The organism is Mycobacterium venezuelense (assembly GCF_054919535.1).
In genome coordinates, this window is sequence record NZ_JBONDW010000010.1 from 1 (window position 1) to 57,671 (window position 57,671).

Below are 57,671 nucleotides of genomic sequence, written 5' to 3' on the forward strand. Positions count from 1 at the left end.
CGAACTCGGTGAAATAGGCGCCGTTTTGAGCGCGCATCCGCGCGTGTCGCATGCGGTGACTGTCACTCACACCCCCATGTCCGGTTTGGGGCCCCGCGACCAGACCGCCGACAAACAGTTGGTGGCCTATGTCGTGCTCGATCCGGAGATGATGCTCGTTCGGGAACCCGAGCGAGAAGCAAAACTGGTCGAGCAGTGGCAGGGCGTGTATCAGGGCCTGTATTCCGGCGAGGCGTTCACGGCAGGGGGCCGCACCGAACTCGGGGAGGACTTCGGGGGCTGGAACAGCAGCTACACCGGCAAGCCGATTCCGTTGCAGCAGATGCGGGAATGGCACTCTGCGGCAGTGGACCGCATCCTCGCATTGACCCCACGACGGGTGCTGGAGATCGGCGTGGGGTCGGGATTGTTACTCGCGAAACTGGCCCCGGAGTGCGTCGAGTATTGGGGCACGGATTTCTCGGCGCCTACGATCGAAACGCTGCAGTCGGCGGTGGCGGCAGAGCCGTGGGCCGACCGCGTGCGGCTGCAAGTGCAGCCTGCCGATGTCGTCGATGGATTGCCGCAGGGCCACTTCGACGTCGTGGTGCTCAATTCGGTCATCCAGTACTTCCCCAGCGCCGGGTATCTGCTCGATGTGCTGGCGGCTGCGATGCGGGCGCTGGCGCCCGGCGGCGCCCTGTTCATCGGCGATGTGCGCAACCTGTCGTTGTTGCGCGAGTTCACCGCCGGGGTGGTGTGTGCCGAAGCCGACGGTGCGGCCGACGGCGAGGACACTGCGGACGCGGTACGTGAGCGGGTACGCCGCGAAATGCTGAGCGAGCAGGAACTGTTGTTGGCGCCGGAGTTCTTCGCGGCGCTGCCACAACACCTCTCCGATGTCGCCGCGGTCGATGTGCAGCTGAAGCGCATGCACGCCGTCAACGAACTCAGTGGTTACCGGTATGAGGTGGTGCTGCACAAGGCACCGGTGGCTGCGCATTCTGTTGCATCCCTGCCGTCAGAGCCCTGGCAACGATTCGGAACCCTGGCAAGCGTGGGCGATCACCTGCAGTCGGAGCGGCCACCGGCACTGCGCATCACCGGTGTGCCGCACGCCGGAACGTGGCCGGATGTGGCGATGGTACAAGCGCTTGCCCAGGCTGACGGGCGAACGACGATAGCCGAATTACGTGCGGCCATCACGGAAACCGATGCCGTACTACCGCACCAGTGTCATCTGATCGGCGAGGAACATGGCTACGCCACAGCGGTGACCTTGTCGCCGACCGCCGGTCTGGTCGATGTCATCTACACCACCAACGATTCCCCGCAGGTGCTTTCGGACCTCTACCTGCCGAACACGCCGGTAAAATCGCTTGCCGGCTGTGTCAACGATCCATCGGCGATCGAACGCGCCGCAGAGCTGCGCAGCTTTGCGGCCACGAAATTGCCGGAGTACATGGTGCCCGCGGCGATCATGATCTTGGATTCGCTGCCCCTGACGCTGAACGGCAAACTCGACCGCCGGGCGCTGCCTACCCCGGAGTTCACGAGCGGGGCTGTGTATCGGGCACCGCGTGATCGGCGAGAACGCCTGTTGGCCAGGCTGTTCGGCGAGGTTCTCGGCGTCACACGCGTCGGCATCGATGACGGGTTCTTCGACCTTGGCGGCCATTCGCTGTCCGCGACGCGGTTGGTCGCGCGAATCCGTGCCGAGCTGGATACCGATGTCCCGATCCGGGCCTTGTTCGACGCCCCCACCGTTGCCGAGCTGGCGGAGTGGATCACCGCGCATGCCGAAGAACGGCCAGGCGCAGCGTTGACCGTCCAACAACGTCCCCCAGTCGTGCCGTTGTCCTATGCGCAGCAGCGGTTGTGGTTCCTGGACCAATTGCAGGGCCCTTCACCGGTTTACAACATGCCGACCGCCTATCGGATCAGCGGGCCATTGGACACCGACGCACTGGGACTCGCGCTGGGCGATGTCGTGGCCAGGCACGAAAGCCTGCGGACCATCTTCGCCGCACCTGACGGAGTCCCTCAGCAAGTGGTCGTACCGGCCGAGCGGGCGGATCTCGGCTGGCAGGTGATCGACGCCAGCGGGTGGTCTGCCGAGCGGCTCGCTTCGGCGGTTGACGGCGCAGTGCGGCACACTTTCGACCTGTCTACCGAAATACCGCTACGGGCAACGCTTCTCCGGACCGACGAGGATCAGCACGTGCTGGTCGTGGTGGTACACCACATCGCCGCCGACGGTTGGTCGATCAGGCCGCTCGCACGTGACCTGGGCCTGGCGTATGCGGGCCGGTGCGCGGGATACGCACCGGCGTGGGAGCCGCTACCCGTGCAGTACGTGGATTACTCGCTATGGCAGCGTGAGCAATTGGGAGACCTCACCGACAGCGGCAGTCCGATCGCGGCACAGGTGGCGTACTGGGAGCGAGCACTGAGTGGATTGCCCGAACGCCTCGATTTGCCCACCGACCGGCCCTACCCGCCGGAGGCGGACTACCAGGGCGCGAGCGTAGCGGTGTCGTGGTCGTCGGAATTGCAGCAGCAGGTCGCGCGGGTGGCCCGCGACCACGATGCGACGAGCTTCATGGTGATGCAGGCCGCGCTCGCCGTGCTGCTCTCGAAGCTCAGCGCCAGCAGCGATGTGGCAGTCGGTTTCCCAATCGCCGGCCGGCGCGATCCCGCGCTCGACGATCTCGTCGGCTTCTTCGTCAATACCTTGGTGCTGCGAGTCGAACTGGACGAAGACTTCACGTTCGCCGACCTGTTGTCACAGGTACGCCGACGGAGCCTGGCCGCGTACGAGCACCAGGACGTGCCGTTCGAGGTTCTGGTGGACCGGCTGAACCCGAGCCGCAGCTTGACACATCACCCGCTGATCCAAGTGATGTTCGCCTGGCAGAATTTCGCCGCTCAGGACGACGACCCGGCCGACATGTCTCTGCTGAGCGATCTGCGCGTCACCCCGCTGACCGCCGACACTCAGTCGGCGAGGATGGACCTTGCGTTCTCGTTTGAGGAACGCTGGACCGCGGTAGGTGAACCCGATGGCATCGGCGGGTCTGTTGAGTACCGCACGGACGTGTTCGAGGGGGCAAGCATCCAGGCCCTTGTCGAGCGCCTGGAGCGAGTGGTCGCGGCGTTGACCGCCGACGTCAACCGGCGGCTTTCGTCGGTTGACGTGCTCGACGAAGGCGAGCATGCCCGACTGAACGAGATCGGAAACTGTGCCGCGCTGACCAGACCGGTTGAGCCGGAGTCGGTTCCCGGCGTGTTCGCGCAGCAGGTCGCGCGTATGCCGGACGCGACGGCGATGACCTACGCGGGCCGCTCGATGACCTATCGGGAACTCGACGAGGCGGCGAACCGGTTGGCGCACCTGCTGGTCGACCGTGGCATCGGCCCAAGACAAAGCGTGGCGCTGATGTTCAACAGATGCGCCGACGCGATCGTGGCGATGCTGGCGGTGCTGAAGGCCGGGGCGTGTTATCTGCCAGTCGACCCTGCGCATCCCGACGCGCGCATAGCGTTCATGGTGGCGGACGCGTCCCCGGCGGCCGCAATCACCTCCGCGGAGCTGGCCGGCCGCCTGACCGGTTTCGATATGGCTGTCATCGATGTCGCCGACCCGCGCATCGGCAGCTATCCGGGCGCGGGTCTGCCGGAACCCGCAGGCGACGATATCGCCTATCTGATATACACCTCGGGCACCACCGGCACTCCGAAAGGTGTTGCAGTCACCCATCACAACCTGACCCACCTCGCGGCCTCGATGCCCGTTGGCCTTCCCGCGGTCCAGGCCTGGACACAATGCCATTCGTATGCGTTCGACTTCTCGGTGTGGGAAATCTGGGCTGCGCTGTTGACCGGGGGACGGCTCGTGGTGGTGCCCGAAGACGTGGTCGGCTCACCGGAACATTTCCATGAGCTGCTCGTGGCCGAACGGGTGAATGTGCTGACCCAGACCCCGTCGGCCGTGGCCGCACTCTCGCCACACGGCTTGAGCCAGACAGCGTTGCTTCTCGGCGGCGAGCCATGTCCCGCCGAGGTGGTGGATCGGTGGGCGCCGGGGCGGGCGGTGATCAACGCCTACGGCCCGACCGAGGCCACCGTATATGCCTCGATGAGTGTGCCGTTGAACACCGCCGACATGGCCGGTACGCGGGTCGTGCCTATCGGTGCCCCGGTGGCGACGACCGCGTTGTTCGTTCTCGACCAGTGGCTGCGGCCGGTGCCTGCCGGGGTGGTCGGTGAGCTGTATGTGGCCGGTCGCGGGGTAGCGGCAGGTTACGTGGGCCGGTCCGGGCTGACGGGGTCGCGATTCGTTGCGTGTCCGTTCGGTGGACAAGAAGCGGCCGGAACCCGGATGTACCGCACGGGTGATCTGGTTTCGTGGGGTGCGGATGGGCAGTTGCGATACCTCGGCCGCGCCGACGAGCAGGTCAAGATCCGTGGGTACCGCATCGAACTCGGCGAAATCCAAACGGCTCTGGCCGATTTGACGGGCGTCGACCAGGCCGTGGTGATCGCCAGGGAAGATCGCCAGGGCGACAAGCGCCTCGTGGGCTACGTCACGGAATCGATTGCCGGCAGCGCTGATTCGGATCAGATGCGGGCCGCGTTGGCCGAGCGGCTCCCCGCTTACATGGTTCCGGCCGCGGTCATGGTGTTGGATGCACTACCGTTGACGCCCAACGGCAAACTCGATGCCCGCGCACTGCCTGCACCCGAATACGGCACAGCCCGATATCGGGCACCGGAAACTGTCACAGAAAATGTTCTGGCCGGCATCTTCGCCGACGTTCTCGGTCTGGAACAGGTCGGCGTGGACGACTCATTCTTCGATCTCGGCGGTGACTCACTGGCAGCCATGCGGGTCATCGCCGCGGTGAACAAGGTGATGGACGCCCAGCTGCCGGTGCGCACCATATTCGACGCTCCGTCCGTGAGAAGCCTTGGCAGGCAAGTAGGCAAGACCGACAACACCGACGAAGTTGTCCCGGTCGAGATCCTCAGGGACGGCACCGGTGTTCCGCTGTGCTGCATCCATGACGGGTTCGGGCTGAGCTGGACGTACCGAGCGCTCGGTGACTACTTCGACGGCCCCATCATCGGGATCAATCAGGTGTGGCAAGGCGACGAAGGGGAATTCGGGTCGGTACGACGGATGGCCGAGACGTATGCGGACCGGATTCAGGCGCTGCATCCCGATGGGCCGTACAAACTTCTCGGGTGGTCGTTCGGCGGTGTCGTGGCCCACGCGCTCGCAGTCGAACTGCAGCGACGCGGATGCGAAGTGCAACGCCTCGTATTGCTGGACGCCGCTTTGCGTACGACGAGCAGAATCGCGGCAGGTGCCAACCGGACGATCGCCCGGAATCGCGCTCTGGCCGAGGGGCAGGTTCTTGACTACCTGCTGAGAACCAATCACGTTGAGTTAGGGCCGCATTGGCGGCCGCTGACCTATCAACGGGTCGAGAATATGATCCGGAAGCAGGGAATGCCGGGATTGGCGCCGCCGCCTCGTCAGCTCGTCGAATACATGGTTCACAGCCTCAACGCGAACCAGCTGGCACTGCTGGATCACGTACCCGGTGTATTCGAGGGCGACATCGTCCTGTTCTCAGCCGCCCGGCATCGCAACGACGAGAACCGCGGCCCCAGGATGTGGCAGCGATGGCACGGACTGAGGAACCGCATGGCGATCCGGTCGCATGTCAAGAGCTGGCGCGGGTGTGTGTCGGGTGACATCACCGCGCATTCGGTCGACTGCACGCATTTCGAGATGTTCACCAGTGCATCGCTGAGTGATTTCGGTGAACGACTCCGGCGGTCACTGGAGGGGTGAATCGCCTGCCTGCCGGTCGATCGGGTGGCGTGAGTCTGTCACCAGATGCCGGGAACCAAGCGATAGCGAACTTTCTGCATGTACGCGTCGTATCCGGCCAACTCGTGCTGCAGCAGCTGTTCTTCATCGCGGATACGCAAGGCGAACACCAGCAGGCCGGGAATGACGAACGCGAGTCCCCAGTACGAACCGAGGGCAAGGGGCGTGCCCAAAAGCAGAAACGTGTTGCACGAGTACATCGGATGTCGGACCAGGCCGTACAACCCGGTCGAGATGAGCTGCTGGCCTGCCTCTACCCGGACGGTCACGGCAGCGTGGTTGTTCTGTCCGAGGACCAGCGCAGCTGCCGCGCTTCCGAGGACGACGAGTAGGAAGCCGGCCAACGAAATTCCGATGGGAACTTCGGACCAACCGAAGCGGTGGTCGAGGGCGCTGACAACCAGCATCGCCGCCCACAACAAGAAGACCACGACCGAGATGACCTTCTGCGGCCCGCGGGTCTCGGCCGCCGGCAGGCGCCGCCGCAGCACCGCGGGATTCGTGCGCAGGAAATAGATGCTCGAGATCCATCCTGAGATCCCGATCAGGGCCAGGAACACCCACGCCTGCCAGTAGTCGAAGGTGCCCGCGGAGGCAAACAGGAGCAAGCCGAACGCGCCGAGCCCGAGAGAACCCGATACCAGCATTTTGAGGACGGTTTTCATGGATCCTCCAATGCCGGACCATGCGTTTTCAGCTAACAGCGTACCGCTGTCCGCACCGAGCCTAGGAGCGTTTTCGACAATCGGGCTCAGATCGTGCGAGCAAGCCGGTTGGCGAGCATCGCAGCGAATCGTGCCGGATCTTCGAGCTCGCCGCCCTCGGCCAGTAGTGCGGTGCCATAGAGCAGTTCGGCGGTCTCGGCAAATTCCTGCTGTCGTGCCGGATCGTCGCCGCGCTCAGCGTGCGCCCGCTGCAGCGAGGTCACCAGCGGATGGTCGGCGTTGATCTCGAGAATTCGCTTCCCGGCGGGGATCGTCTGGCCGGAGGCGCGGTACATGCGTGCGAGTGCCGGTGTGATGCCGAAGGCAGGCGTGATGAGACAGGCCGGGGACGCGGTCAGCCGGGTCGACAGTCGGACTTCCGAGACGTGATCGCTCAACGTATCTTTCAGCCAGGTGAGAAGGCCGGCGAAACTGCGTTCCCGTTCTTCGCGCTCGGCGGCGTGCTCGTCGCTGTCGTCGTCAGAGCCGAGGTCAACCTCGCCTTTTGCCACTGACTGCAGTGGTTTCCCGTCGAACTCGCGTACGGAATCCACCCAGATCTCGTCGACCGGGTCGGTGAGCAGCAGCACCTCGTAGCCTTTGGCCTTGAACGCCTCGAGATGCGGGGAACTCAGCAGTTGGTCACGGGACGGTCCGGTGGCATAGAAGATCTGCTCTTGACCGCCCTTCATGCGTTCGACGTACTCGGCGAGTGTGGTGAGTTCTTCAGCGCTGTGCGTCGACTCGAAGGACGACAGCCGAAGGAGCATGTCCTGGTTGTCGTGGTCCGACATCAAGCCCTCTTTGACGACCGCGCCGAATTGCGCCCAGAATGAGCGGTAATCCTGTGGCCGCTCGGTGTGAAGATCATTCAGGGTCGAGAGCACCTTCTTGGTGAGCCTGCGGCGGATCGCGGTGATCTGCCGATCCTGCTGCAAAATCTCCCGAGAAACGTTGAGCGACATGTCTTGTGCGTCGACGACGCCTTTGACGAAGCGCAGGTATCTTGGCATGAGCTGGTCGCAGTCGCCCATGATGAACACTCGCTTGACGTATAACTGCACCCCCGTCTTGGCGTCCCGCATGAACAGGTCGAACGGAGCGTGCGAGGGAATGAACAACAGCGCCTGATACTCGATGGTGCCCTCGCCCCTCATCGCGATGATCTCGAGGGGATCGTCCCAGGCGTGCGCGATGTGCTTGTAGAACTCCTTGTACTCGTCCTCGGAGACCTCGTCCCTGGACTTCGCCCACAATGCCTTGCCGGAGTTGAGGGTCAGTGTCTCGGTGGCCGCCGATTCCTCACCGCCCGCATCGGCCGGTCGCTCGACCTGCATCCGGATGGGCCAGGCGATGAAGTCGGAATACTTCTTCACCAACTCCCTGATCTTGGCTTCCGAGGTGTAGTCATGCATCTCGTCCTCGGCGTCTTCGGGTTTGAGGTGCAACGTGACAGACGTTCCCTGCGGAGCGTCATCGACGGATTCGATCGTGTAGGTGGCCTCGCCGCTCGACACCCACCGAGTCGCACCGCTCTCACCGGCTTTGCGAGTCAGCAACTCAACCCTGTCAGCCACCATGAACACCGAGTAGAAACCGACCCCGAACTGACCGATCAGGTCCTCGGAAGCAATGGCTTTCCTGGCTTCACGCAGCTGCTTTCGCAGCTCGGCCGTCCCCGACTTCGCGAGGGTTCCGATGAGATCCACGACTTCCTCGTGGGTCATGCCGATGCCGTTGTCGCGCACCGTCAACGTGCGCGGATCGTGCCCCACCTCGATCTCGATGTGCAGATCGGATGCGTCGACGGTGAGCTCCTTGTTCCGTAGTGTCTCGAGGCGGAGCTTGTCGAGTGCATCGGACGCATTCGAGATCAGCTCCCGCAGAAAGGAGTCCTTGTTGGAGTACACCGAGTGGATCAATAGATCCAGCAGTTGGCGGGCCTCCGCTTGAAACTCCAACTGCTCGACGCGTGCAGACATGTGATCCCATCCGACTGAACGAACCTTTACAGACAGGGCAGAAGGATACCCGGCGCATCGCCGAGCGGTGGGCCAATCAATTGTGGTGCAAGGACAACGGCCTCCCGCTCACAGGCCTCCCACACCGCGCAGCACCAGCGACAAACCCACGACGGCCAAGATGGCTGCCACGAACTTCTGCTGGTGGGCCTGTGCCCAGTCGTGCAGACGCCGAAGTGCCGCCTGGGTCTTCGCCGGGGCAACCACGTTGCTGACCAGGATGATCTCCTCGATCACCAGAACGCCGATCATGTAAGCGATCACGGCGCCGACCTGTACTCCGAGCGCCGCGCCCGATGCCACGATGATGGCGAGCGCAAAGATGACCCCGTCGAGCGGCGGCAGCACAATGATGCCGATGACGAACGCAATCCATGGGGATCCGTTCTGCCAGGCATGGCGCGCACGGCCGAGTAGCCGTCGAGCTGCGGACCCGCCTTCCGTCGCGCCTTCTGGTCCGGGCTGCAGCAGGCGGGAGATCACAGGCGGTGCAGCCGGATCGAGCACCAGCGTCGAAGTCGTGGCGGTGCTGCTCCGGTCCGATGTCGACGGGGCACGGCTGCGGCTCGGCGTCCGAACCATCAAGCGCACCACCATCAGTGCCGCGACCGCGATAAGGGCGACGCCTATTCCGATCGCCGTCCGCTGCGCTGCGGGATTGGCTGTCGGATGTGCGAAATCTCTCGCGAAACCTGCCGACGCCGGTGTCGAATGCAGCAGGATCAGCGGAATCAGCAGGGTGGCAAGGCCGATGATCAGGGCGCCGGCCCAATAGGCGAGCAGGTTCTGCATGGGGCGTGGTCGAGAGAGCACCAGAAGAATGATGCCGAGACGCACGGGGTTGACCGTTGTCAACAGCGCCAGCACGAACAATGGCCCCCACATGAGCGGAATACTACCTCCTTGTCTGTTTGCTATTCGGCTTGTCGCAACATTGTTTTCACATTCCTCCGGTATTGGAACACGCGACGATTCAGCCGCGAAAGTCACTGTGAATACTGCGAACTTGCGCGGTGCGGTGGTCAGCTTCTGTTGTGGGTAGTCGTGTTCGGCCAGTTCTCCCCTCGAATACTGGTTAGCTGCTTGTCAGCCGCCGCCGTCGCTGTCCGGTTCGGCGGTCTGGTCAGGTCTTCGGCGGCGGCTGGCGAGCACGACTGTCGGGCCGGTGCGTCGGGTCCGGAACTCGAGCGTGATGTCCGGATCGGCATGGCCGGCAAGCGTTCGCAGTGCCGACGGGCTGTACGCCCGCAGCCCGCTGATGACGGCGTCGTGTACTGCGGGTACTCGAACGAGCGGCATGAACGCGGCCAACATCGCCGCATGTAATGGCGGTGACGGTCTGCGGACGTCGATGATCAACAACTTGTCCGCCGCCCGCGTGCCTTCGGCGAACACTCGCGCGGCCCGTTCGGGCGGCAGGTGATGCAGCGACAACGCCAGCAGGGCAAGGTCGTAATGCCCGTCGGGCGCGTCGATCGCGGTGGCGTCCATGGCCCTGACCGTCGCGCGTGGATGACTGCCGAGGTCCCCGGCGGCGATGTCGGCGACGAACATCGGATCGATATCGGTGACGGTGACGTGAGCTGTCGGGTGGATTTCCAACAGCTTGCGTGACAACCCGCCCAGTCCACACCCGAGCTCGAGGATCTTCGGTGCTTCGTGATCCGGCAGTTCGGCTAGGGCGAGCCTGGCGTGTTTCTCGTAGGTACCGAACCGTTTTCGTCGCCCCCCGCGGTCGAGTGCCTCGATGACCTTGCGCTTCCGGTCGTCGACGTCGTCGCGGTCAAGGTATTCGAGCCTCTCGGTCTGTAAACGACGGGACAGCCACGAGGCATCGGGTCCGCCGCGCGGCATGTCTGCGATGTTGCTCGGGACCGAGAGGCTTTCCATGGCTGCTCTTCTCCGACTAATACCTCATGGTGGTGGGTGTCTCAGTGGTCTGCGCCGGTCGCAACTTCTCGCACAGCAGCTCCGCCAAACCGTGGACGGTCGTGATGTCGGAATTCGAGATACGCACGCCCACTTCAGTCTCCAGGCGTGTACGCAGCTCCAATGCGCCCAGCGAGTCCATGCCGTACTCGGAGAGGGGGCGATCGGGATCGACGCTGCGGCGCAGAATCAGTCCTATCTGGTCCGACAGCACCGACTGCAAGCGGGCGGTCCACTCTTCTGGTGGGAGCTCGCCGAGCTCGGCCCGTAATTTCGCTGTGCCCATCGAGTTGTCGGCGGTATGCCGGAACGCTTCGGCGAACGGACTCCGTTCGGCCAATGCCGTCAACCACGGGGCGTCGGAGACCGGCGCGTAACCGGTGTAGACGCGGTCATGGTGCAGGAGCGCTTCGAACGCGTATGCCCCTTCGTCCGGATCGATTCCCGCGTCCGACTTTTCGGCCAGCTCGGCGCCACGACCGACCTGCGCCCACGCTCCCCACGCGATCGTCGTGGCAGGCAGGCCCTGAGCGCGGCGCCACGAGCTGAAGGCATCCAGCCAGCTGTTGGCCGCAGCGTAGGCACCCTGCCCTGGCGATCCCACGAGCGCAGCCGCCGACGAGAACGAGCAGAACCAGTCCAATGAATCGATACCGGCATCTTGCAAGGCTTTGTGCAAGTTCCATGCACCGTGCACCTTTGGCGCCCAGTCCCGCTCGATGAGGTCGTCGGTGATGTTGGTCAGCGCGGCGTCCTCGATCACGCCTGCCGCATGCACCACACCGCGAACCGGAAGCCCGGTCGCGGTCGCTGCTGCCACCAGCCGCTCCGCTGTGCCTGCGTTCGCGACATCACCGCACTCGACGACGACGTCGACGCAGGCCGCCCGCATACGGGCGATCCGCTCGAGTGCGTGCCGAGCCGGCTGCGTGCGTGAGGACAGCACCAGCCTGCCGCAGCCGGCCGCGGCGATCTTCTCGGCCAGGAACATCCCGAGGCCGCCGAGTCCGCCGGTGATGATGTATGCGCTGTCATTGCGGAAAGTCCGGACCTGTGCCGGTGGCACCACCACGCGACTGGAACCGGTGTGCGGCACGTCGAGCACCAGCTTGCCGACATGACGCGCACCGCCGATCATCCGGATCGCGTCGGCGGCGTCGGAGAGCGGGTAATGCGTACATTCCGGCGTGGGCAGCACGCCGTCGGCGGTGAGCTGGTAGACGGTCGTCAACAACTCTCGGAGCCGTTCGGGGTGGCTGTGAGACATCAAGGCCAGGTCGACGGCATGGAACGACAGATTGCGCCGGAAGGGGAACAGTCCCAGCCGGGTGTCGCCGTAGATGTCGCGCTTACCGATCTCGACGAATCGTCCGCCGAATGCCAGTAATTCGAGACCCGCACGTTGGGCGGGGCCGGTGACCGAGTTGAGCACGATGTCAACGCCGTATCCGTGGGTGTCAGCCCGCACGAGATCGGCGAAGTCCAAGGTTCTGGAGTCGTATACGTGTTCGATTCCCGTGTCCCGCAGCAGTTGTCGACGCTCATTGCTACCCGCGGTGGCGAAAACCTCGGCTCCTGCCGCGCGGGCGATCGCGATCGCGGCCTGGCCGACCCCACCTGTCGCGGAGTGGATGAGCACCTTGTCGCCGGCGGTGATCCTGGCGATGTCGTGGAGGCCGTGATATGCGGTGGAGGTCGCGATGGTCAATGCGGCCGCGTGGGCCTCGGTCAGGCCGGCCGGAAGGCTGACGGCCAGGCGTGCATCACACGTGACGAACGTGCCCCAGCAGCCGTCGGCGCACAGACCGCCGACGCGATCGCCCACTTCGTGTTCGGTCACACCTGCCCCGACCGCGGTCACGACACCGGCGAAGTCGATGCCGAGCTGCGGGAGCTGACCGTCGAATGCGGGGTACCGGCCGAAGGCGACCAGCACATCGGCGAAGTTGACGCTCGAGGTGGTGACCGCGACCTCGATCTGCCCGGGACCCGGTGGAACTCGGTCGCAGGCAACGAGTTCCATCGTCTCCAGGTCTCCTGGCGTACGGATCTGCAGGCGCACGCTCTCGCGCTCGTGATCGGCGACGGTGGTTTGCCGCTCATCCGGCCGCAGGGGAGCGAGGCACAACCGGGCGGTGTACCACTGCCCGTCTCGCCATGCGGTCTCGTCCTCATCGGATCCGCTGAGCAGCTGACGCGCCAGGTGTTCGACTTCGGTGGCTTCGTCCAGATCGATCTGGCTGGCGCCCAGATGCGGTTGCTCGGTCCCGATCACGCGCATCAGACCTCGCAGCCCGGCCTGTTCCAGGTTCGCCACGTCACCGGCCACCACGGTCTGGGCATTGCGAGTCACCACATACAGGCGGGGTAAATCACCGCGGACCAGCGGCAGTTCCCTGCCGATGTGCACGAGATCGCGCACGTATTCGCTGCCCAGCTGCGGTGACTGGCGGTCGGGTGCGGATTCGCTCGGCGCGGTGATGATGACGACGCCGGTGAATCGGTTCGCACGCAGGAGGTTTTCGAGTGCTTCGCGGTTTGGCGCGTCGTCGGCTTGATGGGGCCAGTTTATGCATGTGCACTGCGCCCCTAAGTCTTTCAAAATCCCGCTTAACTCATCGGCAACCGTGTCCGCACCGATGCTGTCGCGGATCAGAAGCCAGGACCCGGTCTCGGCGTATTCCACTTCCGGCAGGTCCCGTCGCCGCCATTCGATGGCCAGCAGCCGTTCGCTCAGCACGCGTTCGTCGTGCCCGCTTCCGGAGCTGCCGGTTCCGAGCCGCAGTCCCTGCACACTGAGCAGCACCGCACCGTCCTCGTCGAGCACATCGATGTCGGCCTCCAACCCGGCCGCGTCGACCTCGATCACCCGCGTATAGCAGTAGTGCGCGTTGCGGGCCGGACCGTAGCCGCGAAGCCGTCGGACACTCACTGGAAGCGCCACCATCTCACCACCAACGGACTGGATTTCGGGGACGGCTTCGATGGACTGGAAGCACGCATCCAACAGTCCGGGGTGCACGCCGTAGGCATCCTGCTGTGAGCGGATCGAGCGGGGCAGCGCGACCTCGGCGAGCACGGTGCGGGCATCGTCGTCGCCGATGTGGACTTTCCCCAGACCGGCGAAGGCGGGCCCGTGCTCAATGCCGTTATGGGCCATGCGGTTACGCAGCGCGTCGCCGTCCTGAACCCGCGAATGCGTGGTGAGAAGGCCGGGAATGTCGTATGCGGGCGGCTGCTCGTCCTCCTCGGCGTGCAGTGCGGCGTATGCATGGCGCACCAGCTCGCCGTCGCGATTGGTCTCCACCGTGAATCCCGCGATGCCGGGCGATGACACCGAGGCCGAGATGCCGACCGTGGTCTGTTCGTCCAGCAGGAGAGCCTCGTCGAAGCGTATGTCGCGAACCTCCGATGCCTCGCCGAAGACTGTGCGGGCGGCCGTGAGAGCCATCTCGCAATACGCCGCGCCCGGAAGCACTGCGACACCACGTATCCGGTGGTCGGCGAGCCAGGGCTGGGCGGAGGTACCGACATCGGCCTGCCACACGTGATGCTCGGGCTCCTCCTGGAGACGTACGTGCGGCCCCAGCAGCGGATGGACGGCGATGGTGCAGCCGCCGTGAGTGGGCGAGTCATTCACACCGGCGGTCAGCCAGAGCGGATGGTGTGTCCATGTCGGTAGCGGGGTGTCGACGAGGTTCCCGGACGGGTAGAGGACGGCGAAGTCGACCGCGGCCCCGGCACTGTGCAGATCCACCAGGAATCCCCGCAATCCGTTCGGCATGGCCTGTCCGCGACGCATTGCCGCCAGGGCGGCGATCGGAGTTTCGCGGCTGCGGGCGGTCTGCTCGAGCGCATGCGTGAGCAGCGGGTGCGGGGACAGTTCGGCGAACACCCGGTGGCCGTCCTCCATGGCGGCCTGCACCGCTGTGGCGAACCGCACCATCCGGCGCATATTGGCCACCCAGTAGCGGGCGTCGCACAGCGGTTGCTCGCGGGCGTCGAACAGCGTCGCCGAGTAGAAGGGTATGTCCGGTGTCATCGGCTCGAGATCTGAGAGCGCCTGCGCCAACTCGTCGACGATCGGCTCAACCTGGGGAGAATGGAAGGCGACGTCGACGGGGATCTCGCGAGCCATCACCTCGCGCCGCTCCCAGCCCGCGACCAGATCGCGAACGGTCTCGGTGGCACCGGCGATCACCGTCGACTGCGGAGAGGCGACCACAGCCACCACGACGTCGCTGATACCGCGTGCGGTCAGTTCCGAAAGCACTTGCTTGGCAGGAAGTTCCACCGCCGCCGTCGCGCCGTGACCGGACACGCGCGACATGAGCCGGGAGCGGCGGCAGATCAGGCGCAACCCGTCTTCGAGTGACAGCGCACCTGCGACGACTGCTGCCGCGGCCTCGCCGAGTGAGTGCCCGAGGACCGCGCCGGGGCGCACACCATAGGACTTCATGGTGGTGGCGAGGGCGACCTGCATGGTGAACAGCGTCGGCTGCAGCCTTTCCTGACCGCTCACCATCTCCGGTGCCGACATCGTCTCGGTCACCGAGAACCCGGATTCCGACGCGATGACCGGTTCGGCCTGTGCGACCGTCGCAGCGAACACCGGTTCGGTCGCCAGCAATTCGGCTCCCATCGCGGGCCACTGTGAGCCTTGCCCGGAGAACACCCATACCGGGCCGCGGTCACCGCGACCGACTGCCTCTGGATACGGACTGTCTCCTTCGGCGACGTCGCGCAGCGCCCCGATGAGATCGGCTCTGCTGCTTGCGATCACGGCGGTGCGCACCGGCCGGTGCACACGCCGGCGCGCCAGGGTGTAGGCGACGTCGGGCAATGCGATGTCGTCACGGATACCCAGCCAGTCAGCGAGCCGGCCTGCGGTGCGCCGCAGTTCGTCGGCGGAGGTCGACGACAACGCGAACAGCGAGGGCGGCGCCATGGGCGTCCCGCCTGAGACCTCTTCTGCCCGTGCGGCTTCGGGGGCTTGCTCCACGATGGCATGCACGTTGGTTCCCGATATCCCGTATGACGAGACGGCGGCCCGCCGCGGGTGATTGCCGTTGGTGGTCCATGGCGTGGCTTCATGGGGTACGAAGAGGTTCGTCTCGACCTTGGCGAGTTGATCTGGCAGGCGAGTGAAGTGCAGATTCTGCGGTACCACGCCGTGCTGTAGCGCGAGGATCGCCTTCATGAGGCCGACAGCTCCCGAGGCGGCCTGGGCATGCCCGAGGTTCGTCTTCACCGATGCCAGCGCGCACGGGCCGTCGACGCCGTACACCTTGGCCAGGCTGGTGAATTCGATCGGGTCGCCCACCGGTGTTCCGGTGCCGTGTGCCTCGACCATCCCGACGGTGGCGGGATCCACACCGGCCGCGTTGAGTGCCGCTCGGTAGACCGCCGTCTGCGCGATGTCCGACGGAGTCGCGATGTTCACGGTGCGGCCGTCCTGGTTGGCGGCCGTGCCGCGTACGACGGCGAGGATCCGGTCCCCGTCGCGGATCGCATCCGGCAACCGCTTGAGCAGGACCACGACACATCCCTCGCCCGACACGAACCCGTCGGCCGCGACGTCGAAGGCGTGGCATCGCCCGGTCGGCGACAGCATTCCCTCGGCGGAGCCGGACGCGAACTTGCGCGGGTCCAACATCAATGTCACACCACCGGCCAACGCGAGATCGCTCTCGCACTCATGCAGGCTGCGGCAGGCCAGGTGCACCGCCGTCAGGCCGGACGAACACGCGGTGTCCACCGTGAGCGCAGGACCGTGAACTCCGAGCGCGTAGGCGACCCGGCCGGATGCCAAGCTGAAGTTGTTGCCGCTGAAGCCGTATGCGGCTTCCAACGCCTTGGCATCGGCCGCCAGCATCTGGTAGTCGCCATGGGTCAATCCGACGAACACCCCGGTGAGCGAATCCGCCAGCGATTCCTGGGTGAGACCGGCGTGCTCCATGGCCTCCCACGAGGTTTCGAGCAGCAACCGGTGCTGGGGGTCGATCGCGGTGCTCTCGCGGTCGTTGATCCCGAAGAATTCGGAGTCGAATCCCGCAACGTCGTCGAGGAACGCACCCCACTTCGAGACCGAACGCCCGGGCACACCGGGTTCGGGGTCGTAGTACTCGTCGGGATCCCAGCGGTCCGGCGGGATCTCGGTGACCAGGTCCTCACCCCGAAGCAGCGACTCCCAAAGACGTTGCGGAGAGTCGATGCCACCGGGAAGCCGGCAGGCCATCCCGATGACGGCAACCGGGGTGACGGGTTTGGCGGATCCCGGATCGTGCAGATTCCCCGACGGAGCCATGTGCCCTCCTCCCGCAGGCATTACGGCGGCCTGACCGCTACAAGGATGGCTTCGGCGCACGGCAGCGGGCAGTACAACGACCAACGGTAAATTCGCCACGTTCCGCTGTCCCGGAATCCGGCCGATCCAGCCGGAAAATACCGACGATTTCAAATACTTTGTGCTGAGCCGCCCACCGTGGCGTTGCCGGGTTGCCCAAATTCGGTGATACCGGCACATGACCTTTTGGATGCCGTGGCGTGAGCAAATGCATATGACGCGCGTGTAATTCGCAGTCAAAAGGGGACAGAGTTTGCGGCTCTTTCCGGTATATGTCAGCGATCGCGGAGTTACTCTGACGCGCGTGGGTGAGACGTCGCTTTTGACATTGCTGTGCGAGCGTGCCGGCCTGCAAGGCGACGACACTGCGGTCACATTCGTCGACTACGAGCAGGACTGGGCCGGTGTTGCGGAGAGCCTGACGTTCGCGCAGCTCTACCGGCGGACGCTGAACGTCGCACGAGAGCTCGAGCGTTGCGGGTCTGCGGGCGACCGCGCCTTGATCCTGGCTCCGCAGGGCCTCGGCTACATCGTCGCCTTTCTCGGTGCGATGCAGGCGGGACGCATCGCGGTGCCGCTGTCGGTTCCACTGGGCGGGGTCACCGATGAGCGTGTCGGTTCGGTGCTGCAGGACGCGAGCCCGACCGTCGTTCTCACGACGTCGGCGGCCGCACGCGCCGTCGGCGATTACGTCACCTCGCAACCCGGTGTGACGGTTCCGGCGATCGTCGAGGTGGATGCGCTGGATCTGGACGCCCCGACGGCATCGGTTTCCGTGAGCCGGGATCGGCCGGATACGGCCTATCTGCAATACACGTCCGGGTCGACCCGCCAGCCGGCCGGGGTCATGATGTCGCACCGGAATCTGCTGGCCAATTTCGAACAACTCATGGCGGGTTACTTCGCCGACTACGGAAATGTCGTCCCACCCGACGCGACTCTGGTGTCCTGGCTGCCGTTCTACCACGACATGGGTTTGTATCTCGGAGTTTGCGCACCGGTTCTGTCCGGTGTTCCCGCCGTGCTCACGAGTCCGGTGGCGTTCCTGCAACGGCCGGCGCGGTGGATGCAATTGCTGGCCGAGAATAGTCGGGGATATACCGCCGCACCGAACTTCGCATTCGAATTGACGGTACGGAAAACTTCGGACGAAGATCTGGCCGGAGGCGACCTTTCAGATGTGCTCGTCATCGTCACCGGCAGTGAACGGGTACATCCCGCAACCCTGCAGCGGTTCACGCAGCGTTTCGCGCCGTTAGGTCTGCCCGAATCGGTGATCCGGCCGTCCTATGGGCTGGCCGAAGCAACGGTGTACGCGGCGACCCGCGCGCCCGACCATGGGCCGGTGATCGTGCGCTTCGACTCGGAGAAGTTGACCGCGGGCACCGCGCAGCGCTGCGACGGCGCCGGCGGTACGCCGCTGGTCAGTTACGGTGCACCGCATGCGCCGGTGATCCGCATCGTGGACCCGGAGACCCGCCGCGAGTGTCCGGCCGGAACCGTCGGTGAGATCTGGATACACGGCGACAACGTGGCGACCGGCTATTGGCGCAGACCGCAGGAGACCGAGAGTACTTTCGGCGGAGTTCTCGTCGCGCCGTCGGACGGGACACCGGAAGGTCCGTGGTTGCGGACGGGAGACTCGGGTTTCTTCTCCGAGGACGAGTTGTTCGTCATCGGCCGCATAAAGGATCTGCTGATCGTGTATGGGCGCAACCACTCGCCCGACGACATCGAGGCCACCATCCAGGAGATCACCCACGGTCGGTGCGCGGCCATCGCGGTTCCGGACGGCTCGACCGAGAAGCTCGTCGTGATCCTCGAAATCAGGCAGCGGGCCGAGTCCCACGAGGATCGAATGGAGCACCTGTCGACCGTCAAGAGGGCGGTGTCAACGGCGGTATTCAACTCCCATGCCCTCGGCATCGCGGATCTGGTTCTGGTGCAACCAGGTTCGATTCCCATCACGACAAGCGGCAAGGTCAGGCGAGCGGCGTGCGTCGAGCGGTATCGGCACGGCGGGTTCGTACGTCTGGATGCCTGAAAATTCGTTTGCTGGACAGGTTCTCGCCCGGAGTGGAAACGATGACCGGCCGGTGACCGCCGGGCTGGACAACGGCCGATCGGCACGTGCCGAACGGAGCGGTGAATTTCCCTTGACGCGGGTCAAATCGTTACTTCCGTTCCGCGTCGACACCGGTGGTATTTGCATTACGATCCCGTATCACCTTGGGAATGGACCGAAATGGAGGTGGGCTGAATGCTCTACTTAGCACGTTCGGATAATCCCTTCCCGAGTCGCCATAAGGTTGTCGTGACCAGCCCCTCAGTCATCAACGGCTGGAGACGCACGGCATCAGCGGTGCCGGTGTCTCACGGGCCGCGGTCAATGTGTATTGCAGGTTTTAGCGTTGGGGATTGTCCGGGCTAGGACACCGAGGGGGTTCGTGACTTGGGGGTTCTGAAGCGGCTGTGGATTCCGCTGCTGGTCGTGGTGGTCCTCGTTGCGGGGGGATTCACCGTCTCGCGGCTGCATGGCGTCTTCGGTTCGCAGGTTCGCCCCGTATACGCCGACACCGACGTCGAAGAGCGTCCGCCGTACAACCCCAAGCAGCTGGTCTACGAGGTGTTCGGGCCGCCGGGGACCGTTGCGAGCATCAGCTATTTCGACGTCGACGCCGAGCCGCAGTTTGTTGAAAACGCAAGTTTGCCATGGTCGTTGAAGTTTCCGATGAGCCAGACGTCGGCCATGGTCAACATCGTCGCCCAGGGTGACAGCGACAGCATCGGCTGCCGGATCATCGTTGACGACGAGGTCAAAGAGGAGCGAATTTCGAGTGGAGAAAGCGCCTTCACCTACTGCCTGCTGAGGGCTGCATGAGTACCGGCCAGACGATCGAACGACCGCCGTTCATCGCGCGGATGATCCATCGTCTGGCGATACCGATCATCCTCGGGTGGGTGGTGGTCGCCTACGTCCTCGGCGCGGTCGTTCCGCCACTGGAGCAGGTGGAAAAGGAACGTTCGGTGTCGCTGATCCCCAACGACGCACCGTCGTTCGAGGCGATGCAGCGGATGGGAGAGAGCTTCGGGGAGACCAACTCCAACAGCGTCGCGATGATCGTCTTGGAGGGCCGGGAACCTCTCGGAGACGAGGCGCACCGCTATTACGACGACCTGATCCGTCAGTTGCGGGCCGACACAGCGCATGTGCAACACGTGCAGGATTTCTGGGGAGATCCGCTGACGGCAGGCGCGGCGCAGAGCGCAGACGGTAAAGCCGTCTATGTCCAGATGAGCCTCACCGGTGATCTCGGCCAGGCCTTGGCGAACGAATCACTGGATTCCGTGCGCGAGATCGTGGAACGGACGCCTCCGCCCGAGGGCGTCCGAGCCTACGTGACCGGCCCCGCGGCGCTGGTCGCCGATTTGAGCCAGAGCGGCAACAAGACCGTCGCGCTGGTGACGGGGCTCAGCCTCGCGGTGATCCTCGCGATGCTGCTCTTCTTCTACCGTTCGATCGTCACCGCGATCGTGCTGCTGCTCTTGGTGGGAATCCAATTGCAGGTGGCGCGAGGTGTGGTAGCGCTGCTCGCCGATCAGGGGTACATCGGGCTCTCGACCTATGCCGTCAATCTGTTGGTGACGCTCGGGATCGCGGCGGGAACGGACTACGGAATCTTCTTCACCGGCCGGTACCAGGAGGCACGTCAGGCAGGCGAAGACCGGGTGACGGCTTTCTACACCACCTATCGCAGCGTCGCCAAAGTGGTTCTGGCGTCGGGCTTGACCATCGCCGGTGCGATCTTCTGCATGAGTTTCACACGGCTGCCCTACTTTCAGACCCTCGGCGTTCCGTGCGCACTCGGCATGGTGGTTGCGGTCGCCGTCGCGCTCACCCTGATCCCCGCCGTTCTCGCGGTGGGCGGGCGCTTCGGGATGTTCGAGCCCAAGCGAAAGGTCATGGTCCGGCGGTGGCGACGACTGGGTACGGCAATCGTCCGCTGGCCCGGGCCCATCCTCATCACGACATGCGCGGTGTCGCTCATCGGGTTGTTGGCGTTGCCCGCGTACGAACCCGGCTACAACGACCAGAAATATCTTCCCAAAGACATCCCCGCGAATGAGGGCTATGCCGCTGCTGACCGGCACTTCCCGCAGTCGCTGATGGTCGCGCCCGACATCCTCCTTGTCGAGGCCGACCACGACCTGCGTAACCCAGCCGACTTCCTGGTATTGAACAAGCTGGCCAAAAAGGTTCTGGCCGTTCCGGGTGTGTCCCGGGTGCAGTCGGTGACGCGGCCCGAAGGCACTCCGCTTGCGCACACCACGATTCCGTTCATGATCAGCGCCTCGAATGCCGGCCAGCTGCAGCTGCTGCCGTTCCAGAAGGCGCGCATGGACGATCTGGTCACGCAAGCCGACGAGATAACGAAAACGATCGCAGTGATGCGGCGCATGTACGGGTTGATGCAACAGCTCGCCAGCACGACCAACGACATGGTCCAGAGAACGCACGAACTGCAGGATGTGACGAACGAATTACGGGACCACATCGCAGATTTCGACGATTTCTTCCGGCCCATCCGCAATTACTTCTATTGGGAACCGCACTGCATCAACATTCCCGTGTGCTGGTCGATAAGGTCCCTTTTCGACGCGCTCGACGGGGTCGACCGGATCAGTGACAAGATGACCGACCTGGTGGCCAACCTCGATCAGCTGAACGCGCTCATGCCGCAGTTGCTCGCGCAGTTCCCGTCGATGATCGAGACGATGCAGAGCACCCGGACGATGATGCTGTCCATGCACAGCACCATGTCGGGCATCTTCTCCCAGATGGAGGAGATGAGCGACAACGCGACCGCCATGGGCAAGGCTTTCGACGCCGCGAAGAACGACGATTCGTTCTATCTGCCTCCCGAGGTCTTCAAGAACGAGGATTTCAAACGCGTCATGGACGTGTTCGTGTCGCCGGACGGGAAGACTGCGCGCATGCTCATCTCGCAGCGGGGCGATCCCGCTACGCCAGAGGGAATCGCGCGGGTGGAGCCGATAAGAACCGCGGCAGAGGAGGGGCTAAAGGGAACTCCGCTGGAAAGCGCCAAGATTTTCCTCACGGGCAGCGCGGCCATGGGTGCAGACCAGGTGGTCGGCTCCACCTACGACCTCCTCATCGCGGGGGTCGCCGCGCTCTGTCTGATCTTCATCATCATGCTGATCATGATTCGCAGCCTGGTGGCCGCGTTGGTGATCGTGGGCACGGTGGCGCTGTCGCTAGGTGCGGCGTTCGGGCTCTCGGTGCTGATCTGGCAGCACATTCTCGGTATTCAAATGCACTGGCTGGTGCTCGCCATCGCGTTGATCATCCTGCTGGCGGTCGGTTCCGACTACAACCTGTTGTTGGTGTCGCGGATGAAAGAGGAGATCGGCGCGGGGATCAACACCGGCATCATCCGGGCGATGGGCGGTACCGGAAAGGTGGTCACGGCCGCGGGACTGGTGTTCGCCTTCACCATGATGGCGATGTTGGCCAGCGACGTACGCACAATCGGTCAGGTGGGTTCCACCATCGGAATCGGCCTGCTCTTCGACACTCTGGTGGTGCGCGCCTTCATGACGCCGTCGATTGCCGCGCTGCTGGGGCGGTGGTTCTGGTGGCCACAACTCGTGCGTCCGCGCCCGGCGAGCGCACTGCTGCGGTCAACGGGTCCACGGCCACTGGTTCGCTCCCTGCTGTTGCGGCCCGAAGAACGCGGATCCTGATGTACGCACCATCCCGCGGTCGGTTGACGGCCCCGTGAGCAGCCAGCGGACGAGCGAACGCCCGCCGCTGATCGCGCGGGTCATCCACCGACTGGCGGTGCCGATCATTCTCGGCTGGCTCGTGATCGTCGCCGTCCTGACATTCGCCGTGCCGTCGCTTGAGGAGGTCGGTCGCGAGTTCTCCGTATCGCTCGTACCCGACGACGGACCGTCGTTCGAGGCGATGCAACGGATGGGGCGGAATTTCGGGGAGTCCGATTCCAACAGCATGGCGATGGTCGTCCTGGAAGGCCAACAGGCCCTCGGCGACGAGGCGCACCGCTACTACGAGGATCTGGTCCGCCAGTTACGTTCCGACACAAGGCATGTGCAGCATGTGCAGGATTACTGGGGTGACCCGCTCACCGCGACGGGTGCCGAGAGTGTCGACGGCAAGGCCGCGTACGTACAAGTGAATCTCGCCGGCAACCAGGGCGAGGCCCTGGCCACCGAATCCGTTGACGCGGTGCGGAACATGGTGGAGCGAACACCCCCGCCCGCAGGGGTCCGAAGCTATGTGACCGGGCCCGCGCCGTTGGTGGCCGATATGAACCTCGCCGGCGACAAGTCCATCATTCGGATCACCGTGGTCACGCTTGCGGTGATCTTCACGATGCTGCTGTTCGTGTACCGGTCGGCCGTCACCGCCATCCTTCTGTTGGCAATGGTGGGAATTCAGGTTCAGGTGGCTCGGGGCGTGGTCGCGTTTCTCGGCGACCACGAGGTGATCGGGTTGTCGACGTTCGCCGTGAACATGTTGGTATCGCTCGGGATAGCGGTGGGAACGGACTACGGCATCTTCTTCATCGGTCGATATCAGGAGGCGCGTCAGGCCGGCGAGGACCGCGAGACGGCCTTCTACACGACCTATCACAGCGTCGCCAAAGTGGTGCTGGCGTCGGGTCTGACCATCGCGGGTGCGATCTTCTGTTTGAGTTTCGCTCGCCTTCCCTACTTCCAAAGCCTCGGAATTCCAACGGCTGTCGCCATGGTCGTTGCCGTTGCGGTGGCGCTGACCCTGATCCCTGCCGTTCTCGCGGTCGGTGGCCGCTTCGCGTTGTTCGAGCCCAGGCGAAAGATCATCGTCCGCCGGTGGCGACGGCTGGGCACCGCAATCGTCCGCTGGCCCGCGCCGATTCTCATCGTGGCATGCGTTGTCGCGCTGGTCGGACTGCTCGCGTTGCCCGCCTACAAGACCAGCTACAACGACCGCTTCTATGTGCCCGACGACATCCCCGCGAACGTCGGGTATGCCGCTGCCGAACGACATTTCCCGAAGTCGCGGATGATGCCCGACATACTGATGGTCGAGGCCGACCACGACATGCGCAATCCGGCTGATCTTCTGGTGCTCGACAAACTCGCCAAGGGGGTGTTCGACGTGCCCGGCGTCTCCCGCGTGCAGGGGATCACCCGGCCTGAGGGCACTCCGATCGAACGCACATCGATCCCGTTTCTGCTGAGCCTGCAGAATGCCAGCCAGCAACAGATCCTGCCGTTCCAGAAGGAACGTATGGACGACTTGGTGGTCCAAGCCGACGACCTCGCGAAAATGATCGACATCATGCAGCGCATGTACGGCGTGATGCAAAAGCTCGTCGCCACGACCAATGACACGTCCCGCAATACGCATGAGCTCGAAGATCTCACGAACGAGTTGCGGGACAGCATCGCCGATTACGACGATTTCTTCCGGCCGATACGCAACTACCTCTATTGGGAGCCGCACTGCTACGACATCCCCCTCTGTTGGGCCTTCAGGTCGCTGTACGAGGCAACCGACGGCCTCGACCGGATCAGCGAAAAGATGCGTGGTCTCGTCGAAAACCTCGATCAGGTCAATGTGCTGCTGCCCCAGACGCTCGCCCAGTTCCCGCCGATGATCAGCACCATGCAGGTCATGCGCACCATGATGCTGACGACGCACAGCACCATGTCGGGCACCTTCGCTCTGATGGACGACATGAGTGCGGATGCCACCGCGATGGGCAAGGCTTTCGACGCAGCGCAGAGCGACGAGTCCTTCTACCTGCCTCCAGAGGTTTTCGAGAACGAGGACTTCAAGCGCGCGTTGAGCCTGTTCTTCTCGCCGGACGGGAAGTCGGTGCGTTTCATCATCACTCACCGGGACGATCCCGCGACACCGGAGGGCATTGCCCGAGTCGAGGCGATAGCCACGGCGGCCGAGGAGGCGCTGAAGGCCACGCCGCTGGAGAACGCCAACGTCTATCTGGCCGGTACCGCGGCGACGTTCAAGGACATGCGCGACGGGTCGACGTACGACCTCTTGATCGCGGGGGTTGCCGCGCTCTGTCTGATCTTCATCATCATGTTGATCATCACGCGCAGCCTGGTGGCCGCGTTGGTGATCGTGGGCACGGTGGCGCTGTCGCTCGGTGCGGCGTTCGGGCTCTCGGTGCTGATCTGGCAGCACATCCTCGGTATCCAACTGCACTGGCTGGTGCTCGCGATGTCGGTGATCGTCCTCCTGGCGGTCGGTTCCGACTACAACCTGTTGTTGGTGTCGCGGATGAAAGAGGAGATCGGCGCGGGGATCAACACCGGCATCATCCGGGCGATGGGCGGCAGCGGAAAGGTGGTCACGGCCGCGGGCCTGGTCTTCGCATTCACGATGATGTCGATGGTGGTCAGTGACCTGAGGATCATCGGCCAGGTCGGCTCGACCATCGGAATCGGCCTGCTGCTGGACACTTTGGTGGTGCGGGCACTGATGACGCCGTCGATCGCCGCACTTCTCGGCCGATGGTTCTGGTGGCCGCAACGCGTGCGCCCGCGGCCTGCCAGTGCCCTCCTGCGCGACACCGGACCCCGGTCGGTAGTTCGTTCCCTGTTGCTGCGCAGCGAAGATCGCTGACCACGCGCCCGCCGACGGCGCACTGTTTCTCTCCGCAAAGACATGCGCGGCCGCTATCGCAGCAAATTGCGAAAACGCAGGTGCGCTCGAATCGGGCGAGTAGAGTCCGGGCATCCGGGGAGGGAGGTTCACCCATGAAACTGCTGCCGGTCAGGCTGGTCGTCGCAGTCGGCAGTGTGACATTGTCGTTGATCGCAGGGGCTGGGGTTGCGTCCGCCGAACCCGATGTGGCCCCATTCGTCAACACCACTTGCAGTTATCCGCAGGTGATGGCGGCACTGAATGCGCAAGATCCAGCCGCCGCATCGAAATTCAACTCGTCCCCGATGTCACAGTCGCTGCTGCGGCAATTTCTCGCGGCCCCACCCGACCAGCGCCAGCGAATGGCGCAGATGATCGCCGGCACACCGGGCAATCAGCAGTACTTCGGTCTGCTCCAACAGGTTTTCACGACTTGTAACAACTACTGAGCGTGCGTCGGCTTGTCGCCGCCGAGTTGCTTCGTCATCGCGTCGGCGGTCGCCACCAGAGCTTGTGCTCGCTTGGTGATCTCGGCGTCGGTCAACGCACACCCGATATGCAAGGACACGACCATCACCTGACGGTGGTGATGGTCGTAAACCGGTGCGGAGATGACGCTTACGTCATGGCGCCTGCGAGTCTGCGCCTCGCTACGGAGGTAGACCCGCTCGCCGATGTCGGAGATCAATTCCCGCAGCAGGGCCTGCAACTCCTCGGGCAGCGTGCTCGACATACCGGCCATCAGGCCGTACAACCGCTGACCCGCGGGGGTCAGCCGCTCGACCAGGTAGCCCGCGTTGCGGCACTCCGCGACCACCTGGTCCAGCCGATCGGTTTCTGTGCGCAACGGGACCGTCGGGGCTTTGGCCAGCCACATCCGTAGGGCCGGTTCATCCCACAGCACGAACATCAGGCCGACGGGCGGTGCGAAAGGGTAGCTCTGCCCGATGCGCACGCCCACGTCGCTGCCTGGCGGACCGACCAGCTCGAGAACCGTGATCCGGTCGTCGACCACTGCGGAGATCGCCGCGGTGGTGTCGAATGCCGCCGAAAGCCTGCGCAGCCCCGCACGCGCCGCGGGATTCACCCGCATCGATTCCTGCGCGATGTGGCCGAGCGAAATCAGAGCGGGCCCAAGGCGATACGACTTGTCCTTACCGTTCTCGCCGGCATCGCGCACAAGGTAGCCCGAATCGGTCAGTGTGGTCAGGATGCCCAGACAGGTCGGCTTGCTCAACCCGACCCGGCGCGCGAGTTCGGAAAGCCCGAACCGCTCGTGCGGGTGCCGGGCCAGGAAGTCGAGAACGGCGACGACGCGTGCCGTCGGCGGTGACGCGCGGCCGGCCGGTTCAGCAGACGCCGTCCCACCGGATTGACTCAAATTAGAACCCGTTCTAGTGTCAGTTTTCGGAAACTCTACCACGTTGGTCCAATATTGGACCGTACGGGATTGGAAGCCGATGTATTCACAGCCGTTGGCCGACGCCATCGCCGAAGCCGAGCGCCTGGTGGCCGAGGCGCCGTTCATCGAGTCCGAGGCCGATCTGCTGGAAGGCCTTCAGTACCTGGCGGGCTGTATCGCGGCATGCACGCATGTGGCATTCGACTACGACCGCGACCATCCGTTCTTGCACAGCGGCACCGGCCCGTTCACCAAGATGGCTCTGGACAACCCCGACACCCTGTACTTCGGCACGCGCGTACAACCCGGTCACGAGTACGTGGTCACCGGCACGCGCGGGACCACCACCGATGTGAGTTTTCAACTTCTCGGCGGCGAGTACACCGACGAGGTGGTGCCGGACAGCGAGACGGCGTTCGACGACCGCAAGCTCGAGATCGCGTCCGACGGCACCTTCGAGTGGCGGTTCACGCCGGAAGTCCCGTCGCAGCTCGTGATCCGCGAGGTCTACAACGACTGGTCCGCCCGGCGCGGCACGTTCGCGATCGCACGCACCGACACCGCGGGCACTGCCCCCGCGCCGTTGACGAGGGAACTGATCGAGAAACGGTATGCCGTCGCGGGAAAGCAACTGGTACAGCGAGTCAAGACGTGGCTGCAGTTCCCGCAGTGGTTCTATGACAACCTGCCCGTCAACACCATGGTGGCCCCGCGCCTGACCCCTGGCGGCCTGGCGACGCAGTACTCGTCCGTCGGCCATTTCGACCTCACACCCGACCAGGCGATGATCATCACGCTGCCCGTCACCGACGCGCCGTATCTCGGCTTCCAGCTCGGCAGCCTCTGGTACATCTCGATGGACTACATCAACCACCAGACCTCGCTGAACGGTACTCAGGCACAGGCGGATCCGGACGGCAAGATCCGCATCGTGGTCTCCGACGCGAATCCGGGTGTGACGAACTGGTGTGAAACCCTCGGTCATTCCAAGGGTTACCTGCAGTTCCGGTGGCAGCGACTGTCTCGTGCACTCACCGAGGCCGACGGGCCGACGGTCGAGGTCGCCGACATCGACCAGGTCGCGGGAATGCTGCCGTACTACGAATCCAACAAGATCTCCGAAGAAGCATGGCGCGCGCGAATCGCACTGCGCCAGAAGCAGATCTCCTACAGGATGGTGGGCTAGAGATGACCGGTATGCTCCAGGACAAAGTTGTGGTGATCAGCGGCGTCGGGCCGGCTCTCGGTACCACGCTGGCGCGCCGATGTGCTGAGGCAGGCGCGGATCTCGTGCTGGCCGCGCGCACTGTCGAACGTCTGGAAGAGGTCGCCAAGCAGGTGACCGATCTCGGTCGCCGCGCGATCACAGTCGGCACCGACATCACCGACGACGCTCAGGTCGACAACCTTGTCGAGGAGTCGCTCAAGGCTTACGGCAAGGTCGATGTGTTGATCAACAACGCCTTCCGGGTGCCGTCCATGAAACCGTTGGCCAACACCACCTTCGACCACATGCGGGACGCGATCGAGCTGACGGTGTTCGGCGCGCTGAGGCTGATCCAGGGCTTCACGCCGGCGCTCGCCGAGGCAAACGGCTCGGTGGTAAACGTGAACTCGATGGTTGTGCGGCATTCCCAGGCCAAGTACGGCGCCTACAAGATGGCGAAGTCGGCCCTGCTCGCCATGTCGCAATCATTGGCGACCGAGTTGGGTGAGCAGGGGATCCGGGTGAATTCAATTCTGCCGGGCTACATCTGGGGCGGAACGTTGGAGAGCTACTTCAACCACCAGGCCGGCAAGTACGGCACTACGGTCGAGGAGATCTACAAGGCCACCGCTGCCGCATCGGATCTCAAGCGACTACCCACCGAGGACGAGGTCGCCTCGGCCATCCTGTTCATGGCCAGCGATCTGGCCAGCGGGATCACCGGTCAGGCGCTCGACGTCAACTGCGGAGAGTACAAAGCATGACGCGAAGGCGACGACGAGTGAGGATCGCAGTGGGAGACGAGCGAGGAGGAGTCGAGCCATGAGTACGGCGCGAACTGATGTCGGTACGGTCGAAGACCTTCATGCCTCGGCAACGAAAGCCTGCGGTCTCGACGATTTCGGTACCGATGACGACAACTACCGCGAAGCCCTCGGGGTGCTGCTTGAGTCGTATCAGCGCGATGCCGACCTCACCGAACTCGGCAGCAAGATGCAGCGGTTCTTCGTGCGGAATGCGCTCGTGGCACGGCTGGTGTCCGAGGCGGCGTGGAAGCAATACCCGCAGCACGCCGACGTGACGATCGAGAAGCCGATATTCGTGACCGGACTGCCGCGGACCGGAACCACTGTGCTGCATCGGTTGTTGACCGCCGATCCGCGCCATCAGGGTTTGGAGATGTGGCTGGCGGAGTTCCCGCAGCCGCGGCCACCCCGGGAGACCTGGGCGTCGAATCCGGTGTATCAACAGCTCGACGCTCAGTTCTCGCGGCATCACGACGAGAACCCCGACTACACCGGTCTGCATTTCATGACCGCCGACGAGGTCGAGGAATGCTGGCAGCTGCTGCGCCAATCGCTGCATTCGGTGTCCTACGAGACCCTGGCGCATCTGCCGACGTACGCCAACTGGCTGGCACGGCAGGACTGGACCAAGCCTTATCAGCGCCACCGTCGCAACCTGCAGCTCATCGGGCTCAATGATCCGGAGAAACGTTGGGTTCTCAAGAACCCCAGTCACCTGTTCGCGCTCGACGCGGTGTTCGCCACCTACCCCGATGCACTGGTTATCCAATGCCACCGGCCCGCCGAGACCATCATGGCGTCGATGTGCTCACTGTCGCAGCACACCACCGCGGGCTGGTCGAACAGTTTCGTCGGCGCCCGGATCGGTGCGGACGCGCTCGAGACCTGGTCGCGTGGATTGGAACTGTTCAATACCGAACGCGCCAAGCATGATCCGGCCCAGTTCCTCGATGTCGACTATTCGGAGTTCATCGCCGATCCGGTGGGCACCGTCGAGAGCGTCTACCGGCACTTCGGGCTGCCGTATACCGAAGCGGCTCGCGCAGCCGTCGAAGACGTGAACGCCGCCAGCAAGAAGGGGCCACGCGCGCCCAAACACACGTACTCGCTTGCGGACTACGGCTTGACCGCTGAAACGGTGAAGGAGCGGTTTGCCGGTCTCTGACCGGTTTACCGTCACTTCCCCTGGCACCCAGGGTTTTTTCAGGTAACGTCCAGAAAACCGTGCAGCGGCGGTGCGGGCTGTCTGCCTGAAAAGGGGGAGCAAGTGGAGTGGCGTATCACCCAAGTGCAACCCTCGGTCGACGATGACGAGTTGACTGGCGTCACAGACGTCATCAAACGTAACTGGCTCACCGAAGGTCCGTGTGCTGCGGCCTTTCTCGAGGCGATCAGGCAGGAGACGGGTGCGCCGCACGCCGTGCTCGCACCCAATGGCACCCTCGCGCTGTTCCTGGCATTGCTTGCGCTCGATCTGCCGCGAGACGGCGAGATCGTCATTCCGGCGTTCACCTTTTACGCATCGGCGTCGGCCGCCGTGTTCGCCGGTCTTCGCCCGGTCTTCGCCGACGTCGATCCCGAGACCTTCAATCTGACCGACCGGGCACTCGCGGAGCGGATCACCGACCGAACCGTGGCAGTTATGCCGGTGCACGTCTACGGTCATGCGGCGGCATTGGACGGCATACAGGATGTCGCCGAGCAGCACGGGATCAGGGTGATCGAGGACGCCGCGCAGGCGTACGGGGTGAACTTCAACGGACGCGCTGCGGGCACCTGGGGTGACGTCGGCGCCATCTCGTTCTTCGCGGACAAGACCATCACGACCGGTGAGGGAGGGGTCGTGCTGACCGGCGACCCAGAACTCTACGAGAGGCTTCGCCTTCTCCGAAATCAAGGCCGGCTCAACAGCGGAACCTTCAAACACGACGCACTCGGCATGAATTTCCGGGTGACCGATCTGCAGTGCGCGGTCGGATTGTCCCAGCTACGCAAGTTGCCCGACATCGCTGCCGCCAAACGGCGCAACCATGCCCGTTACGTGGACAATCTTCGTGACGTCGAGGGGATCCGGTGGATGCGAGTTCAACCCGGATCGGATCATCTCCCGTTCCGGTTCGCGCTACTCAGCGAACGTCGCGACGCCGTCGTAGCCGCATTGGAGGCGGCGAGAATCCAGACGCGGGGTTTCTTCTATCCACTGCATCTCCAGCCGGTACTCAAGCAGTACGCCGACGGGCCCCTCCCCAACGCCGAAAAGTTGTATTCGCAAGGAATTTGCCTGCCCGTGCACACCGGCCTGCGCCCGAGCGACATCGATGAGATCTCGGACATCATTAGCGGCGTTCACAAGCGCGCTCGCGCGTAGGGTATGTAAGAATCTAGCTAACTTCCGAGCAAACATCGGCGCTCATCCGGATGGAGGCTCCTGCCTGGTGGAGACGACGCAACCGGCCCTGCCCGCACGCCAGCGCAGGCATTCCGCACGAGCGCTGGTGGCGCTCCTGATCTTGATCGTCGCCACCACATCGGCCGGTTGCCGGGGCGCCGATCCGACCGAACGAACAGCGACGGTCCGCGGATCCGACGGCGATCGCAAGGCCATCGTCTACCACCCCACGACAGCACGGCCCGGTGCACCGCTTGTCGTGGTGCTGCACGGAGCCAACGGAGCGGCCGCCGACGTCCGTAAGTCGCTGGGGTGGGACGCACTTGCCGAGCGCGATGGATTTGTCGTCGCCTATCCAGAGGCCGTGGACAAGCGGTGGAGCGCCGGCTTCTGTTGCCGCCGTTCGGATGCGCCCGAGGTTGACGATGTCGGATTCCTCCACGACCTCAGGGAGAAGTTGATCGCTGAGGATGATGTCGGTCCACAGAGTGTCTACGCGGTCGGGGCGTCCAACGGTGGAATGCTGGCGTACGCGTGGGCGTGTTCGAAGCCGGGCGATCTCGCGGGGATCGCCGTGGTGTCAGGAGCACTCACGGTGCCGTGTCCTGATCCACCGCCGATCTCGGTTGTCGCGGTACACGGATCGGATGACGAAGTGGTACCGCCCGAGGGTGGTCTCAGTGTGGGCGGACCGGGAAACAACCTCAGCTATCCGTCGCTCGACGAAGCCCTTGCGCCGTTTCTGGCCTCCGCGTCATGCCCACCCGAGCCAGAGGTACAAGACAGCGCCGGAGCCGAAGTCGCGATGTGGAAGTGTCCGCAGGGCCGAGTCGTCATCCGTGACATCGTCAAAGGCAAAGGGCACGGCTGGCCGGGATCTGGAGGAAACTCTGGAAAGAGCACCGCTCCAACGGATCCGACAGGCTACATCTGGTTCGTCTTCAGTCGACTGCGTGGTCTGCACACGCCGGAGGGCTAGCGGCTTCGGACGGCGGCCGCCTCGGTCAGTTCGAGAATCCAGTCCTCGTATGCGTCGATCGCCGCGGACTCGGAGAGCACTCGATGTGCGTACTGCCGTCCCTTCACTCCCAGTTCGGTCGCGCCGAGCTTGTCTCGACCGGTCTGCAGCGTCGCCTCTACCAGCGACTCCGGATCTCCGGACGCCACACACACTCCCGCGGCCGCCGAGTGCATCTCGCGGGTGGATGCGCTACGTGGGTCGATCGCGGCGACGACCGGGCGACCGGCCGCGAAGTAGGAGGTGAGCTTGCTCGGCACGCTCATCTCGGCGACGCCCGGCTTCTCGTTCAGGATCAGCACATCGGCTGCGGCCAAAGCGTTTTCGAAGTCACCGTCCGGTAGCGGATTCAGGAATTGCACTGTACTGACACCGGCTGCGAGTCGTTCCAGCGCTGACCGTCGAGCACCGTCGCCGAGCAGGACGAAACGTATGGGCAGGCACGCGGCCTCGGCGATCCGGGCGGCCTCGACGACGTTCTCCAGACCTTGTTTCTCGCCCATGTTTCCGGCGTGCAAGGCGATCACCTCGTCGTCCCGCCACGACAGGCTGCGCCGCGTCGCGGTCCGGTCACCGGTGTGCTGGGCGATGTGGGACCAGTTGCGGATCACGGTGACCTTCGCGGGATCGACGCCGAGGGCGGCTACGGCGGTCGCGAAGGTGTCGTGAATGACCGATATGCCGTCGACGCGGGACAACAATTGCCGCTCGAGGCCGGCCACCGCCGTCGAGATCCGCCCGCCGAACGCTCCGGTTTCGTCAATCGCCTTGCAGTACATGTCTTGACAGATGACGCCAACCGCGGTTCGGCCGGGTCTTCGCCACGTGAGCGCCGTTGCGACACTCAGTAGTGCCGGGCTGACCGCGAGTACGAAATCGGGCCTGCCGCTGCGTATCGTGGCCGCATGTGCGGCGTAGGCGGCCTCCATGGCGATTCGGCCGATACCGGTCGAACTGCGCGGGACGGGGTGGCGCACGCGGGTGACGTCGACTCCGTCGAGGTTCTCGTGTCTGCGTAGACCGCGATAACCCGCGGCGACCCGCCACTGGGGGTAATGCGGGTAGCCCGTAACCGCACGGACATGGTGCCCGCGCTCGACAAGGCCGCGCGCCAGCCCCGAGGTGTACGGTGCGATGCCGGTCGGTTCGGGTTGGTAGTACAGACCCAATATGAGGATGTGCAGTCCGGACTGTCTCACGGCGGTCAGTCTTCGTGCCGGTTGTCGTGCCGGTTGTCGTGCCGGTTGTGATGGTTGTTCGTAGTGGGGCCTCCGGCCACCCGCACCGGCTGCTTGCCGTTCACGATGGGCTCAGCCAGGGCATGAGAGCCGTTGTGGGACACGATCTTGTGTCCGCCGGCTGGTGCGCCGTTTTTCGCCGGGGTTGTGTAGCTGCCCGGCGCGTACCAGTACCTGCTCTTGCCGAGCGCCCTCGCGGGCACCATGTTCAGTACCACGCCCAAGACGCGGGCTCGCACCTGCCCAAGACTGCCGAGTGCGCGATCGAACTGGTTCTGCGTTGTCTTGCCGGCGTGAACGACGAGCACCACGGCGTCGGCATGGGCGGCGAGCACAGCGGCGTCGGCAGCGGGCAGGATCGGCGGAGCGTCGACCACGATGATGTCGAACCGCTCCTTGAGTTCGGCGAGAAGCGGCGGAAAGCGTTGCGAGCTCAGTAGTTCGGCGGGGTTTGGCGGAATCGTGCCGCTACTCAGCGCGGTCAGCCCCTGGTGGACGGGCTGCAGTATCTCCTCGACGCCTGCTTGGCCGACCAGTGCTTCACTGAGCCCCACGCCGTCATTGAGATGGAAGTACTTGGCCACAGACGGGCGGCGGAGGTCGCCGTCGAGCAGACAGACCCGCGTGCCCACCCGGGCCAGCGCGGCGGCCAGATTTCCCGCGACAGAGCTCTTTCCCTCACCTGCTACCGCACTCGTGACGACGATGACCTTCGGTATCTGGTCCACGGCGGCGAACTGGAGGTTCGTCCGCAGCTGTCGGAACGCTTCACCGCGAGCCCCGTGATCCCCGGCGGGCACGATTGCGCCTGCCCCACGGCTACTGTCATGAGCGATCGCCGCCAGCACGGGTACGTCGCACAGGGTTGCGATGTCGTCGGCGTCTTTGACCGAAGTGTTGAGCTTCTCCAACAGCACCGCGATGCCCACGCCGACGAAAAGGCCAGCCAGAAGTCCGACACCCAAGTTCAGCGGGATGCTGGGCCAGGACGGTGAAGACGGTGCCACCGCCGGGGTGACGACCGTCGCCTTCACCGGGGACGAGCCGCGGGTCTCGGAGGATTCGAGTTCTCCGATCACGTCCGTGAGGCTATTGCTGACCGAATTGGCGAGTGCTGCAGCGGTTTCCGGCGAGTCCGCGGTCGCGGAGATGTCGATCAAGACGGTTTCGAGCGGTACCTCCGCGCTGACCCTTGGCGCGAGATCGGCCGCTGACACCGGCAGGCTGAGCTCCTCGATGACGGGGTCGAGCACGGTGGGGCTGGTGACGAGCTTGGAGTATGACTTGACGCGATCGGTCGAGAAGTTGCTTCCCTGGAATAGTTCCTGATTGAGATTCCCCGAACTTATTTGCGTAGATACGAATATCTGCGCGTGCGCTTTATATGTCGGCTCCGTCAACAAGATCAGGCCCGACGCGGCGGCCACCGACAGTACGACCGCACTGACTATGACACCGAGGTGTTTGCGCAGTATCGCTAGATATGCCCGAAGATCCACTTGGCCCTCACTAACTCGTGGAACGGGGTCTTGCACCCACGTTCCCCGCAGCGGTTCTGCAGCAGCTTAACCGGTGCTGGAGCATTTTGAGCGAACAATGACGATCGAAAACTGAACTACATGATGGTGCTTCGCGGTTAGCTATTTCGGTACTCAAATACCTGCTGGGCAGTTCCTCGCGATTGGCGTGCGGGGACGCTCCCCGACGTTTATTCTCCCGCTTAGAAGGTTGCGAGAAGGGGAGGCCCGTGATTCAAGCAAAGAAAGCATTCATTACTGGGATCACCGGGCAGGACGGCTCCTACCTTGCCGAGCTCCTGCTCGCCAAGGGTTACGAGGTTCACGGTCTGATCCGGCGGGCATCGACGTTCAACACCGGGCGGCTGGACCACATCTATACGGATCCACACGTCGAGGGCACCCGGTTTTTCCTGCATTACGGGGATCTCACCGACGGTTCGCGACTGGTGACACTGTTACAACAAATTCGGCCATCAGAGGTCTATCACCTGGGAGCACAGACTCATGTGCGGGTGAGTTTCGACGAGCCGGAGTACACCGGTGACACCTCGGCGCTCGGAACGACCCGCATCCTCGAGGCGATCCGGATGATCGGGTTGGACTGCCGGTTCTACCAAGCCTCGAGTTCGGAGATGTTCGGCGCGTCGTCGCCCCCTCAGAGCGAGCTGACACCGTTCTGGCCGCGCAGCCCGTACGGGGTGTCGAAAGTGTATGCCTATTGGATCGCCCGCAACTATCGCGAGTCATACGGAATGTTTGCTGTGAACGGCATACTGTTCAACCACGAGTCGCCGCGCCGCGGTGAGACTTTTGTGACGAGAAAGATCACTAGAGCGGTTGCTCGGATCAAGGCGGGCCTTGACACCGACGTCTACCTTGGCAACCTCGATGCGATTCGCGACTGGGGCTACGCGAAAGAGTATGTCGAGGCGATGTGGCTGATGTTGCAGGCCGATGAACCCGACGACTATGTCGTGGCCACCGGCAGTGCCTACAGCGTGCGTGACTTCGTCGAAATGGCGTTTTCCCACGCCGGCCTGGATTGGCACGAGTACGTCAAATTCGATGCGCGCTATGTGCGGCCCGCGGAAGTGGATTGTTTGATCGGGGAACCATCTAAAGCCCGTGAGCTGCTGGGATGGAAAGCAAAAGTATTGACGCCGGAGTTGGTGGAATTAATGGTGGACGCCGACTACGAGCTCGCGCTCGCGGAGGTGCGGAGTCGTGGCTGACGTCCAACCGGTCGACAGGGGGTCGCGAATCTATGTCGCCGGTCACCGCGGCCTCGCCGGGTCGGCCATCAAACGTGCCTTCGAGGCTGCCGGCTTCACCGACATCGTCGGGGTCGGGTCCGACGAACTCGACTTGCGAGACAGAGATGCCACATTCGACTACATCGGCTCGGTGATGCCCGACGTCATCATCTTGGCGGCCGCGAAAGTCGGTGGCATCGTCGCCAACAACGCCTATCCCGCGGAGTTCCTCTCCGACAACGTGCGCATCCAGGTCAACGTCATGGACGCCGCGCGAGACGTCAAGGTCCGCCGGCTGGTGTTCTTGGGTTCCTCGTGCATCTATCCGAAACACGCGCCGCAACCCATCCAGGAATCGGCTTTGCTCAGTGGTGCTCTGGAGCCGACCAACGATGCGTACGCCGTGGCGAAAATCGCGGGCATCACCCATCTTCGAGCGGTGCGCCGCGAATACGGACTCAACTGGATCGCGGCGATGCCCACCAACCTGTACGGCCCCGGCGACAATTTCGATCCCGAGAACTCGCACGTACTGCCCGGGATGATCTATCGCTTCCACAACGCCGTACAGCGCGGTGAGCACAAAGTCGTCCTGTGGGGGTCCGGGCGGCCGCGGCGCGAATTCCTCCATGCCGACGATCTCGGCAGGGCGGTAGTCCAGCTTCTCGATCACTACGACGGGCCCGACATCATCAACGTCGGAACCGGCCAGGATCTGACCATCCGCGACCTGGCCCACCTGGTGGCCGAGGTGGTCGGCTTTTCCGGTGAGATCGTGTGGGATACCGACCGCCCGGACGGAACATTCCAGAAATTGCTTGATGTTTCGCGCATCAGCGCGCTGGGTTGGGCACCGCGTGTGTCATTGTCCGACGGCATCCGCGATGCCTATCTGTGGTTCCGAACGAACGTGGCGACAACCGGCGTGGGGCTGTGAGATGAGGGAATTCCGGTGACTGACACGGCAACGCCGGTAGCGGAAACCAAAGCGGTCAAGACCAAGTCGAAGCCTGTCAACAGCGCGGGCACCGTCAGCGCGCACATCGGCGGACACCGCAAAGACATCGAGGGAATGCGTGCGCTCTCGATCCTGATGATCATGGTGTGGCACGCCGGCTTCAACATCCTGCCCGGCGGATTCGTCTCGCTGGACGTGTTCTTCGTGATCTCGGGTTTCCTGATCACCCAGCTGTTGGTCGAGGAGCTTCGGACAACTGGCCGGCTGCGGTTGCGCCGCTTCTATGGTCGACGTGCAAAGCGTCTTCTGCCGGCACCGACGGTCGTCATCATCGTGACCGCGTTCATCGCGTTGTTCGTGCTGCCGCGCAGTGAGTGGATGGGCACGGCTTTCGACATCATCTTCACGGCGCTCTACAGCATGAACTGGTGGCTGGCCGCGCAGAGCACCGACTATTTCAACCAGAGCACGACGCAGAGTATCTACGAACACTTCTGGTCACTCTCGCTCGAAGAGCAGTTCTATCTCGTCTGGCCGTGCCTGCTGGCCTACGTCGCGATGCGGTCGTTCCAACAGGGCAGGCGCAGCCTGGGCCCTCCGCTGCTGATCGCGTTCGCGCTCATCGGAATTCCGTCGTTCGCGTGGTCGGTGTACTACTCGGCGGTCCAGCCGGGCCCCGCATACTTCGTCACCACCACGCGCGCCTGGGAGTTCGCGCTCGGCGGTGCGCTGGCCATGCTCACGTTCACCGATCGAAAACTCCCGCGGTGGCTGGCGATCGTGACCGGATGGGCCGGTCTGATCGCGATATTCGTGGCCGCCAGGGTCTTGACGCCCTCCGACGCATATCCGAGTTATCTGGCGCTGATTCCGTGCTTGGCGACGTGCGCGATGATCACCGCCGGGTTCACCGCGGGACGGGCCGGTCCGGTCGCATTGCTCGGCACGGCGCCGATGCAGGTCATCGGGCGGATGTCCTATTCGCTCTACCTGTGTCACTGGCCCGTGCTGACACTGACCGCGGTGGCACTCGGGCACGAACTCTCACCGGTCGAAGGATTGGTGGTGGTGACGCTGTCAGCGATCCCCGCCTACCTGCTCCACCGCTACATCGAGAACCCGATCCGGTACTCGCGCACGCTGTTCCGGAACTCGGCGCACATGTTGAAGGCCGCCGCCGTCGCCACCTGCGTATCGCTGCTTTCGGGCATGACGTTGTACATGGCCAACTGGCCGCCCCCGCCGCCGTTCGTGGCGCCGACGATCGCGACCCTGGCAATCGACGACGGCACCTCGGGCGGCGGGCCGGGGCCGTCCGGCGTGGCCAAACCCGACCCGCGCTCGAACCCCAACTCGATCCTGGGCGCGGGAATACTCGGCGACCCGCCGCTCGGAGATCCCAACGGAGCGCCGAAAGACACCTCCAACCAGATCGTGCCGGACCCGACCGTCGCAGGCGAGGACTACATACAGTGCACGCAGGTCATCGAGAGCAGCGAAGTACGGACGTGTGCCTACGGAAAACAGGACTCCGACACCGTCGTCGCCGTCGTCGGCGACTCGCACGCCAATCAATGGATACCCGGGCTTTCCAAGGTCGCGGAGGCGAACGGGTGGGCGCTCGTCGAATACACCAAGGCGGCGTGTTCGTTCTCCGATGTGCTTGTCGCGACGAAGGACCAGAAGGCGTATCCGTCGTGCAACGAGTGGAGCGCCGACGTACTCGAGCGACTGCTGACAACGGAGCGCCCTTCGATGGTGATCACGACGCAGTTGTCGAAAGGTGTCTTCGTCAACGGTGAACTCAGATATGACCCGGTCGGCAAAGATGTGCTCTCGGACGGGCTGCGGCGCTACTACCAAGCGCTGGCCGACGCGGGGATACCCGTGCTGGTGATCCAGGACAGCCCGGAACCGCAGGAGGACATCGCGGACTGCGTCGAGCAGCACCCGACGAAATTGACCGAATGCTCGGCCGATCGGGCGGTGATGTTGCCTCCTGACCACAATGCGGAACAGACGCGAGCGGCCAACGGACTGCCGAATGTCCGCCTCGTCGACTTCAACGATGCCATCTGCCCGACCGATCGCTGTGCTCCGGTGATCGGCAATGTCCTGATCTATCGCGACAACAGTCACCTGACGGGAACCTATGTGCGGACCATGGTTCCGGTCATGCAAAAACGAATCACGTTGCCGTAGCGGTTCGGAAAAGGACACAGATGCGCAACCAGGGGCCGGCGTGCTTGTTCTTCGGGGCTGGCGAATGGGGGCGCAATGTCATCGAAGCGTTCGTCGCACGCGGCGCCGAGCCACGTGGTTTCCTGGTCCGCCGAAACCCCGCGACGCGCCGCTGGCTCGCAGCCAGGTTTCCGCGAGCCATGATCAGCAGCGATCCGACCGAGCTGCTGGCCTTCGAGGCCGCGCCTGTCGTGGTGGTCGCAACGCCGAGAGAGACGCACGCCGATCTCACCGAACTGGCGTTGCGAGCCGGCAGGGACGTCTTCGTCGAGAAACCGATGGCGACGGATCCCGCGGATTGCCGCCGGTTGGCGTCGATCGCCGAGCAGGAAGACGCAGCCCTCTTCACCGGCTTCACCTACCTCTACCACGGCGCGTACGCGCATCTGCGAGATGCCGTGCCGACCAACGAAATCGAAGAACTGACGTTCACCTGGAACCGGCCCGGCCTTCGCGGCCCAACCGAATGGGAACTGCTGCCGCACGATGTGGCGATCGCGATCGGCTTGACCGGACAAACCCCGGCTCGAATTCGACTGGCGGTTACCGGCGGCAGCCTGCAGTGCCGATGGACGCTCGACGACGACCGCGTCGTCCACATCGATCACGACGGGGGTGGCACGGGCCCCAAGGACAAAAGCGTTCGGCTCGTGACCAAGCGCGGCGACGTCTGGCAATGGCGCGGCAACCACCTTTCCATGTGGGACTCGGTTTCGAGGCCGGGTGAGCCTGACCTCGCGATCGAATACTCGCCGAGGGAACCGCTCCTGCGCGAGGTCGAGTGGTTTCTCGAGCATCGGGCAGACCGGTCGGCGATGCGGGCCGATGCTTCGCTCTCGTCCAGCGTGACCGAACTGATCAAACATGCGTTGGCGTAACGACAGGAGTCAGACGTGACACTCACCCCACCACCGAACGGACGTGTCGCGGTGATCGGCGCCGGCGTCTTCGGCGTAACCGCGGCAGTGCATCTGGCCCGCGACGGCTGGCGAGTCGGGCTGTTCGAGGCGCAACGATCGATCATGGTCGGCGCCACCGGAAACAATGTGTTCCGGCTTCACCGCGGCTATCACTATCCACGCAGCCTCGACACCGCACGCGAGACCAAGCAGAGTGTCGAATCATTCGTCAGGGAGTACGGGGCTGCGGTGATTCGTTCCAAGCAGCACCTCTACGCGATCAGCAAGTTCGGCAGCCGGGTGTCCGCGCAACAGTTCCTCGAGCATTGCCGCTTGGCCGCTCTCGAAGTCGATGTGGTGTCGTCGCCGCTGTTGAAGACCGAATCGGTCGAGCTCGTCATCGAAGCGCTCGAATGGCGCATGGATCCGGTTGATCTGCGTGCGATCGGCCAACGCCACATCGCGGATTCCGGAGTCGAACTCTTCCTGGAAACCGAAGCCGGACCGAGTGTGGTGGACGACTACGACTACGTGGTGCTGTGCGGGAACGCCAAATCCAACGCCCTCATGCGGCAGTGGGGTATGGCACCGCCTCGCAGGCAGTTCGAGGTCTGCGAGGTCGCGATCATGAAGGGCGCCGAGCTCGGTGACACCGACATCGTCGTCATGGACGGCCCGTTCAACTCGTTGTCGCCATATGGCCGCCGCGAAGGACTCCACATTCTCTACGACGTCGAGCACAGTGTGCATCACCGTTTCGTGTCGGATACTTTCGAGCCCCCGGAGCAGTACCGGGCACTGCTGTCGAACCCAGCCGGTGAGCAAACCGAACTCACGGCGTTCGAATCGATGCTCAAGACCGCAAGGCAGTACGTCAACGGGCTCGACAACGCCGAGTACTTCGGATCGCTCTGGAGCGTGCGCACCGTGCTCGCCGACGTCGACGCGACCGACGCCAGGCCCACGATCGTGAACTGGGTGGCGCCGACCGTCATGACGCTGTTCTCGGGGAAGCTCGTCACGGCGGTGACGGCTGCCGAGTCGGTCGTTACCGAATTACGGGCGAGGTCCGGGATCGATCACTCGGAGGCCGTCGTGCCAGAGCACCTGTGTCCCAATTGAATCGGGACTCCGATACACGCCCTGTTTCAGGTAACTGGATTCGGCCATGCCGAGGGTGGGCCGGTGGTGCAAGGGCACGCTCAGCTGCCCATTGCGCCACACCTCGACGAATCCGGCGTCCGGATCGGCAGAGAACCTGACGTGCAGCACGTAGTCGACCCACGAACCGCGATCGATGTCGCCGATGGGACGCCGGAACTGAACCGAGCGTGCGTCGCCACCGAGTTCGAGCCTGCCGTCCAACGAAACCTGCAGCGTGAGTGCCGGTATCGAATCGTCGTCGGGTAGCCATTGCATGATGACGAACCAGTCGTGCGGGCCGGTTCTCGGGTTGCGGAAACTCTCGTCGAACCTCACCGACAGCTCATACCAACGTTCGTCACCCTCGCGGACCGAAGCGCCGCTTGCCGGTTGACCGGCGGTTCGCACCTCCGAACGGATTCCGCCGCCGAACGGCGGGACGTCGCCGTCACGGATCTCGAACCGGGCCGCGGTGACGTGACCGGCGCCGCCGTCGAGCACACATGCGTTGTAGCCGCAGTACTTACCGGGAGCCTTGTTCCATCCGCGGGTTTGGAGCATGGCCCACTGGCTGAGGTCGCCGGTGTCGTAGTCGCCGGAGAACACCACTTCGGAGTCGGGCGGAACCGGACACACGCCTGCAGCGGATGCGACCGAAACCGGACAGGGTGTGGGAACCGGCGTCGCCGAGGAGCTGCCGCCACACGCGGTCGGGCCGCACATTCCCGCGATGGCGATGATTCCTGCCAGCGACTTCGGTAGGCGCATCACCGTGTCCGGATCACCCGGGCCGGACGGCCGGCGACGATCGTGTTCGGTGCGATATCGTGCAGCACCAGGCTTCCGGCGCCGACGACGGCCCCGTGGCCGATGACGACGGAGCCCAGGATGATGGCTCCGTTGCCGATCAAGTTGTCCCCGGCCAGTTGGATGTGTGTCTCCGGCATCCCACCGCCGGGATAGATCGGCTGCCCGGCCGGTGGGATGACGTGATCGTTGCCGATGAAGCACACCCGGCTCGATATCAGTACGCCGTCGCCGATCGTGACATCGGTCTCACACAACAGATCGCTGCCGATCCTGACGTCATTGCCGGCGCGAAAGAAGTTCGGACTGAGGATTCTTGCGTTGCCGCCGACCGAGAACCGGCGACCGACACGTACTTTTCCTCCGCTCATCACCTGCAGTCGCAGCAGGCGCACCTTGCGAACGGCGGTGCGAACCGGGTTGAGCCAATGCGCTATTCGCCTTTCACCGGTCGTCGTCAACTGCGCCTCGCCAGTGCCACGAACGGCCGCACCATCCGCTCCGTCGAGTACTGCGACCGGATGTCATCGGCCATCCGGTGCGTGTCGAACAGCCAATTATCCTGGTACAGTGCGATGATCGCACGACTGCACTGGTCGACATCGTCGGTGTCGAACACGATGCTGTTCGTCGAGTTGAGGGCTTCGATCTCTGGCGCATGCGGATCATCCCGCGGATAAATCACGGGCAGGCCGAATCCCAGCGCTTGAGTGACATTCAACCCGACGTAGCCGGGGGACAACAATCCACGGCACCGCTGGAAGATCGGAGCCAGTACGCTGAGCTCGCTCACCCAACCGTGGAGCTGTACGCGGCCGGTCAATCCTGCGGCGCTGACATAGGCCCGCACGTCGTCCTCCTGCGGACCCGCTCCGACCACATGGACCGACACCTGATCCGGCAGGAACGGGAGCGCGCGTTCGAATGCCGCCAGGCCGAGCAACGGCTTCTTGTCGGCGACGAGCCGACCGATGATGATCAGGTCACTGCGCTGATCGACATCGGGAATGGTGTACGCCGCGAGCTGCGCCGCGGAATAGAGCGAGTTGCGTGCCGGTGTGATCGGCTTGTCGGGGAAACACGTCATCAACTCGGCGGCTTCCGATTCGGTGTAGGTGATCAATTCGGCGCACAGGCCCTGCATGAACCTGCGCGGTCGGTTGTACTCGGGGTTCGATCCGCGCCGGGAGTGCGCATGGCCCCATGCCGAGACCTGCCGGAAAGTCAGTAGACGAACGAGCAGCAGCAGCCATGACGTGAGGTTTCGGGGATTGAGTTCGATGATCAGGTTCTTGGCGAGGAAGCCGCGGACGAGGCAGCCCGGTTGCCAGACCAACTTGCGGCCCATCAGGTAGACGTTGCGACCGGTCTTCCGAACGATCGGCGACTCGACGTCGGTGACGACCGCGTCGCCGAACTGCCTGTCGCCCACCAGGAACAACACGTCCTCGCCCGACTCCTCGAGCGCGCGGACGAACTCCTGGCGGTACGAGGGCATCGCGAGTTGCGGGACGACCAGCGCATGCCGTCGTGGCCAGGAGTGCCGGGTTGTTGTACTCCGCCGGCTCGTTGATGACGCCTCGGCAACCATGTTCGACCTCTCAGACGTTGACGACAGAAGCTCGCTTGACCTTGATCCGGTACGCCGCACCCATCAGCGAGCACTGGAGGGCGTATCCGAATGCGACCGACCAGGCCGCTCCGACGGCGCCGAACTGCGTACCGAGCGTTGCGATCAGGGCAAGGGTGAAGATGGAACTCGCCCAGACGATCGCAGCCACCAGCGACGCCAGGTCGACGGCGTTGAGGCCACTTGCGACAGCCGATGCCATCGCCGCGAAAACGAGGCTGACGATGACGATTCGCACAACTGAGGCACTTGGTGCGTATGCCTCACCCAGGAGCAGCGTGATCCACCAGGGTGCGGTGATGGCCAACGGCACGAAGAACGCGCCCGACAGCGCACCGACGATCAGGATCGTCGTCAAGGACAGCTGTTCTTTCGTCGTCGCCAATCGTGGCAGCAGAAGTTGGGTGTACGTCCACGGCACCAGCATCAAGGCGGGAGTGAGGCGGCTTGCCGGTGCGAAGATGCCGGCCACCGGGGTGCCTGCCGAGATGGTCAGCACAGCGACGTCTACTTGTCGTATTCCCTGCCCGGCGAGCGCTGCCCAGAACGGAACCAGCATCGCCCATGTTCTGCGATCCGGTAATGCGCGTCCCGGCAACGTCAGCCCCGAAGTTGACAGGTGCCGGGCGAACATCAGGCGGGCGGCTACCGCCGCGGTCAACATCGACAGCGAAAACGCCCATACCAGCGCGGTATTCGCCGGAAGAACGAGAACGACGGCCAAAGTCGGCATGCGCCGTACGAAGTAGCCGGCACCGACCATGTGTTGGCGTCCTCGTGCGATGAGGTAGGCGCTGACCACCTCGAGCTGTCGTTCGAGCGGAGCCCAGAAGCACAATGGGATGCACGCCACCAGGACGGCTGATTGGGTGGTTACCGCCAGCGCCGCCAGTATCGGCAGCGAGATCGCCAGCACACCATAGGTGAGCAGGCGGTTCGCCCGGAACACGTCGGCCACGGTCTGGGCCGATTCGTGATGGCGGCCGACGGCGTATGTGGCACCGCCGTCGGCGATCATGATCAACGCCATGAGTGTCCCGAGTACCGCGGCGAATTGAGCGAACGCGGACGGCCCGAGCCCGCGCGCCATGATCAGCATGGTGATGGCCTGTGCGGCGGTGGCCAGCATCCGCGCGCCGCCGACTTGGCTGAGCGCCTTCAGCATCGGGCCACCCCCTGGGCCACCGTAGACGTGGGCCCGAGCGTGGGAGCCGAACGGGTGTAACGCATGTCGATCACGAGGTAGATCGCGAAGGCGACCGGTATCCAGTAGTAGCGGTTGTAGAAGCCGGGAGCGGTCTGGGCGAAAACCAGAGCCGCGACAACAGCGGTCGCGACTGCGTTGTGCAGGGGATCGCGTCGCGAATGTCTGCTCAGGCAGAACCGCAATGCGATGGCCGTCGCGATGACGACGCCGAGGAATACCAGCACGCCGCCTGCCGTCCAGGTGCCGAGAAAGTTGTTGTGAACGGTGAACCGCTTCATCAGAACGTTGTCGGCGATCAGCATTCCGCGGCCGACGAATGGCGAGTCTCCGATGGCTTCGACAGCCAGTCGCATCAGTTCGAGTCTGGTTCCCGCGGTGTCGTATTCGGATTGTGAGGCGCTGAATCCGGTGGTGCGGGTCAGACGCTCGATCGGGTTGAGCGCGCCGATACTGTCCAGCTGGGGAAGCAGTATGGCCATCAGCAGCGCACCGGCGGCCGTGACGGTCAGCGCCCTGCTGAAGCGCACCGTTCCTCTGACGATCAGGTAGAGGACCGCGGCCGCAAGGCCCAGCAATCCGCTGACGCTGCCGCTGAGGATCAGACCGACGAGGCTGGCCGACAGGATCGCGAGCGCACCGATACGGACGCCGCGGGGAATCGTGGCACCCACTGCCGCAAGCGTCGCGGCGGCCGCCATGCAGGAAATACCGGCAAGGTCGTTCTGATGCGTCGTCATGCCGGTGAACCGACCGTCGACGGTTACGGCGCCACCGGGGATCACGTCCCCCCAGGCCAATTGCGCGACGGCACCGACGGCGCACAGTGCAGCGCCGAACAGGAACCACGCGAACGCGGTGACGACATGTCTGCGTTCGGTCAGCAGGTTGACCAGAATCCATGGGACGAGGACGACGAGATAGATGAGCCGGACCGCGATGCTGACGCTGCCCACCGGGTCCCTGCTGGCGGCCGACGAGATCAGGGTTCCCACCACGAGAAGCGGGGCGACGACATACAACGCAGCGGGGAGGGACCGGGCAGGGCGGTTCATCGACAGCAGTGCGCAAAACCCGGCGCCTGCCATCAGCATGTCGCCGAACGGCAAAGCCATCGGGCCACGCAGGACGAGCAACGACGTCAGGGCGAGGCCGGGGTACAGCAAGCCGCGGCCCACCGCGAGCATGCCGTCGTCGGCCGGACCCGCCTGCGTGCGCTGGTTCACCGCGGTCCCAGTTCGGCTTCGAGGCGCGGGCCGAGGCTTCTGACATACGTTCCGGTCAGGTGGCTGGCGTCGCGGTAGACGAGAACATTGCCGATCACCGCCGCGCATTTCTCCGTCGGACAGATCGCGCCGTTGAGATCGACGATCCGCACGTTGGGCAGTCCCGCCTTGGCTTCGAACTGCTCAGCGCCCAGATCGCCCGGAACCATGACCGACCGGTCACCGGCGCACGCGGTGAGTTTCGTCGGATTGGTTTGTACGCACTCGGGGATGTTCACCGTCGGCCTCGGCGTGTCCTGGATGACGACGACGGGGATACCTGCCTTGTTCAGTGCTTCGTAATTGCGACGTAGACCTTCGGCGAGCGCGGTGACGTTGGCGGCGTCGAATTCCGCCTTGCCGCCGAGCATCACCCGCTTCTTGATGTGGCTGGTGATCATCATGGTGGGCTTCTCGGCGATGAGCCGCTCGCGAAGCGCGGTGCCCCACTCCTGGCACGACGGGTATGGATGCCCCTCGTTCGTCGTGATCAAGGCATCGGCGAAAGAACATGCGGCCTTTGTGTACTCGACCAACTTCCACCCGTGGCGCGTCGCGATCTCGGACAAGGCGGGTACCCATTGATTGGCGTGCGAGTCACCGACGAGAGCCACCACAGTCTGCGAGTCCGTCTTGCCGTAGGTGCAGGACATGATCTCGCTGTTCTCTTGTGTTTGAGTGCAATTGGTGAAGTCCTGTTCAGCGACATCGGGCGGCGGGACGATCTTCGGCGAGGTGTCCTTGGGGCTTCCGGCCTCGTTGCCGAGCGGCTTCGCGCCGAGCGCCGTCGCACCGAGAATCGCGTTCGGATCGGTGCTGACCGCCGCGGATCCGTCGACAGCCGCGTCTGCTGTTCCGGCAGCGGAGAACTGTGTGATGGCCGGCGGCACGAAAGGCGGCGTGGGTGGCCACTTGGCAAGGCACAGGGCGATTCCCGCGGTGAGCGAGATGACCATCGTGATGGCGCCGAACTGCAGCATCGGCACCGAATGCTGCAGCTTGGATTTGGAGAACCGAATCGGATTCTCGATGTGATGATGCAGCAGGTAGGCCGGAATGATCGACGAGAACACCACAACCAGACCCTCTACCGGGGACAGGGGACCCATCACCGCGATGGCAACGATGAGTACCGGCCAGTGGCACAGGTAGATCGAGTACGAGAGGCGGCCGATCCATTCCATTCCAGGACGGCCCAACAGCCAACCCGCTGAGCCTTTCGGGCGGGCCTCGGACTGCAGGCCGGCCCAGATGACGGCAGCCGTGCCGACCGTTGGGACAAGCGCGTGCCAGCCCGGGTAGGCGATCTCAGGTGTGAACAGCACGCCCGCGGCGATGATCGCGGCCAGGCCGATCCAGCCGGTGACGATCGCGAGTCCCCGCGGGAGGATTCGCCGGTTCACGGCGAGCATCGCCACGACCGCGCCGAGAGCCAACTCCCACATTCTCGTCGTGGTCACGAAGTACGCGCGTTCCGGGCTCGTCTGGGTGTAGTAGATGGACCACAGCAGCGATGGGAGTCCCACGAGCGCAAGAGCGAACATTATCGAGCTGTTGAGGTTTCGGCGTTTGCCGAGCCTGGCGAACAGCACCGCGGCGGCCATCAGGCATGGCCAGAGGATGTAGAACTGCTCTTCGACCGCCAGCGACCAGTAGTGCTGCACGATGGACGGCGCACTGTCCGCGCGCAGGTAGTTGACACTTTCCGCGGCCAATCGCCAGTTGATGGCGTAGACCGCGCTCGCCATGATGTCGTGGCCGGTGGAGACCCATCGATTCTGCGGCAGGAAAGCCCAAGTCAGAAATGCCGAGGCGACGAGGACGACGGCGGCTGCCGGCAGCAGCCTGCGCGCCCGCCTCGCGTAGAAGCGGCGCATCCGAAGCCGACCGCTGGTGCGTGCCTCGTTGACGAGCATGCGCGTGATCAGGAATCCCGAGATCACGAAGAACACGTCGACGCCTACGAATCCACCGTCGGTCCATGGCATTCCGGCATGGGTGAGCATCACGAGCAATACCGCGACCGCGCGTAGGCCCTCGACGTCCGGGCGGTAGCCGGCCGGGGCCTGCGGTGAAGGGCGGTGTCTCTCGACGGTTGCTGCTTGTGTCATGTGTGTCCCGGGTTGATGCCTCGTGGTGGTTGGTTAGTAGGCGCCTTTGCGCTGAAGCACGACGCCCGGCGTCTGCCACATGATTCGTAGGTCCCACATCAGCGACCACGACCTGACATAGACCGAGTCGAGATGCTGCAGATCGGCATACGTGAGATCGCTGCGTCCGCAGACCTGCCAGAGTCCGGTGATGCCGGGCGATACGCCGAGGCGCGTGAGGGCCACGCCGTCGAGCCCGTCCGCCATCTCCGTCGGAAGAGGCCGCGGGCCGACCAGTGACATCTCACCGCGGATCACGTTGAGGAACTGGGGCAGTTCATCGAGACTCGTCTTCCGGATGAGCGCTCCGACCCGCGTGACCCGCGGATCGTGTTCTGCCTTGAACAGTGGACCGTCGACCTTGTTGTACTGGGCGACCGCTGTCCGGCGTTCCCAGGCGTCTGCAGTCATGGACCGGAACTTGTAGATCTGGAAGGGTTTTCCACCCCGGCCGATCCGCTCCTGACGGAAGAACACCGGTCCGGGGCTGTCGAGTTTGATGGCCGCGGCGATGAGCAGCCAGAGCGGAGCCACCGCGACGACGGCACACGACCCGAGCACGATGTCCATGACCCGTTTGACGATTCGATCGGTCTGGGCGAGCGACGGGGTTGGCACATGCATGAGCGTCAGGCCGTGGAGTTCCTCGACGTCGCTGCGCCAGTTCAGGAGTTCGAAGAACCGCGGGATGATCGATACCGGAACATGGCTGCTCAGGTGGCGTACCGATTCCTGGACATCGGCGTCGGTCCCGTTCGGGTACGCGATGATGACGCGGTCGACCCGGTGCCGGGTACAGACCTCGGGCAGATCGGCGATGCGTCCAAGCACCGAACTGTCCGGAGCGGGCGTGTCATCGACGGTGCCGACTATGTGGGTGTCTCTGCACCGATGCAGCCGCGACGTCAGGCGGTCCGAGATCGGACCCTTACCCACGATCAGAATCCGGGTCACGGTGGGGCCGTCGAGAATTCGCACGACCACTCGCCGCCCGAACGGCACGAGAAGCACGGCGGGCAGCGCCATCGCCACGGCTGCCGTCAGCGTCATCTTCCGGTCGGGTGAGATCAGTGCGTCGGTTCCGAGCGCCAGCAGCGCCGCGGTCGGTAGGCAGCGCGCGACCATGGTGGGGCGCCACCAGGAGCTCGGGCGCAGCACGGACGCCGGCCTGCGGTACAGCCCGTGCAGGTGTAGTGCCACGATCATCGCGATCGCGGCGAGCGCGACTTCGCGGGCGCCCAGGTCGCCGGCTCGTACCGGGCTGATGAAATTGATCAGTACGGCGCCGAGTGCTGCCGAAACACTCAGTGCAAGCACGTCGGCGAGCCGGAGCAAGCTGCGCTGTCGTAAGTCGAACTCCGGCCCGGGCTCGCCCGGTACCTGCAAGCGGGTTATGTCGGTAGATGTCGTCCGACGCGGAATGGAGGTCGTGGTCCTGTTGGTCATGGTGACCCCTCGAATGGCTGGAGCGGGTCGGCTTCAGCAGCCGAAACCGACGATATGTAGGCCGGATCCGGCAAAAGCACCTGCCGAGAGGAAGTTTCGGCCGTCGACCACGAGGTCGCCACGCATCACCCGGCGAAGTGCCTGCGCGTCGATCTGGCGGAACTCCGGCCATTCGGTGACGAGTACGACGGCGTCCACCCGGTCCGCGGCGCCGTAGACGTCGGTTGCGACCCGAACCGCGGCGTACTCGCGTGGGAGCGTCTTCACCGCGGGATCGTATGCGGACACCACTGCACCGGCCGATACCAGACGTCGCGCGATATCGAGTGCCGGGGCGTCTCGAAGGTCATCGGTGTTCGGCTTGAAGGTCAAGCCGAAGAGGGCGATTCTGCGACCCTTGAGCACGTGGAGTTCACGCTGAAGCTTGCGCACCACGGTCGCCCGTTGAGAGCGGTTGATCTCCACCGTCGCCTGCAACATCGTCGGCGTGTACCCGTACTCCTGCCCGGTCGAGATCAGTGCGGCTAGGTCCTTGCCGAAGCACGACCCGCCCCATCCCACACCGGGATTCAAGAATGCGGCACCCACCCGACGGTCGGCGCCGATGGCAGGCATCACCTCGCGCACGTCCGCGCCCACCGCCTCGCACAATTGCGCGATCTCGTTGGCGAAACTGATCTTGGTCGCGAGGAACGCGTTGGCGGCGTACTTGATCATCTCGGCCGACGCGAGTTCGGTGTTGATCAGCACCGGTCTGCGCGTGCGGCGCCCGCCCTCGAACGATTGCTCGAGCACGGGCTTGTACAGCTCGGCCACTCGGGCGACGTCGGATGGCGCCCCGCCCAAGACGATCCGGTCCGGATACAGGAAGTCCTCGATCGCCGAGCCCTCCCGGAGGAACTCGGGGTTGGACACGACGTGGAACGTCAGTTGGCGGGAACCGGCGAGCGCGTCTTCGAGGATGGTGCGGGCCCAGTTTCCCGAGCCGACGGGCACCGTCGACTTGTTGACGATGATCACGCCCGGCCGCAGATGCGAGGCAAGGGACTGGATGGCGCCTTCCAGCTGGGCCAGGTCAGGTGAGCCGTCGGGCCCGGGCGGCGTCCCGACGCAGAGGAAGACGAAGTCGGCATCCGAGAGCGCCTCGGCCGGATGCTCGGTGTATCGAAGCCGCCCGGTCGCCAAGGTCTCGGTGAGCAACTCCGGCAGCCCAGGTTCGTGGAACGGCGTCTGACCGTCATTGAGCTGCCCGGCCCGCGTGGGGTCGCTGTCGAGGCCGCAGACGACGTGGCCGAGCGATGCCAGGCATGCCGAGGTGACCGCGCCGACATAGCCGGTACCGATGACCGCAACCTTGTGTCTGGTCCGCTGCACCTCGACACGTCCCCGCGATGCACCGGAAAGCGCCTCCGGCCAGCGGGATTCGGTGCCGCACGACTGCGTGCGGAACCATTCGATGGTGTCGCGCAGCCCGTCGTGGACGTCGATACCAGGTGTCCAGCCCAGCCGCGTGCGCGCGAGCTCGATGTCGGGCCGACGTTGCGAAGGGTCGTCCTGCGGCCGCTCGGTGAACACGATCGGAGACGCCGAACCGGAAAGTTCGCGGATCAGTTCGGCGATCTGCAGTGTCGTCATCTCATGGGGATTCCCGATGTTCACCGGGCCGGCCATGTCCGAAAAAAGCAGGCGCACTGCGCCTTCCACCAGGTCGTCGACGTGGCACACGGAACGGGTCTGGCTGCCGTCGCCGTGTACGGTGATCGGTGCCCCGGCGAGCGCCTGGTTGATGAACGTCGGGATCGCGCGTCCGTCGTCGGGCCGCATTCTGCGCCCGTACGTATTGAAGATCCGCATGATCGTGGTGTCGATGCCGTGCTTCGTCCGGTAGGACGTCGTGAGCGCCTCGGCGAAGCGCTTGGCCTCGTCGTAACATGCGCGCGGTCCGACCGGGTTGACGTTTCCCCAGTAATCTTCGCGCTGCGGATGGACAAGGGGGTCACCGTAGGCCTCGGAAGTCGACGCCAACAGATAACGGGCGTCTTTCTCCTTGGCCAGGCCGAGTGTGTGCAGCGTCCCCAGAGACCCGGTCTTCATGGTCTGGATCGGAAGTTCCGCGTAGTCGATCGGCGACGCGGGCGAGGCGAAGTGCAACACGTAGTCCACTGGGCCGGGAATCGAGAGGTAGTCGTTGACGTCCACCTTGATCAGCCGGAATCCGTCATGGTCCAGCAGGTGAAGTACGTTGTCGGCGGAGCCCGTCACGAAGTTGTCGAGACATATGACGTCGATGTTCTCCGCGAGCAGTCGCTCGGCGAGGTGCGAGCCGACGAACCCCGCACCACCTGTCAGTACGGCTCTTTTACGCAATTTCCCCTCCTGCGCACGCCGAATAGACCCCGGCATAGCCCGGGGAATTAACACAAATGAGTTGAAATCTTGATGGTCGCTGTTCCGGCCACTGTGAGGTGGCTGAGGGAAACTTACCGCAGGTAGCTGGTATCCGCAGCTAGTGAACGGGTTTGCGGGAAGAGTTGAAGCGGGTTGGTTCACTTATGAAATATCTTGATTTCTCCGGGCCGGTGCCCGTACGAGTGTTCTACCGGTGCGCTATGTCACTTGACCTGGAAGGTAATGGTCTAACCCGCCACGTTGCCAGAGCGTCCGGTAGGCATCCCGAACCCCTGGCCGCGTCAAAAAACCTGCCGACGAGAGCGGGTTGGCCGGGTCGACCGTTCGCCAGAAGCTGGTCGGCATGTCGTTGCCAAGATCGCGCCGAGTTCGCTGGGACGTCCTCCAGCGATGATCGTTGAGATATTTACTATCCGCGAAACGTAATCACGGGTCTGTGATTCAGTGCGCGGAGTTTATTTATCAAGAGCGATAAATTGCGTTCGCACGAATTTGTGGTGAGGGTGAAATCAGCCGTCGCCGGGCGATGGGGCGCTCGACACTTCCTCGAGGCAGCCCTCGGCGATCGCGTGCTTGATGCTGTCGGCCAGTCGTGGGCAGGACCGGGCGCGAGCCGGATCCCCGCCGGACTCCCGGATCTCGTTGAAGACCGCACACCGTTGTGTCGCTTCGGAATTCCACTGCACCGATGTGTGCTGTGGGCCGAGTTTCTTGACCTGGACCGCCACGTGACAGAACCGGCAGTCGACCGATACCAGGCCCGCTGTCAGATAACGTTCCCGGTCACGTTGAGTCGCCTCGCGAACCGCGGCGGCGCGCTGTGGATCGGACGCGAAATCCGGTGCCTTGGACCAACTTCCAGCGGCGTGCCCGGAGCCGGCGTCACTTCCTGCGACGTGCTCGTCTTCGTCATGACCGAGCAGCTGCAGCATCGAGCGGGCCAGACTATCGACATCTGGCGTCTGGGCCCGCTCGTTGCGCTTGGTCATGAGCTGGACTGCTCAGCCTTCTGCCGCTTGAGGTTTTCCTCGACCTCGACGTTCCACTTGTCGACGGCCGCCGTCGTATCGATCTCCATCTCGAAGCGATCGGTCATGTCCGGGGTGATGTCGGCGACGTCGACATAGAACTGCTGATACCAGCGCCGCATCTGATAGACGGCACCGTCCTCCTCCACCAGCAGCGGATTGTCGATGCGCGTCTTGTGTTTCCAGATCTCGACGTCCTGCAGGAAGCCCTTGCTGACACCGTCGGTGAACGCTTTCGACAGCTTGTCGGTGGTCGCATCGTCCATGCCCTTGGGCTTTTCGACGATGACCCCCCACTGGAGCACGAACGAATCCTGCGTGACGGGGTAGTGGCAGTTGATCAGGATCGACTCGGCCTTGAAGCCGCCGTAGTTGTTGTGCAGCCAGTTGATCATGAACGAGGGCCCGAAATACGAAGCCTCCGAATCGAGATGGGCCTCACCGTAGGCGGTGCCCATGTCCCCGATGTCCGGCCTGCCGACGTTGTGCAGGTACTGCGACGCGACGTGGCCTTCGAAGACGTTCTTGAAGTACGTCGGCAGACCGAAGTGGATATAGAAGAAGTGCGCCATGTCGGTGACGTTGTCGATGATCTCGCGGCAGTTGCTGCCCTCGATGAGCATCGTGTTCCACCGCCAGTCGGTCCACCCGTCGTCGGCGAATTCGGGGATGTCGGGGATGCGCACCTCGGGCTGTGGTGGGTTGCCCTCGTGGTCGTGCCACACGAACAGCAGGCCGCCGCGTACGTCGGTGTGCCAGGCGCGGGTACGCGCGAGCCGCGGGGTCCGCTTGGCGTACGGAACCAGCTTGCACTTGCCGTCGCCGCCCCAGCGCCAGTCGTGGAACGGGCAGGCCACCTCGTCGCCCTTGATGGTGCCCTGCGAGAGGTCGCCACCCATGTGCCTGCAGTAGCCGTCGAGAATCTTCACCTCGCCCTTGGAATCGGCGAACACCACGAGCTTGCTGCCGAACGCCTCGATCGAATGCGGCTTGCCGTCCAGGAAATCCTTCACCGGGCCAAGGCAGTGCCAGCCTCGCGCATATCGATCCGGCAGTGCGCCGGTGTCGATCTCGCGAACTCCGACATTCTCGGTAGCCATGACGCCTCCAGTCCTTGCTCTCTAACTAGAACACGTTACAGTTTTCCGGTCGGGTCTGGCAACGCGAGCCACGTGACCTGCGGCATACCCGCGACTGGTGGCGATTACTCCCGCTCCGGCAGGCCGATCCGCAGCGCGATCTGCTGCATCCGGCCCACGCTGGCGACTGTTTGGGGGGACACCGGATCCTGCGGGGTGCTGTCGAACTCGAGTCGGACCAACGCCCGGCCCTGCGTGAACATCAGCAGCGTGACGGCCTTCGACCCGTCGGGCGCAGTGCCGGAGATCACGGTGCCGCCCGTGCCGACGGGGACCGGCTGCGGCGGGCCACCGGTCACGATCGTGCTCACGGCGGCCGAGGCCTGACGCAGCGTCGCCGATGCGGTCGCGACGTCCGGGTAGATCAAGATGGTGTCCGCGATGGCCCGCGTGTCGTCGGCGTTCACGAACAGCGCGCTGGCCCCGTCCTGGCCATCGGGATTGACGGTCGTCGAGCGGGCCGTGAACGTGTTCGGCGGGATGCTCACGTCCTCGGCCTGCAGCAACAGGTGGCTGTAATCCGAAGCCTGCGCTTTCGGTGATGTCGTCGTCGGCGCTGCCGCGGGCAGCCCGGGAGCCGGGGCGGTGGCGGGCGGGGTCTGGGTTGCGTCGCAGGCGGCTGCCGTGCCGATGACGAGAGCTGCGCGTGCGGTGGTGAGCAGGGACTTCAGCCGGCTGGCTGACGTGAACGACATAGTTACTGGGTACCGTACGCGCCGCGGCGATGCGACCGCACTGGCTGCGGTATATGTGAACGATGCCGTTGTACTCGTTCGAGGGTCATACGCCGAAAGTCGACTCAACCGCGTTCGTGGCCCCGACCGCCACGCTGATCGGCGACGTCACGATCGAGGCAGGCGCCTCGGTGTGGTTCAACACGGTGCTGCGCGGCGACTTCGCGCCGATCGTGATCCGCGAAGGCGCCAATGTGCAGGACGGCTCGGTATTGCACGCACCGCCGGGGATTCCCGTCGACATCGGCCCGGGTGCGACGGTGGCACACATGTGCGTCGTACACGGCGTGCATGTCGGGGCCGAGGCACTGATCGCCAACCACTGCACGGTGCTCGACGGCGCCGTGATCGGCCGTCGCAGCCTGATCGCAGCGCATTCGCTCGTCGTCGGCGGTACCAAGATCCCCGACGAGGTGCTCGTCACAGGTTCGCCGGCGAAAGTGCGGGGTCCGATCGCCGGGACCGGTGCCGAGATGTGGGTCGAGTCGAACCCACAGGCATACCGGGACCTGGCAGAGCGGTACCTGCGCGGGCTTGAGGCGCTGTAAGGCCGCCTAGACCGGTTTGGCGGTCGCGGCAGCCCGGTCGACTTCCCAGAACGCGCGCAGCGCGATCATCTGCCCGGTGTCGTTGACACGATAGGTGAACACGCCCTCGGTGGTGATCCGGTGCCCGCCCATCGTCGTGACGATGCTGCCCACGTTGGCTTCCTCGTTGCCGCACTGGAACGTGTCGACGAACTCGAACTCGAGGTTGTCGGTCGGCGCGATCGCCTTGTCCCAGAACGCCGCGATGGCCTCCTTCCCCCGATGGCCCTTGCCGTCCGGATCGAAGAACGACGGGCCGATGGGGTCTTCGACGACCGCGTCGTCGGCGAAAACCGAAAGCCAGGCTTCCTTGTCGCGCGCGGCGACCGCCGCGCGCGAACGCTTGCCTGCCACGTGCGCGGGGTGGTCGGGGTTGCTCACCGCCATGTCAGTCCTGCCAGCCGGAGTGGATGTAGGTGTCGGCGAACCGCTTCATCGAGTCCTTCTTCTTCTCCAGCGGCGCGTCGAATCCCAATCCGTCGAATACCCAGGGAATCACGATGTTGTCGGTGATGCCGGCCTCGGCGAGTTCGCGGTGACCGTCCACCCCGAACTTGTCGATGCAGACCGCCTGGAATTCGAATGGTTCGTCGGCCCTGCCGTATTCGGCTCGCAGCTTGTTGAGTGCGTTGACCGTGTCGGCCAGTTCCGCGCCCGTCATCATCGCGCTGGTCCAGCCGTCACCGACGCGGGCCGCGCGCTTGAGCGCGACCGGCGTGTGGCCGCCCACGTAGAACGGTACCGGCGCGCTGGGCGCGGGGCTCATCTGCAACCGCTCGAATTCGTAGAACTTGCCGTGGAATTCGACCATGCCGCCGCCGAGCACGAGCTTGATCACCTCGATCATCTCGTCGACCCTGGCGCCGCGCTTGGCGTAGGGCTGGCCGCACCATTCGAATTCCTCAGGGGCCCAGCCGATCCCGACGCCGAAGCCGAACCGGTTCCCGGTCAGGTTCGCCACCGAGCCGACCTGGCGGGCCAACAGCAGCGGATTACGCGAGCCGAGCTTCATGACGTTGGTGTAGAAGCGCAGCGTCGAGGTCACCGCGCCCATCGCGGCCGCCGCGATCAGCGGATCCACCCACGGCGTTTCGGCATTCCACATGCGCGAACCGTCCGGGGTGTACGGGTAGTCCGCGGCCTGCTTCTCCATGTAGAACAGCGAATCGGGCAACGCGATGGAATCGAACCCGACTTCTTCTGCGGTCTTGGCGAGGTCCACCAATTCCTCGACCGGGCCCATCGCCACGCTGACCGTGTATTTCATGCGCGTCATGCATCGCCCGGTTTGTCGGAGGAGACAACCCACATGGAGTAGTACTGCGAGCCACCGCCATACGCGTGACCGAGCGCCTTGCGTGCGCCGGGCACCTGATGGTCGCCTGCCTTGCCCATCACCTGGATGGCCGATTCGGCGAAGCGGATCATGCCCGATGCGCCGATCGGGTTCGAGCTCAGCACGCCGCCGGACGGGTTGAACGGAATACGGCCACCGATCGCCGTTTCGCCGGCTTCTGTCAGCTTCCAGCCCTCGCCCTCGGGGGCGAAACCCAAATTCTCCAGCCACATCGGCTCGAACCACGAGAACGGCACGTACACCTCGCCGACGTCAATTT

General features: G+C 64.2%; 39 protein-coding genes (1 of these 39 running past the window's edge). 17 read left to right on the forward strand and 22 right to left on the reverse strand.

Features of this window, described 5'->3' with window-relative positions; genetic code table 11:
- Positions 1-76: 76 nt before the first annotated feature.
- Positions 77-5,842, forward strand: a complete 5,766-nt coding sequence (locus ACRCUN_RS17655) for a non-ribosomal peptide synthetase (protein WP_462142927.1) — start codon at positions 77-79, stop codon at positions 5,840-5,842.
- Positions 5,843-5,880: 38 nt separating this feature from the next.
- Here ACRCUN_RS17655 and ACRCUN_RS17660 read toward each other — a convergent pair whose 3' ends face one another.
- The 5 genes from ACRCUN_RS17660 to pks2 all read right to left on the reverse strand — a co-directional run bounded on the left by ACRCUN_RS17660 (position 5,881) and on the right by pks2 (position 16,842).
- Positions 5,881-6,546, reverse strand: coding sequence for a methyltransferase family protein (locus ACRCUN_RS17660; RefSeq protein WP_462142928.1), 666 nt, complete (start codon positions 6,544-6,546; stop codon positions 5,881-5,883).
- An 86-nt stretch (positions 6,547-6,632) separates the two neighbouring features.
- Complete coding sequence (gene htpG, locus ACRCUN_RS17665) at positions 6,633-8,567, reverse strand: molecular chaperone HtpG (protein WP_462142929.1); 1,935 nt, start codon at positions 8,565-8,567, stop codon at positions 6,633-6,635.
- Between the two features lie 108 nt (positions 8,568-8,675).
- The gene (locus tag ACRCUN_RS17670) at positions 8,676-9,491 is read right to left on the reverse strand and encodes a GAP family protein (RefSeq protein WP_462142930.1); all 816 of its coding nucleotides are present in this window, start codon (positions 9,489-9,491) and stop codon (positions 8,676-8,678) included.
- A gap of 201 nt (positions 9,492-9,692) precedes the next feature.
- Entirely contained in the window at positions 9,693-10,496 is an 804-nt protein-coding gene (locus ACRCUN_RS17675; protein ID WP_462142931.1) for a methyltransferase domain-containing protein, read from the reverse strand.
- A gap of 16 nt (positions 10,497-10,512) precedes the next feature.
- The gene (gene pks2 / locus ACRCUN_RS17680; protein WP_462142932.1) at positions 10,513-16,842 is read right to left on the reverse strand and encodes a sulfolipid-1 biosynthesis phthioceranic/hydroxyphthioceranic acid synthase; all 6,330 of its coding nucleotides are present in this window, start codon (positions 16,840-16,842) and stop codon (positions 10,513-10,515) included.
- A gap of 343 nt (positions 16,843-17,185) precedes the next feature.
- Between pks2 and ACRCUN_RS17685 the strand changes: the two genes are divergently transcribed.
- The 5 genes from ACRCUN_RS17685 to ACRCUN_RS17705 all read left to right on the forward strand — a co-directional run bounded on the left by ACRCUN_RS17685 (position 17,186) and on the right by ACRCUN_RS17705 (position 26,031).
- Positions 17,186-18,925, forward strand: a complete 1,740-nt coding sequence (locus tag ACRCUN_RS17685) for an AMP-binding protein (RefSeq protein WP_462142933.1) — start codon at positions 17,186-17,188, stop codon at positions 18,923-18,925.
- A gap of 426 nt (positions 18,926-19,351) precedes the next feature.
- Positions 19,352-19,762, forward strand: coding sequence for an MmpS family transport accessory protein (locus ACRCUN_RS17690; protein ID WP_462143135.1), 411 nt, complete (start codon positions 19,352-19,354; stop codon positions 19,760-19,762).
- Positions 19,759-22,647 carry an MMPL/RND family transporter gene (locus ACRCUN_RS17695; protein WP_462142934.1) on the forward strand — a complete coding sequence of 963 codons (2,889 nt, stop codon included), beginning with the start codon at positions 19,759-19,761 and terminating at the stop codon, positions 22,645-22,647. The genes ACRCUN_RS17690 and ACRCUN_RS17695 overlap by 4 nt, the downstream gene beginning before the upstream one ends.
- 34 nt (positions 22,648-22,681) lie before the next feature.
- On the forward strand, positions 22,682-25,561 hold the full coding sequence (locus ACRCUN_RS17700; protein ID WP_462142935.1) for an MMPL/RND family transporter: 2,880 nt from the start codon (positions 22,682-22,684) through the stop codon (positions 25,559-25,561).
- A gap of 134 nt (positions 25,562-25,695) precedes the next feature.
- On the forward strand, positions 25,696-26,031 hold the full coding sequence (locus tag ACRCUN_RS17705) for a hemophore-related protein (RefSeq protein WP_462142936.1): 336 nt from the start codon (positions 25,696-25,698) through the stop codon (positions 26,029-26,031).
- Here the strand turns inward: ACRCUN_RS17705 and ACRCUN_RS17710 are convergent.
- Positions 26,025-26,963 (reverse strand): IclR family transcriptional regulator, encoded by a 939-nt coding sequence (locus ACRCUN_RS17710; RefSeq protein WP_462142937.1) that lies wholly within the window; start codon positions 26,961-26,963, stop codon positions 26,025-26,027. The genes ACRCUN_RS17705 and ACRCUN_RS17710 overlap by 7 nt on opposite strands.
- A gap of 79 nt (positions 26,964-27,042) precedes the next feature.
- Here ACRCUN_RS17710 and ACRCUN_RS17715 point away from each other — a divergent pair, with 79 nt between their 5' ends.
- The 5 genes from ACRCUN_RS17715 (at position 27,043) to ACRCUN_RS17735 (ending at position 32,365) form a co-directional block, all read left to right on the forward strand.
- Positions 27,043-28,170 carry a hypothetical protein gene (locus ACRCUN_RS17715; protein WP_462142938.1) on the forward strand — a complete coding sequence of 376 codons (1,128 nt, stop codon included), beginning with the start codon at positions 27,043-27,045 and terminating at the stop codon, positions 28,168-28,170.
- Positions 28,171-28,172: 2 nt separating this feature from the next.
- Positions 28,173-28,955, forward strand: coding sequence for an SDR family oxidoreductase (locus ACRCUN_RS17720; RefSeq protein ID WP_462142939.1), 783 nt, complete (start codon positions 28,173-28,175; stop codon positions 28,953-28,955).
- 58 nt (positions 28,956-29,013) lie between these two features.
- The gene (locus tag ACRCUN_RS17725) at positions 29,014-30,162 is read left to right on the forward strand and encodes a sulfotransferase family protein (RefSeq protein ID WP_462142940.1); all 1,149 of its coding nucleotides are present in this window, start codon (positions 29,014-29,016) and stop codon (positions 30,160-30,162) included.
- A 102-nt stretch (positions 30,163-30,264) separates the two neighbouring features.
- Positions 30,265-31,365, forward strand: coding sequence for a DegT/DnrJ/EryC1/StrS family aminotransferase (locus ACRCUN_RS17730; protein ID WP_462142941.1), 1,101 nt, complete (start codon positions 30,265-30,267; stop codon positions 31,363-31,365).
- Positions 31,366-31,432: 67 nt separating this feature from the next.
- Positions 31,433-32,365, forward strand: a complete 933-nt coding sequence (locus ACRCUN_RS17735) for a CE1 family esterase (protein ID WP_462142942.1) — start codon at positions 31,433-31,435, stop codon at positions 32,363-32,365.
- On the opposite strand, the gene ACRCUN_RS17740 is transcribed toward ACRCUN_RS17735, so the two are convergent.
- Both ACRCUN_RS17740 and ACRCUN_RS17745 read right to left on the reverse strand, forming a co-directional pair.
- The gene (locus tag ACRCUN_RS17740) at positions 32,362-33,603 is read right to left on the reverse strand and encodes a glycosyltransferase (protein WP_462142943.1); all 1,242 of its coding nucleotides are present in this window, start codon (positions 33,601-33,603) and stop codon (positions 32,362-32,364) included. The two genes, ACRCUN_RS17735 and ACRCUN_RS17740, sit on opposite strands and share 4 nt — an antisense overlap.
- A 5-nt stretch (positions 33,604-33,608) precedes the next feature.
- Positions 33,609-35,141 carry a tyrosine-protein kinase domain-containing protein gene (locus ACRCUN_RS17745; protein WP_462142944.1) on the reverse strand — a complete coding sequence of 511 codons (1,533 nt, stop codon included), beginning with the start codon at positions 35,139-35,141 and terminating at the stop codon, positions 33,609-33,611.
- Between the two features lie 248 nt (positions 35,142-35,389).
- On the opposite strand from ACRCUN_RS17745, the gene gmd reads away from it, so the two are divergent.
- From gmd to ACRCUN_RS17770, 5 genes are read left to right on the forward strand one after another with little or no spacing between them, the layout of a single operon-like run.
- Positions 35,390-36,394 carry a GDP-mannose 4,6-dehydratase gene (gmd, locus tag ACRCUN_RS17750; protein WP_462142945.1) on the forward strand — a complete coding sequence of 335 codons (1,005 nt, stop codon included), beginning with the start codon at positions 35,390-35,392 and terminating at the stop codon, positions 36,392-36,394.
- Positions 36,387-37,352, forward strand: a complete 966-nt coding sequence (locus ACRCUN_RS17755) for a GDP-L-fucose synthase family protein (RefSeq protein ID WP_462142946.1) — start codon at positions 36,387-36,389, stop codon at positions 37,350-37,352. Before gmd ends, ACRCUN_RS17755 begins: the two co-directional genes overlap by 8 nt.
- A 15-nt stretch (positions 37,353-37,367) precedes the next feature.
- Entirely contained in the window at positions 37,368-39,575 is a 2,208-nt protein-coding gene (locus tag ACRCUN_RS17760; protein WP_462142947.1) for an acyltransferase family protein, read from the forward strand.
- Positions 39,576-39,595: 20 nt separating this feature from the next.
- Positions 39,596-40,492, forward strand: coding sequence for a Gfo/Idh/MocA family protein (locus tag ACRCUN_RS17765; protein ID WP_462142948.1), 897 nt, complete (start codon positions 39,596-39,598; stop codon positions 40,490-40,492).
- Positions 40,493-40,507: 15 nt separating this feature from the next.
- On the forward strand, positions 40,508-41,635 hold the full coding sequence (locus ACRCUN_RS17770; RefSeq protein ID WP_462142949.1) for an FAD-dependent oxidoreductase: 1,128 nt from the start codon (positions 40,508-40,510) through the stop codon (positions 41,633-41,635).
- Here ACRCUN_RS17770 and ACRCUN_RS17775 read toward each other — a convergent pair.
- The 11 genes from ACRCUN_RS17775 to ACRCUN_RS17825 all read right to left on the reverse strand — a co-directional run bounded on the left by ACRCUN_RS17775 (position 41,570) and on the right by ACRCUN_RS17825 (position 55,429).
- Entirely contained in the window at positions 41,570-42,424 is an 855-nt protein-coding gene (locus ACRCUN_RS17775; RefSeq protein ID WP_462142950.1) for a polysaccharide lyase family 20 protein, read from the reverse strand. The genes ACRCUN_RS17770 and ACRCUN_RS17775 overlap by 66 nt on opposite strands.
- On the reverse strand, positions 42,424-42,834 hold the full coding sequence (locus ACRCUN_RS17780) for an acyltransferase (protein ID WP_462142951.1): 411 nt from the start codon (positions 42,832-42,834) through the stop codon (positions 42,424-42,426). The genes ACRCUN_RS17775 and ACRCUN_RS17780 overlap by 1 nt, the downstream gene beginning before the upstream one ends.
- An 86-nt stretch (positions 42,835-42,920) precedes the next feature.
- Positions 42,921-43,961 (reverse strand): glycosyltransferase, encoded by a 1,041-nt coding sequence (locus tag ACRCUN_RS17785; RefSeq protein WP_462142952.1) that lies wholly within the window; start codon positions 43,959-43,961, stop codon positions 42,921-42,923.
- Positions 43,962-44,064: 103 nt separating this feature from the next.
- Positions 44,065-45,258, reverse strand: a complete 1,194-nt coding sequence (locus ACRCUN_RS17790) for an MATE family efflux transporter (protein ID WP_462142953.1) — start codon at positions 45,256-45,258, stop codon at positions 44,065-44,067.
- Positions 45,252-46,523 (reverse strand): O-antigen ligase family protein, encoded by a 1,272-nt coding sequence (locus tag ACRCUN_RS17795; protein ID WP_462142954.1) that lies wholly within the window; start codon positions 46,521-46,523, stop codon positions 45,252-45,254. Before ACRCUN_RS17795 ends, ACRCUN_RS17790 begins: the two co-directional genes overlap by 7 nt.
- A complete protein-coding gene (locus tag ACRCUN_RS17800) occupies positions 46,520-48,673 on the reverse strand; it encodes an acyltransferase family protein (RefSeq protein WP_462142955.1) in 2,154 nt (717 codons plus the stop codon). The genes ACRCUN_RS17795 and ACRCUN_RS17800 overlap by 4 nt, the downstream gene beginning before the upstream one ends.
- Positions 48,674-48,706: 33 nt before the next feature.
- Complete coding sequence (locus ACRCUN_RS17805) at positions 48,707-50,158, reverse strand: sugar transferase (RefSeq protein ID WP_462142956.1); 1,452 nt, start codon at positions 50,156-50,158, stop codon at positions 48,707-48,709.
- 33 nt (positions 50,159-50,191) lie between these two features.
- Complete coding sequence (locus ACRCUN_RS17810; RefSeq protein ID WP_462142957.1) at positions 50,192-52,525, reverse strand: UDP-glucuronate decarboxylase; 2,334 nt, start codon at positions 52,523-52,525, stop codon at positions 50,192-50,194.
- 551 nt (positions 52,526-53,076) lie between these two features.
- On the reverse strand, positions 53,077-53,556 hold the full coding sequence (locus ACRCUN_RS17815) for a hypothetical protein (RefSeq protein WP_462142958.1): 480 nt from the start codon (positions 53,554-53,556) through the stop codon (positions 53,077-53,079).
- Positions 53,553-54,695 (reverse strand): 3-ketosteroid-9-alpha-monooxygenase, oxygenase component, encoded by a 1,143-nt coding sequence (locus ACRCUN_RS17820; protein WP_462142959.1) that lies wholly within the window; start codon positions 54,693-54,695, stop codon positions 53,553-53,555. The genes ACRCUN_RS17815 and ACRCUN_RS17820 overlap by 4 nt, the downstream gene beginning before the upstream one ends.
- Before the next feature lie 104 nt (positions 54,696-54,799).
- Complete coding sequence (locus ACRCUN_RS17825; RefSeq protein ID WP_462142960.1) at positions 54,800-55,429, reverse strand: hypothetical protein; 630 nt, start codon at positions 55,427-55,429, stop codon at positions 54,800-54,802.
- Between the two features lie 62 nt (positions 55,430-55,491).
- Between ACRCUN_RS17825 and ACRCUN_RS17830 the strand changes: the two genes are divergently transcribed.
- A complete protein-coding gene (locus ACRCUN_RS17830) occupies positions 55,492-56,016 on the forward strand; it encodes a gamma carbonic anhydrase family protein (protein WP_462142961.1) in 525 nt (174 codons plus the stop codon).
- Positions 56,017-56,022: 6 nt separating this feature from the next.
- Here ACRCUN_RS17830 and ACRCUN_RS17835 read toward each other — a convergent pair whose 3' ends face one another.
- The 3 genes in view from ACRCUN_RS17835 to ACRCUN_RS17845 are tightly spaced (at most 5 nt apart) and all read right to left on the reverse strand, a layout consistent with a single transcriptional unit that may run on beyond the window.
- A complete protein-coding gene (locus ACRCUN_RS17835; RefSeq protein WP_462142962.1) occupies positions 56,023-56,442 on the reverse strand; it encodes a nuclear transport factor 2 family protein in 420 nt (139 codons plus the stop codon).
- Between the two features lies 1 nt (position 56,443).
- Complete coding sequence (locus tag ACRCUN_RS17840; RefSeq protein WP_462143136.1) at positions 56,444-57,322, reverse strand: TIGR03619 family F420-dependent LLM class oxidoreductase; 879 nt, start codon at positions 57,320-57,322, stop codon at positions 56,444-56,446.
- A 5-nt stretch (positions 57,323-57,327) separates the two neighbouring features.
- Positions 57,328-57,671: the 3' end of a thiolase family protein gene (locus ACRCUN_RS17845; protein WP_462142963.1), read on the reverse strand. It continues 832 nt past the right edge of the window; only the last 344 of its 1,176 coding nucleotides appear in the window; the start codon falls outside the window, past its right edge — the gene reads right to left on this strand; it ends in the stop codon at positions 57,328-57,330.

Coding starts and splice junctions, on each gene's coding strand:
- ACRCUN_RS17705 (WP_462142936.1), top strand. CDS start 25,696: ATGAAACTGCTGCCGGTCAGGCTGGTCGTCGCAGTCGGCAGTGTGACA.
- ACRCUN_RS17765 (WP_462142948.1), top strand. CDS start 39,596: ATGCGCAACCAGGGGCCGGCGTGCTTGTTCTTCGGGGCTGGCGAATGG.
- ACRCUN_RS17820 (WP_462142959.1), bottom strand. CDS start 54,695: ATGGCTACCGAGAATGTCGGAGTTCGCGAGATCGACACCGGCGCACTG.
- ACRCUN_RS17835 (WP_462142962.1), bottom strand. CDS start 56,442: ATGGCGGTGAGCAACCCCGACCACCCCGCGCACGTGGCAGGCAAGCGT.
- ACRCUN_RS17775 (WP_462142950.1), bottom strand. CDS start 42,424: ATGCGCCTACCGAAGTCGCTGGCAGGAATCATCGCCATCGCGGGAATG.
- ACRCUN_RS17790 (WP_462142953.1), bottom strand. CDS start 45,258: ATGCTGAAGGCGCTCAGCCAAGTCGGCGGCGCGCGGATGCTGGCCACC.
- ACRCUN_RS17785 (WP_462142952.1), bottom strand. CDS start 43,961: ATGCCCTCGTACCGCCAGGAGTTCGTCCGCGCGCTCGAGGAGTCGGGC.
- ACRCUN_RS17715 (WP_462142938.1), top strand. CDS start 27,043: ATGTATTCACAGCCGTTGGCCGACGCCATCGCCGAAGCCGAGCGCCTG.
- ACRCUN_RS17815 (WP_462142958.1), bottom strand. CDS start 53,556: ATGACCAAGCGCAACGAGCGGGCCCAGACGCCAGATGTCGATAGTCTG.
- ACRCUN_RS17780 (WP_462142951.1), bottom strand. CDS start 42,834: ATGAGCGGAGGAAAAGTACGTGTCGGTCGCCGGTTCTCGGTCGGCGGC.
- ACRCUN_RS17830 (WP_462142961.1), top strand. CDS start 55,492: ATGCCGTTGTACTCGTTCGAGGGTCATACGCCGAAAGTCGACTCAACC.
- ACRCUN_RS17660 (WP_462142928.1), bottom strand. CDS start 6,546: ATGAAAACCGTCCTCAAAATGCTGGTATCGGGTTCTCTCGGGCTCGGC.
- ACRCUN_RS17825 (WP_462142960.1), bottom strand. CDS start 55,429: ATGTCGTTCACGTCAGCCAGCCGGCTGAAGTCCCTGCTCACCACCGCA.
- ACRCUN_RS17675 (WP_462142931.1), bottom strand. CDS start 10,496: ATGGAAAGCCTCTCGGTCCCGAGCAACATCGCAGACATGCCGCGCGGC.
- ACRCUN_RS17720 (WP_462142939.1), top strand. CDS start 28,173: ATGACCGGTATGCTCCAGGACAAAGTTGTGGTGATCAGCGGCGTCGGG.
- ACRCUN_RS17840 (WP_462143136.1), bottom strand. CDS start 57,322: ATGAAATACACGGTCAGCGTGGCGATGGGCCCGGTCGAGGAATTGGTG.
- ACRCUN_RS17695 (WP_462142934.1), top strand. CDS start 19,759: ATGAGTACCGGCCAGACGATCGAACGACCGCCGTTCATCGCGCGGATG.
- ACRCUN_RS17655 (WP_462142927.1), top strand. CDS start 77: ATGTCCGGTTTGGGGCCCCGCGACCAGACCGCCGACAAACAGTTGGTG.
- ACRCUN_RS17805 (WP_462142956.1), bottom strand. CDS start 50,158: ATGACCAACAGGACCACGACCTCCATTCCGCGTCGGACGACATCTACC.
- ACRCUN_RS17670 (WP_462142930.1), bottom strand. CDS start 9,491: ATGTGGGGGCCATTGTTCGTGCTGGCGCTGTTGACAACGGTCAACCCC.
- htpG (WP_462142929.1), bottom strand. CDS start 8,567: ATGTCTGCACGCGTCGAGCAGTTGGAGTTTCAAGCGGAGGCCCGCCAA.
- ACRCUN_RS17725 (WP_462142940.1), top strand. CDS start 29,014: ATGAGTACGGCGCGAACTGATGTCGGTACGGTCGAAGACCTTCATGCC.
- ACRCUN_RS17800 (WP_462142955.1), bottom strand. CDS start 48,673: ATGACACAAGCAGCAACCGTCGAGAGACACCGCCCTTCACCGCAGGCC.
- pks2 (WP_462142932.1), bottom strand. CDS start 16,842: ATGGCTCCGTCGGGGAATCTGCACGATCCGGGATCCGCCAAACCCGTC.